We start from the raw sequence: 55,648 nt of genomic DNA, 5'->3' as shown, positions 1-55,648 counted from the left end.
GGCGCTGTGGTCGCCGTCTACCGGCATTGTCGACTCCCACGGGTTGATGCTGGCGCTCCAGGGCGATGCCCAGAGGTTCGGCGCCACGCTGGCCTTGCACACGCCGCTGCTGTCGGCCCGTTGCATCGAACAGGGTTTCGAGCTGCACATGGGCGGCAGTCAACCCATGACGCTGTGCTGTCGCGAACTGATCAACTGCGCAGGGCTGTCCGCTCCCGAGGTGGCGAGCAGCATCGTCGGACTGCCTGAGGCATTCATTCCCCGGGCGCATTTGTGCAAGGGCAGTTATTTCAGTTTCAGCGGCCGGGCGCCGTTTCGCCACCTGGTGTATCCGGCCCCGGAGAGCGCCGGACTGGGTGTGCACATGACCCTCGACCTGGGCGGGCAGGCGCGCTTCGGGCCGGATGTTGAATGGGTCGAGCACATTGATTACCGCGTCGAGCCCAATCGGGCCGAGGGTTTTTATCAGGCGATCCGCCGCTATTGGCCGGGGTTGCCGGACAACAGCCTGCAACCGGCCTACAGTGGCATTCGCCCGAAAATCAGCGGGCCGACAGAGCCGAGCGCCGACTTTCTCATCAGCGCTCGCGCCGAACATGGCGTGCCCGGGCTGGTGAATCTGTTCGGCATCGAGTCACCGGGGCTGACCAGTTGCCTGGCGCTCGCCGAGTTGGTGGTGAAACACCTGGACGACCGATGATCAGGGCTGGCGCTGCTTTGTGGCCATCGGGTCTATGCTAGGGGATGCGCTTACTGCCATCGGAGAACTCTGATGATCACCGTACGCACTGCCTGCCTGCTGGCCGATTACAAGCGCTGGGCCAATCAGCGCCTCTTTGACAGCCTCGCGGCGCTCCCTCCGGGCGAAGTCAAAAAAGAACGGGTGTCGGTGTTCAAAAACATGATTGGCACCCTCAATCACGTGTACGTGGTCGATTGCATCTGGCAGGCGCACCTCGAGGGCCGGGGGCATGGCTTCAAGACTTCACACGACCTGCTGCATGCCGATCTGTCCGAACTGCGCATGGCGCAAAAAAACATCGATCGCTGGTACTGCGACTGGAGTGCCCGGCAAACCGATGCCTCCCTGGACAAGCCCCTGGAATTCACCTTTGTCTCAGGCGAAAGCGGCACCATGAGCGCCGGCGCGATGCTGATGCACGTGGTCAACCACGCCAGCTATCACCGTGGCTGGGTGGTGCAGATGTACTTCGAGATTCCGGCCATGCCACCGGTGACCGACATGCCGGTGTACCTGCGCGAGTCCGAGCCGGTGCTCCTGCAGTCGATCAATGCCCCGATAGTGGCGCCGCCATGTGCTGTGCAATTTTCGAGCGCAACCAGCGTTCTGCCGGATCGTTATCGTTGACCCCGTTCCAGACCATCGACAGTTCGGACAGGTTGATATCAAACGGTGCATCGTCCGCCCGTAACTGACTGCTGCCTTCGATCAACGCATTGGCCGCGTAATCCGGCACGGTGGCGAGCATGTCGGTGCCCGCCAGCAAGGCCCGCAACCCCGCGAACTGTGGCACCGCCAGCACCACCCGGCGCGAACGGCCGATCCGCGCCAGGTCATTGTCGATGGCACCGCTCAGGTCCCCGGAAAACGACACCAGCGCGTGAGGGCGTTCGCAGAACTCGTCCAGGGTCAACGGGCCGGGGCGGTCATCGCCGCGCAGGATCTTCACGCTCAAGTCGCGCAATTTCTTGCGCTTGGCGTTGGCCGGCAATTCCGTGGTGTAGCTGATGCCGACGGAAATCTCGCCGCTGGCCAGCATCGATGGCATCAGCAGGAAATTCACTCGGCGCACCACCACGACCACGTTCTGCGCTTCTTCACGAATCTGCTTGAGCAGTGGCGGAAACAGTCCGAATTCGGCGTCGTCGGACAGTCCGATACGAAACACATCGCGGCTGGTGGACGGCTCGAAATCCTTGGCCCGGCTGACCGCCCCGGAAATGGTGTCCATCGCCGGCTGCAATTCCTTGAGAATCTGCAATGCCCGCAGGGTCGGCTCCAGGGTGCGTCCATTGCGCACCAGCAACGGATCGTCGAACAGATCGCGCAATTTTGCCAGCGATGCGCTGACGGCAGGCTGGCCGAGGAACAGCTTTTCCCCGGCCCGGGTCAGGTTCTTCTCGAACATCAGGGTTTCGAAAATCACCAGCAGGTTCATGTCCACGCGGCGCAGGTCGTTGCGGTTCATGGTGATGGCTCGGTGGGGTTGGGTTTTTTCAGTAAAGCACCAAACCCTGTAGGAGCGAGCTTGCTCGCGATAGCGGTGTGTCAGCTACATAAATGTTGAATGTGCTGCCGCCATCGCGAGCAAGCTCGCTCCCACACGTACGGAGCTTTACTCAGGCGGATCAAGTCGATCCAGCGCCCGGTTCACCGCCAATTCACCCAGCATGATGACCTGTGCAATACCCAGCAGCGTGTTGCGGTGCGAGCCCTCAAGAAAACCCGCCAGATCGTTGGTCATCACATTGGCTGAGGCCAGTGATTCGCAGGCGTGGGCCAGCAGGGTTTCGGTGTCGATGCCGGGGTTGATGGTGAACATCGTGGACGGTTTGTGGGGCGTGGCCATGATGTTGGCGGCGGGGTTGAGGTAGTGATTGAGGGCGCGTTCTGCGGCTTCGTGGAATTGCTTTGAATCGGGGCTTTCGTAGGGGGAGGCGGGATCTGTTACCGGGGGGTTGGGTGTTGGTTTGATCATCGATAGAACTCCAGTACTGTAAAAATTGGAGCCATCACTTTCGCTACCAAACGAAGGGCGGTGGCCATGCACAGGTTGGTAGACCGGAGTACTGGAACCGGCGCCCCCGAAGAGGCCCTGCGCATGACAACCATAAAAGCAGCAACTGCTTGAAGTGGCGCTACGCGCAGTACTCCGGGCTACCAAACCCGATCGCTGTTTTTCAGCGACCGGCTAACGATAATGCCCGGACTCAAGGCGCGTAAGCCGGCGGATTCTGGCGTAACCGTAGGCAATGGCGCAAGGCGTTGTAGCTTTCATCAAGTTACGCTGACAGCCGTTAAACATGTGCTTTAAACAGGCACCGCCATCGCGAGCAGGCTCGCCCCCACACTGGATTCCAGTGAGCAAAAATGCTGCGTACGACATCAATCAACTGTGGGAGCGAGCTTGCTCGCGATAGCGTAGTGTCAGGCGAATCATCATTGCCTGACGGATCGCCTTCGCGAGCAAGCTCGCTCCCACAGGTTTTGTGTCAGTTCAGGCAGATTTTTATCAGGCCGGGGGAATCAGACTCTCCCGACAATCAAGCACCAGCCGCGCGCCACCCAGTTCGCTGCTGCCCACTTCCAGGGTAAACCCGTGCAGACTGACAATCGCCGCGACAATGGATAGCCCCAGCCCGAAGCCGCTTTTATGATTGCCCGCCTCGGCGCGATAGAAGCGCTGGAACACCGCTTCACGTTCCGCTTCGGGAATGCCCGGGCCAGAGTCGAGTACTTCGATTCGCGTGTGCCCGCCATCATTGATCCCGCGCAGGATCACTGCGCCGCCGGGCGGGGTGAATTTGATCGAGTTGCTGAGCAGGTTCGCCACCGCTTCGAACATCAGCGCGCGGTCGCCATTAAGGGGCGGCAATGACGCGGGCAGGTGAAGTTGGAACACCAGGTCGTCGTCTTCCGCCAGGGGCAGGTAGAACTCATGCAGTTCTTGCAGCAACGCCACCGGGTCCACTTGGACGAAACCGGAGCGACGCTGACGATCTTCCAGCTCGGAGATCCGCAGCAAGCCTCGGAAACGTGCCATCAGCGTATCGGCCTCGGCCAGCACCAGGTCCAGTTGCATGGCCTGCGGCGAGCCCTCGCCGGCTTGTTGCTGCATGCGGTAAAGCTGCGCGCGCAGACGGGTCAGGGGCGTGCGCAGGTCATGGGCGATGTTGTCGCACACGCCCTTGACCTCGTTCATCAGGCGCTCGATGCGTTCGAGCATGGCGTTGACGATGGCGGCGAGCATGTCCAGTTCGTCACGCCGATTGGACAGTGGCAAGCGTCGGCTCAGGTCGCCGGCGACGATGGCCTCGGCACTGGCCTGAATCCCGCGAATGCGCCGCAACGGGCGGCGGCGCAGCAAATACCAGCCGACGATGCCCGGCACGATAGTCAGGGTCACACCCCAGAACAAGGCGTGAAGGATGATCCGGGTCACGGCAAACAACGAACCGTTGTCGCGCACCAGCACCAGCCAGCGGCCGTCGAGGGTGCGGGTCGCCACGGCGTCACAACTGTCGGCGGGCAGCGTCTGCTCGTCGCTGTCGCCGGAGGCATCGCAATCGCGCAGCATGTGGATCTTGCCATCGAGCGGCAAGCCGTCCGGAATGTAACGCAGGGCGCCGCTGAGGTAATGGTGCCGGGCATCGAACAGGCCGTAGGCGTCGATGCCGCGGATGTCGAAGGTCATGCTGACGGCGAGGGCGTCCACCAGTTGCTCGCCGGAGAAGCGTGAAAACAGGTGCTGGCGTTGCATCAGCGAATGCTTGGCCAGGTTGTCCAGGTAAGCGGAAACCTCGTAGTACATGACCCCCATGAGAATCCCGCTCCAGATCACGAACAGCGAACTGTAGAGCGCCAGCAGACGGCTGCTGGAAGAGCGCCAGCCTTTAGACGGGTTCGGCAATGACATAACCCGAGCCTCGCACGGTCCGAATCAGTGGGGCATTGCCAGGAGGGTCGATCTTCTTGCGCAGACGGCCGATGTGTACGTCGATCAGGTTGGTGCCGGGATCGAAGTGGTAACCCCAGACCTCTTCGAAAATCATCATCCGCGAGAGGATTTGCCCGGTGTTGCGCATCAGGAATTCCAGCAGTTTGTACTCGGTGGGCAACAGCGTCAGCAGCTGACCGTCGCGACTGGCTTCGTGGCTGATCAGGTTCAGTTCCAGATCCGCCACCCGCAAAGTGGTGGCCTGGGCGGTCACGGTGTTCTGCCGGCGCAGCAGGACTTCAACCCGGGCGGCCATTTCATCGGTGGCGAAGGGTTTGGTCAGGTAGTCGTCGCCGCCGGCGCGCAAGCCGCGTACGCGCTCATCGACGTCGGACAGCGCGCTGATCATCAGGATCGGCGTGGCCACGCCCATGGTCCGCAGCGTGGTGACGATCGCCAGGCCATCGAGCTCGGGCAACATGCGGTCGAGGGTGATCAGGTCGTAGTTGCCGCTGACCGCACGCTCCAGTCCTTCGCGGCCATTGTCGACCCAGTCGACGTCGAGGCCGTGGCTACTCAGTTCGGCGACAATCTCCCGGGCGGTCACGGCGTCGTCTTCGATGGTCAAGATGCGGGTCATAGGGCTGGCCTGATAAGCAGTTCAATACGAAGTTGCGAGCATTTTGCCAAGAATTGCCCGCGACTTAATAAATTAACTTTCATCTAGCTCGCGATAGCGGGCTGACAGGCAATTCATGTGTCGACTGACACGACGCCATCGCGAGCAAGCTCGCTCCCACAACGGATTGATGTCGAACACAAAGCCCGCGTACGACGAAAATTACTGTGGGAGCGAGCTTGCTCGCGATGACGGCAGATCAGGCAAAACGAATCTGTCAGTCAATCGGCGTACTGACAAACACCTCTAGTTCCTCGGCATACTTCGTGAACGCTGCGATCCGCGGAAACTGCGCCGCACTCACCTGGTCCGGCACCACCAGATTGGTGAAGCTCCAGGCCACCGCCAGCGTGATGCCGTCCTGCTCAATCGGACCGTCAGTCTTCAGCGGCTGTTTTTCCAGCTCCCGCTCCAGCGCCGAATAGGCTGCCGTCAGCTGTCCTTCGACCCGCTGCACCCAGGGTTCGAATTGAATCTCTGCCGGCCGCAGGTTGCGCTCGTAGTAAAGCTGCACGGACTTTTCGCTGGCGGCCAACGCCAGGCCGATCAGGCGCAGCGCGCGCAGGCGTTGACCCGGTTCGGCGGGCATCAGGCTTTTTTTGGCCAGGGTTTCCAGGTAGTCGATGATCAGCGTCGAATCCATCAACACTTCACCGTCATCCAGCACCAGGGTGGGCGCCTTGACCACCGGGTTGATCTGCTGGAATTGTTCGAAGTGGCGGAACACCGAGACCGATTGATGTTCCAGCGTGATTCCCAGGCATTTGGCAGAAATGGCGGCGCGCCTTACATAGGGCGAATCAAGCATACCGATCAGCTTCATGGTCCTTTCCTTTATATGGCCATTTCGGGAGGGACAACCTTAGCTGAGGTTCGCAGCCCTGCAAATGACAGTGAAAAATGCCCGGTCCAGGCCGTTTGTCATCTATATACAGCCGCTCGATTGAATTTCTTGCTATAAACGCACTCCGATTACCGCCTCAAAGCCTGCCGTAGAGCATTTTCAGGGCTTTGTCGGACAAATTCGCTGTCTTTTCAGTTGCTGAGGCCTCAAGTCGGCCTTAGACTGCCGCCCCTCGTAAATTGAGTGCCGGGTGGCGCTTGGAACAAACGGCGCCTTTCCGATGGCCTGCCCAGGCCTGCCGGAACGCTCCCTAATTCGCCTTAATGCACGTTTTTTTATAGAGATATCAATGACAAAGGACAAGTTGCTGGCCATGCCGGCGGATGACTACATGAATGCCGAGCAACATGCTTTTTTCTCCGAGCTGTTGCAGAACATGAAAGTCGAAACCCATGAGCGCATCGAACAGAACCGCATCGCCATCGAAAGCCTGGACACCCCGGCCGATCCGGCAGACGCGGCTTCGGTCGAAGAAGAGCGCACCTGGCTGGTGAATGCGATCGATCGCGATCAGCGCATGCTGCCTCAGTTGGAACAAGCGCTGGAACGCATCAAGGAAGACAGCTTCGGCTGGTGCGACGACAGCGGCGAGCCGATTGGCCTCAAGCGCCTGCTGATCAGCCCGACCACCAAGTACTGCATCGAAGCTCAGGAACGTCACGAGCAAATCGACAAGCACCAGCGTCAGGCCTGATTCTGTGGGGCAGCCCCGTTAATCCGGGCTGCCTTGAAAAGATCGCAGCCTGCGGCAGCTCCTATTCAATTGAAGTAGGGCGCTGTTGCAGGCTGCGATCTTTGTTTTCTGCCGTCTTCGATTTCCCGGTTCTTCTATTGATCTGCTGCAACGTTCGCGACTAAAGGCTCATGGATAATGGCTTTATGGTGGCGTTTAATGCGAAGACAACAATTAGAAGCTTTACGGGGTGACGATGATGACGCAAGACGGGTCTCTGGTTGCGGCAGTGCCCGCACCGGTGCTGTTGCCGAAAAACCGCTGGCTGACGCCAACGCTGCAAAGCATCGCCCTGATGCTGTTGTTAAGTGGTATGACACTGGGCGACGGGTCGCTCTACCTTGGCCTGCCCCTGGCCATATTGATTATCTGGCTGCCTCGTTTGCGTTCGCGCGCGACCCCGCAGGCGGCTTGCCCCGACAACCCCGATGCCATCGGCGCGTTGACTCGCGATCTTTCCTGCACCACCAGCCATAACGCACTGTCGGCCGCCGGTGTGGCGTTTTCGGTTCGGCAACTGGCGGACAAACTGCAATCGCAGCTCACGTCGGCGGCACAGATCGTCAGCAATGCCGAGGTCATGATCACCACCGAACAGGCCACCTCGACCCTCAGTCGCCAGGCGCTCAGTGCCGCCAGCGAGGCTCATCAAAGCGGAGTGGTCGGGCGTACGGAATTGATCGAGTCCATTTCGCGCATGCATCAGCTCAGCCAGCGCGCCAGCAACAGCCGTGAACTGATCGAAGCCTTGAGCCTGCGCAGCGACGATATCCAGCGAGTGACCCTGGTGATTCAATCCATCGCCAGCCAGACCAATCTGCTGGCATTGAACGCTGCGATAGAAGCGGCGCGGGCAGGGGAGCACGGTCGCGGGTTTGCAGTGGTGGCCGACGAGGTTCGCGGGCTCGCCGCACGCACGGCGACCGCCACGGGGGAGGTGGGCGAGATGGTGGCCGACATCCAGCATCGCACGGCGCAGGTGGTGGAGCAGATCCGCCAGCTGTCCAGCGACCTTGACTCCGGTGTGGAGCAGGTAGAGCGGACGGGGCAACATCTGGAGAACATTGCCCGTCTCGCGGCCAGTGTCGAGTCCCAGGTCGGGGAGATCGCCCAAGGGGCAGACACCAACCGCGAACAACTCGACAGCCTGTTTCACGCCATCGAACAGATGCGCAGCGATCTGGTGGTCAGCGACCAGCAGACTCAGCGCCTGGCCCATGCGGCGGTGCAAATGGAAGGGCAAGCCGAAACCATCAGTGAGCGTCTTGCCGAAGTGGGGTTGGATGACTATCACCAGCGGATCTATGACCTGGCCCGAGACGCCGCGAGCCAGATTGCAGCGCGTTTCGAAGCGGATATCGATGCCGGTCGAATCAGTCTCGACGATCTGTTCGACCGTAATTACCAGGTCATCCCCGACACCAGTCCGGCCAAGTACCAGACGCGTTTCGACCGTTACACCGATCAGGTTTTGCCAGCGATTCAAGAACCGTTGTTACCGCGTCACGAAGGATTGGTGTTCGCCATCGCCTGCACCCAACAGGGTTATGTGCCGACCCATAACAAGGTGTTCAGCCAGCCGCTGACGGGGGACGCGCAGGTCGATGCCTTGCAGAACCGGACCAAACGCAAATTCGCTGACCGCACCGGGATCCGCTGCGGCAGCCATCAGAAGGCCGTGCTGCTGCAAACCTATACCCGTGATACCGGAGAGTTGATGCACGATCTTTCGGTGCCGATCATGCTCAAGGGCCGGCATTGGGGTGGTTTGCGCCTGGGTTACAAACCGGAAAAACCGCGCTAGAAACGCCGTGCTGCCGGGTGATTGTTGCAAGTTCTGCAATTAACCTGTGCAGGATTTTGCTGTTTCCTCGCTGGGAAACTAATTAACATACCTACTAATTAGGTTGCTAATGAAGTTCGGGGGCAGCATGCAAGGCAAAGTTGATGTCGCGGTCATGATCGGCAGCGGAGTACCTGCCAGTCTTCGTTCCATGGGACGCAAGGTTTGCTGGGTAGTGTTGCTCAATGGCGAGCGCCGGGGCACGGCGTTCTCCAGTCGCGACGAAGCGGAGGAGTGCAAGGCTGCCTGGCTGGCGCAATTGAGCGCCGAAAGTCCTGGCAGCCTGCATTGAAGTTGTCAGTGGGTCTGGTGCATGCGCAGGTTCAGGTCGTCGACCACCCGCGCCCAGTCAGCGTCTTCGCGCAATTGTTCCTTGAGGAAGCCGGCCTGTTGCGGTGACCAGAACTCGGCGTCGATGAGTTTCTTGTCGTCAGGCAGGGAATGGCCGGCAATGAAGTCGTCGATCGCTTTCTGGCTGGAGTCCAGGCCGAGTTGGTCGAACAGGCCTTTCAAGTCATGTGTCGGTGATTCCATCTTCATCTCCTTGCAGGTCATCGGTCGGGTCGAGGGACGAGGCGCACCCTGGATTCGAGGGCGCCGCACCGGTGGAGTTCGATCGCAATATTCAAGTGCAACAATGAGCATAGACCGCCAACCCGACCATCAGGCTTTCAATGCGCCCGCATCGACCGCGGCCTTGAGTTCCCTGGCCGATTCCTGGGCCGCGATGGCGGCGACATCCGGGGTTTTGAACCAGCGATCCTTTTCGACCTGGTGATACGTCACGGTCTTGAGCGGTGGTTTGGCCCGCATGACAATCACGGCCTGGAACTCACCCTCGACTTCTCTGGCTTCACCCCGGATAAAAAACTCGCCGATATCAAATTCCGTCACGTTGCCGACTTCCCTTGGAAATACATTGTTGTTGTCAACGCACCCGATTTTCTGCGGATCCGTTTTATTGGGCGGGCAGTATGGCAGTAGTTGCCCGTCGACGGCTGAGATAAGTCGACGGGCAGACGAAACGTCGATGGAAGCGAGTGCGGTGGGCTAGTCAACCGTGTGATTCAAGAAACCGGGCGAGGGCACAGGCTTCGTTATGATTGGCTCGGAAACCTCTTACGCAGCCTGTAGAAATATCCTTGATGTGAAAGAAGGCAATGCCCGCCATTACCACTTGAAATCGCGGGCGGGTCGAGGCATCGGGAGCTGGTTCATGGATGCAGAACCGTGTCGGGTGCGGGGTTGGTGCTGTTTTCGAGTCAGGCACCAAGGGATAGGCAAAGTGGGTCAGCGTGCACATATGAAGTCCTTTTCATTGTTTACCGACGTATGTACGTCGTTTTGGCTAGTCTCCAAGAGCATCGCTGCTCTAGAATCACCCTCACTGGTGGGTGAATGACGTTTATCTAAAGCAATTTTTTGCGGACGATATGTAGGAAAAGTTTTTTTCTTGATGAGATTTTTCCCCGAAGTTGATAGTCCATAATTTTCTGGCAGCAGGAAGGGTGTTTTCCTTCAACCTGTGACGAACGCCAGTCAGGACGACGTGAGTGACGTTCCAGTAGTCTTCTCAAGCTTCGTGATGAATGAGTGCACTGCTCATTCAGGACCTCAACCCGGGTTCTTTGGCTACACCTTCGGCATTGCCGCTTTTTTGGCTGTGCGTTCATTTTTCGCGCACGGCACCATTATTCAGATGTGGGGATGTTTCCTTGGCAGTAAGTAATCTCGATATGCATGCTTTGTTCGTGCTGGGTGATTTGCGTGCAAAGCTGGTCAAGCAGTTTCAGTCACGTTTCGTTTACATCACCGAACAGAACGCAGAAGGCATTTACATTGCCGAAATCGATACCGAGTCAGCCCTGGTTGTGGACGACAAGCCCGGACTCAAGCTCAAGGTCGGCGATCATTTCAGCGCGTCCGTGCTGCCCAGCCGTGAAGGTGGCAAGCTGGACATCAAGTTCCGCGACATCAAGCTGACGGTCTACGGAATAGGCGATTACGCCTTCGTGACCACGGCCGACGGTCAGGGGATCGTGTTCAAGGAAGGTCACAGCGTGGTGATGGTGTTCGCTGCCCATCAACAGTTGCAGGAAGGCCTGACCAAGACCCTCAAGGCCGTGACCGCCAAAGCGGCCAAGTGGCGCAAGGGCGAGCTGGTGACCTTCAAGGCCAGCGAGTGATGACCCTGACCCGCGCCGATTTCCACGAACAGAACCTGGCCAGTGCTCAAGACGAAGCACGGCGGCTGTTCGGGCAGAAGACCATTCTGCAGGGAGCCTGGCTGAATTGGGTGGCGTCACAGCTTTACCAACTGCAACCGGCGGAATACGCCAGCATGGTCAGGCGAGAGCTGATGCGTTTGCAGGAAATTTCCGAAAACTGATCCACGCACCTCGAAAACGGGAACCTCTACTACAGTCAATGAACTGAGTATTCAGAGGCTTCGCGGTCTGCTGCCAGGCCACCCTGCTATTGCTGTGAACAGCACGAGGTGCAAAAGCATGAACGGATTTCGACGGTTGCTGGCTGCGGTCCTGGCCACTTTCGGTTTGCTGGCGACGCCCGCCCCGGTGTCTGCCGCCCAGGCGCCGATCCACTTTGCCGACCTGAACTGGGAAAGCGGCAGCCTGATTACCGATGTCCTGCGCATTATTGTCGAGAAGGGCTACGGGCTGCCGACCGATACGTTGCCGGGCACCACCATCACCCTGGAAACCGCGCTGGCCAACAATGACATCCAGGTCATTGGCGAAGAGTGGGCCGGTCGCAGCCCGGTGTGGGTCAAGGCGGAAGCCGAAGGCAAGGTCGTCAGCCTCGGCGATACGGTCAAGGGGGCTACCGAAGGCTGGTGGGTGCCGGAATATGTGATCAAGGGCGACCCGGCCAAGGGCATCAAGCCGCTGGCGCCGGACCTGCGCAGTGTCAGCGACCTGCCGCGTTACAAAGATGTGTTCAAGGATCCGGAAGCCCCGACCAAGGGGCGTTTCCTCAACAGCCCTATCGGCTGGACCTCGGAAGTGGTCAACAAGCAGAAGCTCAAGGCGTATGGGCTGGACGACAGCTACGTGAACTTCCGCAGCGGTTCGGGGGCGGCACTGGATGCGGAGATCAGTTCGTCCATTCATCGTGGCAAGCCGGTACTGTTTTACTACTGGTCGCCCACGCCGTTGCTCGGCCGCTTCAAGCTGATTCAACTCGAAGAGCCACCATTCGACGCCGAAGCCTGGAAGACCCTGACCGACGCCGACAACCCCAATCCCAAGCCGACCCGTTCACTGGCCTCCAAGTTGTCGATCGGTGTGTCCACCCCCTTCCAGAAGCAATATCCGCAGATTGCCGAGTTCTTTGCCAAGGTCGACTTTCCGATCGACCCGCTGAACAAGGCCCTAGCCGAGATGAGCGAGAAACATACACCGCCGCGCCAGGCGGCAGAGGCGTTCATGAAGGCCCATCCGGACGTCTGGCGGGCCTGGTTGCCCAAGGACGTGGCGGATAAAGTCTCCGCCGCCCTGTAGGCGCTGCCGCAGGTCGGGATCTTTTGATCTTTGTCATGGAAATGCAAAATCAAAACATCGCAGCCTGCGGTAGCTCCTACAATGTTCAGTTCATTTCCCTTTCAAGGATCTCTGAACCATGACCCTGGTGTTGGCTCAATCGCTGGTGACGATCTTCGCCGCGATCAGTCTGGTGCATGTGTATTGGGCGTTGGGTGGCGAGTGGGCGGCGGTGGCGGCGGTCCCGCAAGTACCGCAGGCGGGCAGCGCGCAACTGCGACCGGCGTTTAAACCGCGAGGCTGGATCACGCTGGTGGTGGCCGGGCTGTTGCTGTTGATTGCCGTGTTGGTGTGCTTGCGGGTGGGTTGGTGCCTGCCACCCTTGCATCACTGGTCGTTGCAGTGGGTGCTCAGTGCGATTGCGATTTTGCTGTTTGCCCGGGCCATTGGCGATTCGGATCTGGTTGGTTTTTTCAAAGAGGTCAAAGGCTCGAAATTTGCCCGGCTCGACACCTGGGTTTACTCGCCGTTGTGTGTGGTGCTGGGGGCGGGGTTGTTGGCGGTGGCCTGGGTCTGATCAAGCCACGTTTCTGTAGTGAAAATACTGGCCTCATCGCGAGCAAGCTCGCTCCCACAGGGATTGCGCTGAACCCTGTGGGAGCGAGCTTGCTCGCGATGAGGCAACACAAATCCTTGGTCTAACTACCGCTCTCCGTCCGCCGGCTGCTCACCTCAGCCGGCACATCATCCCCGGCCATGCGTTTACGAAACAGCGCCGCCCGGGCCAACAGCAAGGTGGTCACCGGCACGGTAATCGCCAGCAGGATCGGAATCAGCCAGGCGTGCAATACCGGCGCGGACTTGAGCGCCGAAAAATAGATGATCGAAGCCAGCGCCACGCACCAGGTCCCGAGCGTCGAGGCCAGGGCCGGTGGGTGCATGCGCTGGAAGTAGTCCTTCATGCGCAGCAGGCCCGTGGCGCCGATCAAGGCAAACAGACTGCCGAGCACCAGCAGGATCGCCACCGGGATCTCCACCCACAACGACAATGGCGTATTCATTCGATCACCTCGCCACGCAGCAGGAATTTCGCCAGGGCGAACGAGCCGACGAAACCGAACAGTGCGATCAGCAACGCCGCCTCGAAGTAGGTGTCACTGGCATAACGTATACCCAGCGCCAGCATCATCAGCATCGCGACGATGTACAGGTAGTCCAGCGCCAGAACCCGATCCTGGGCCGACGGCCCCTTGAACAGGCGGATCAGGGTCAGGATCATCGCCAGGGAAAAGAAGAACAGGCTCAGCAGGATCGCGTTCGACAGCAAGGGGCTCATTCGAAAATCTCCATCAGCGGACGTTCGTAGGTCGCCTTGAAGTGCTGGATGAACAGCGCCTCATCGTCCAGGTCGAAGACGTGCAACAGCAGAATGCTGCGGTCCAGCGCCAGCTCCGACCAGACTGTACCGGGCACCACCGTGGTGATCATCGACAGCGCGGCCAGGCCGTTGGCGTCACGCAAGTCCAGCGGTACCTTGATGAATTGCGAGCGAGGCGGGCGGCGACCGGCACTGAGCACGCTCCAGGCCACGGCGAGGTTGGACACCAGCACATCGCGCCCGACCACCAGGATCAGGCGCAGGATTACCCAGGGACGACGGATGCGCACCGGCAGCGGACGCAGCCTGCGCATCATCAATGGCGCACAGAATCCCAGCGCGGCACCCAGCAGCAGGTTGCCGGGGCTGATCGACAGGTTCAGCAACAGCCACAGCAGCCACAGGGCCAGCGATAGCAGCGGTGCCGGAAAAAGGCGCTTCATGGCTGCACCTCCTGCGGGGCCACTACGGCCGACGGGTTCGGTACGACGCGTGTGTCGAGCACCGCCATCACGTATTGCTGCGGGTTGTACAGGGCTTCGGCGGCGGCCTGGGTGTAGCGCAGCAGCGGATCGGCCTTGAAGGTCAGCGCAATGCTCAGGCCCAGCAGGGCGAAGATCGGTACGCATTCAAGGCGTCGCAACAGGGGCGATGGTCGTTCCGCAGGCGTCCAGAAACGCTGGATGCCCAGGCGCGAGAACGCGATCAGCGATGCCAGCCCAGACACGATCAACAACACCAACAGGCCCCACGCGGCGTTGGAAACCGGTGTGTCGCCGCTGTTGCCCAGGCCTAGCGGATTGAGCAGGGCGCCGATCAACCCGAGTTTGCCGATAAAGCCGGAGAGCGGCGGCATGCCGATGATCAGCAAGGCGCAGGCGATGAAGCTCAGGCCGAGAAACGCCATGGTCCAGGGAATCACCTGGCCGACCACGGCTTTCTGGTCGTCGTCGAGGTTGGTGCCTTTGGGCGGATACAGGGATTCCAGTGGCCGCGGCAGCAGTTCGGCTTCATCTTCGAGCAGGACTTCGTTGGCCGAGCGTGAGCGCTCGATCAGCTCGGCCAGCAGGAACAGGGCGCTCAACGCCAGGGTCGAGCTGAACAGATAGAACAGCGCCGCGCCAACCAGGTTCGGCTGGGCGAAGCCGATGGTCGACAACAGAATACCCGCCGACACCAGGATGCTCAGGCTGGCCATGCGCTCCAGGCGTTGCGCGGCGAGGATCGCAATGGCAGCGCAGACGATGGTCGCCATCCCGCCGTAGATCAGCCAGTCGCCGCCAAAGAACGCCGATGCCCCGGCCTGGGCGGAGAACAGCAGCGTCCACAGGCGCAGCAAGGTGTACACGCCGACCTTGGTCATGATCGCGAACATCGCCGCCACCGGCGCGCTGGCCGAGGAGTAGGCCGGCACCAGCCAGAAGTTCAGCGGCCACATGCCGGCCTTGGCCAGGAACGCAATGGCCAGGATCCCCGCGCCAGCGTGTAGCAAACCGCGATCAGCTTCGGACACCAGCGGGATTTTTACCGCCAGGTCGGCCATGTTCAGCGTGCCGGTGACCCCATAGATCAGTGCCGCGCCAATCAGGAACAGCGACGAGGCCAGCAGGTTGATCGAGACGTAATGCAGCCCCGACGACACCCGCGCCCGGCCCGAACCGTGGAGCATCAAACCGTAGGACGCGGCCAGCAGCACCTCGAAGAACACGAACAGGTTGAACAGGTCCGCGGTGAGGAATGCGCCGTAAAGGCCCATCAACTGGATCTGGAACAGCGCGTGAAAACTCGAACCGGCACTGTCCCAGCGGGCCATGGCGAACAGCAGGGCACTGACGCCGATGATGCCGGTCAGCACCAGCATCAGCGCCGACAGGCGGTCGACCACCAACACCAGGCCGAACGGCACTTGCCAGTTGCTCGGCAGGTACACACCGATGGAGCCGGGCACGCCGGTGGTCTGTGTCCATTGCAACAACGCCACGGCAATGCCCAGCCCGAGCAGGCTGGAGAACAGATTGATCCTGGCCTTGAGCGGCCGGTGCTTCTCGCCGAGCATCAGCATGATCGCGGCGGTCAGCAGCGGCAGTAGAATGGGCGCGACGATCAGGTGAGTCATCGCCATCATTCTTTGGGCTCCCGGCCATCCACATGGTCGGTGCCGGTCAGGCCCCGGGAAGCCAGCAGCACCACCAGGAACAGCGCGGTCATGGCAAAGCTGATGACGATCGCCGTCAACACCAGTGCTTGCGGCAGCGGGTCGGTGTAGTGCAACAGGTCCTGCGGCACGCCGTCCTTGATGATCGGTTCCTTGCCGATGAACAGGCTGCCCATGCTGAAGATGAACAGATTGACCCCGTAGGACAGCAGGCACAGGCCCATGACCACCTGGAACGTCCGTGGGCGCAGGATCAGCCAGACGCCGGACGCGGCCAGTACGCCGATGGCGATTGCGATGACTTCTTCCATCAGACGGCTCCTTTGGCGGCAACGGATCTGGGCTGGGCGGCGGTTTTGTGGCCGCGCACCGATTGGTGGGCGAGGGCGGTGAGGATCAACAGGGTCGAGCCGACCACCACGCCGTACACACCGATGTCGAAGAACAGTGCGCTGGCCAGGTGAATGTCACCCAGCAGCGGCAACGAGAAATGCCAGGTGTGGGTGGTCAGGAACGGATAGCCGACAACCATCGCGCCCAGGCCCGTGGCCGTGGCAATCATCAATCCCGTACCCATCCAGCGCAGTGGCCGCAGGCTCATTTGCGCCTCAACCCACTGCGTGCCGGCGACCATGTATTGCAGGATGAACGCCACCGACATCACCAGCCCGGCGACAAAACCGCCGCCCGGTTGATTGTGCCCGCGCATGAACAGGTAGAACGAGACCACCAGCGCCACCGGCAACAGCAGGCGCACCAGCACAGCCGGCACCATCATGAAACCGAGCGCGGTGTCGCTGGCGTGACGCGGGTTGACCAGGTCGGTAACCACATCCGGCGCGAGCAAGCGTTGCTGGGCCGGCAGTTGCAGGCTTTCTTTGGGCGGGCGGAAGCGGCGCAGCAGGGCGAACACGGTCAGGGCCACGGCCACCAGCACGGTGATTTCACCGAGGGTGTCGAAACCACGGAAGTCCACCAGCATCACGTTGACCACGTTGCTGCCGCCGCCTTCGGGCAAGGCGCGACTGAGATAGAACGAGGAAATATCGTTGGGGGTCTGGCGCGTCAGCATGGCGTAGGCCAGCAACGCCATGCCGACACCGACCGAGGTCGACAGCAGCAAGTCGCGGATACGCCGCACCCGCGCCCGGCGCAGGCTGCCCGGCAACGGCGAGACCTCCTCGATCCGTCGTGGCAGCCAGCGCAGGCCCAGCAGGATCAGCACCGTGGTCACCACTTCGACCGCCAGTTGGGTCAGGGCCAGGTCCGGCGCGGAAAACCAGACGAAGGTAACGCAGGTCATCAGGCCGCAGACGCTGACCATGGTCAGGGCCGCGAGACGGTGGTACTTGGCCTGATAGGCCGCGCCAAGGGCGCAGGCGATGGCCAGCAACCACAAGGTGACGAAGACGATCGACCCCGGGATTTTCGGCCGGTCACCCCAGTGAAGACTGCTGTGGAGCATGGGAATCAACCCGGCCAGTACGGCGGCGAGCACCACCAGGAACAACTGCATTTGCAGGCGCCTGGTGCCAATCCGGGGCTCCAGGCGACGGGCCAGGCGCATGATGGCGACCAGCGTGTATTCGAACAGGTGCTTGCCGTCCAGGCGACCGATGACGGGCGGACGATCGAAACGTCCGCGCTTGAATTGATTGCGCAACAGCAGATAGAGCAGGGTGCCGCAGGACAATGCGATCAGGCTCATAATCATCGGTGCGTTCAGGCCGTGCCAGATGGCCAGGCTGTACTCGGGCAGCGTGCCGCCGACCACCGGTTCCGCCGCCGCCGCGAGCAGCGGGCCGACTATCTGGGCCGGGAAAATTCCCACCAGCAGGCAGGCGAACACCAGCAACTCGACCGGCGCGCGCATCCAGCGTGGTGGCTCGTGGGGTGTGTGTGGCAGGTCGGTCGCGGGCGGGCCGAAAAACACATCCACGGTGAAACGCAGGGAGTAAGCCACACTGAAGGTACCGGCAATGGTTGCCACGATCGGCAAGCTCAGTTCGATCCAGCGCGTGGCATTGATGAAGACGGTTTCGGCGAAGAACATTTCCTTGGACAGGAAGCCATTGAGCAACGGCACGCCGGCCATCGAGGCGCTGGCGACCATGGCCAGGGTGGCGGTAAACGGCATCAGCTTGTACAGGCCGCTGAGTTTGCGGATATCGCGGGTACCGCTTTCGTGGTCGATGATGCCGGCGGCCATGAACAACGAGGCCTTGAACGTCGCATGGTTGAGGATGTGGAACACCGCGGCGACGGCGGCCAGCGGGCTGTTCAAGCCAAGCAACAGGGTGATCAGGCCCAGGTGGCTGATGGTCGAGTAGGCCAGCAATCCCTTGAGGTCGTTCTGGAACATCGCGCAATACGCCCCGAGCAACAGGGTGCAGGCGCCGGCGCCACTGACGATGTAGAACCATTCTTCACTGCCCGATAGCGAGGGCCATAGCCGCGCGAGCAGGAAAACCCCGGCCTTGACCATGGTCGCCGAGTGCAGGTACGCCGACACGGGCGTCGGCGCGGCCATGGCGTGGGGCAGCCAGAAATGGAAGGGGAACTGTGCGCTTTTGCTCAAGGCGCCGATCAGGATCAGGGGTAATAGAATCGGGTAGAGGGCATGGGCGCGAATCAGGTCGCCGGCGGCCAGGACCTTGTCCAGGTCATAGCTGCCGACCACATGGCCGAGCAGCATGACCCCCGCCAGCAGGCACAAACCGCCCGCACCCGTCACCATCAACGCCATGTAGGCGCCGCGCCGGGCATCGGCGCGATGGTGCCAGTAGCCAATCAACAGGAACGAGAAGAGGCTGGTCAGCTCCCAGAAAAACACGATCTGGATCAGGTTGCCGGAGATCACCAGCCCGAGCATGGCGCCCATGAAGGCCAGGAAAAACGCGAAGAATCGCGGCACCGGATCGTTCGGCGACATGTAGTAGCGCGCGTACAGCGAAACCAGGGTGCCGATGCCCAGCACCAGCATGGAGAACAGCCAGGCGAAACCGTCCATGCGCAGGACGAAGTTCAGGCCCAGGCTGGGCAGCCATGAAAACTCTTCGCGAATGACGCCGCCATCGGCGATCTGCGGGTACAGGAAGGCGACCTGAACGGTGCCGATCAGGGCGATCAGGCCAGCCAGCAGGGATTCGGCGTTACGGGCATTGTGCGGCAACACGGCCGCCAAACAGCTGCCTATGAAAGGCAGAAGCAGTAGAACTATCAGGGACATAGGCTTCTAATCTGCGGAAGTTTGTGAAGCATCATACGTGCCAGCTCCCGGATCACCAAACGCCAAGCTGTCGCAGAATCCTACACGGTAGACGGAAACGCCCTGATTCACATTGTTTCAGAGAGAGGTCGGGGAGCCAGTTCCGGCCTCTCGCGAGCTAGCTCGCTCCCACAGGGTATGAAGGTGTACACACAATCTTGTGTTCAACCCAAGACACTGTGGGAGCGAGCTTGCTCGCGATGGCGGCCTATCCGGCAATGCAAAGTTTGCGACTTATCACTGTGTTTCCCGCTCCAGCTCTTCCTCAGCCGGCGCAGCCTTACCCTTGGTCTTCAACTCACTGACAATCACCGCCGCCACAATCAACCCGGCCCCGACCAGGGCAATCGCCGGCAAGCGCTCCCCGGCAATGCGCCCGACAATCCCGGCCCATACCGGCTCGCCGGCATAGATCAGCGTGGCGCGGGTCGGTGACACGCTTTTCTGTGCCCAGTTCATCGCCACCTGAATCGCCGCGCTCGCCGCCCCGAGCCCCAGCGCGCTGCACAACAGCAACCAGGAGAAGTCCGGAATCGCCTCGTTGGTCGGCACCACCATCAGGAACGACAGCACCGAAGTGACCGCCAGTTGCACCACCGTCACCCGGCGCACATCGACCTGGCCGGCATAGGTGCTGATCAGAATGATCTCGGCCGCAATGGCCACGGCGCTGATCAAGGTGGCGATTTCACCGGGGCTGAAATTGAACGACGCACCTGACGGCCCGGACAGCAGCATCAACCCGGTAAAGGCCAGCATGATGCCGATGCTCGGCATCAACCCCGGACGCCGCCCCAGCACCAGCCATTGCAGCAACGGCACAAACGGGACGTACAGCGCGGTAATGAATGCCGATTGGCTGCTGGGAATGCTCTGCAACCCGACCGTCTGCAAGCCGTAGCCGAGCATGATCGCCACGCCGATAAACGACCCGGCCTTGAGTTCGAACAGGGTCAGGTCGCGCAGGTGACGCCAGGAAAACAGGGCGACGATGCTCGCGGCGGCGGCAAAGCGCAGGCCGACGAAAAACATCGGGCCGCTGACGGTCATCGCATGCTGTACCAGCAGGAAGGTACCGCCCCAGACCATCGTGATCAGTACCAGCACGCATTCGGCCTTGCTGAACCTTGTAAAACGGGAGGAAGCCTTTGGGGAATTCACCGACGTCATGACCTTGCACGCTACTGGAGGGGGACGCACAATGCGTCGAATGTTGCGCAGTATACTGCCCAACCCCACTCAGTGAGCAATATAGTGCACAAAGATTCTACCCAGCGGGCTTCGGTCCTCCAGCACGTCAGTCAAAACGTCCGTCGTTTACGTCATGCCGCCGACCTGAGCCAGACCGCACTGGCCGAAAAGTCCGGTGTCAGCCGTCGAATGCTGGTGGCGATCGAGGCAGGGGAAAAGAACGTCAGCCTGACCACCCTCGACCGGGTGGCCGAAGCCCTGGACGTTGCCTTCAGTGATTTGATCCAGGCCCCCGACGCCCGCGATCCCAGCCGTATCAATGAGCTGGCCTGGACCGGCACGATCCCCGGCAGCAGGGCGGTGTTGCTTTCCAAGGCCCAGGCCAGCCGCGAAGTCGAGCAGTGGGAATGGTGCCTGCAACCGGGCGAGGTGTATCCGTCGGAGCCGGACGCCGATGGCTGGAGCGAGCAGATTTATGTCTTCGAAGGGTGCCTGACCGTTATGCTCGGCGACCAGCCACAAAATATCGCGGCGGGTGAATTTTTTATGTTCGCCAGCAACCAGCCACACTGTTATCGCAACGACGGGGTGGTGGCGGCGAAGTTTGTGCGTAATGTGGTGATCTGAACAGGGAGTGCATGGATGGGCCAGACCTTGAACAATGACGCCGACATCCTGATTGTCGGTGGCGGCCTCAGTGGCGCGATGTTGGCGGCGCAGTTGATGCGTTTGCCGGGCCGGCGCCGGGTGCTGGTGATCGAGCCCCGGGCCGGGTTGGGGCGGGGTGAAGCCTATAGCGCGGTGGAACTGGGTCATACGCTCAACGGCAATGCGGCGCGGATGAGTGTTGACCCGGACAACGCCGACGACCTGACCCAATGGCTGACCGAGTACATCGAGGCGGGCGGCTGGCCGGAATCGGATCAGCAGCATGTGCCGATCAGCGAGTTGTTTCCGCCTCGGGGCGTTTTCGGCCTGTACGCCCGGCAGCGCCTGGCAGAAGCGCAGGCGGTGGGCGCCTTGGTCGGTTCGACGGTCGAGCATGTGCAGGCCGAAGTGGTCGATTTGCAAATCGATGCAGACGCCGTGCGGTTGACCCTGAGCGACGGCCGATGCTTGCAGGGCGCTTTTGCGGTGCTGGCCACCGGGATGTTTCCCGCCGCGCGCACCCCGCAAACCCGGTCCAGCGGCTTGAATGCGGCCGCTCTCGATCCGTGGGACGTGGCGGCCATGCGGCAACTCGATCCGCAAGCGACGGTCATGATCATCGGCTCGGGCCTGACCATGGTCGATGCCGTGGTGTCCCTGGAACAGGCCGGGCATCGTGGGCCGATCGAAGTGTTTTCCCGCCATGGGCTGCTGCCCCATGTGCGTCGCCAGCCACCGGCCTGGGTGGATTTTCTCGCGCAGGATCAGAGCATCCGCACACCTCGCCAGTTGATGCGCGAACTGCGTCGGCACTGCCGGGACGCCATCGCCCAAGGCATCGACTGGCAGGCGCCGCTGGACACGGTGCGGGCACACATCGGCCGCTTGTGGCATCAGGCGACCGACGTGCAGCGTCGGCAGTTCGTGCGGCATGTGCGGCCGTGGTGGGAAAGCCATCATCACCGCTCGCCACCCTTGAGTGCCGAGCTGGTTGAGCGCTTGTATAAAGAAGGGCGGTTACGTATTCACGCAGCCTCTTACCAGGGCCTCGAGCCATCGCTGAATGGCGAGGTGAGTATTCGCCTTCGACGGCGGGGCGAGGCGCAGACCTGTGTGGTCAGCGGTGTCGCCCTGATCAACTCCAGCGGTATCGAATACGACTGGCGCCGGGTCGCGCGACCGCTGCCCCGGCAACTGCTCGCCCGAGGCCTGGTCCGGCCCGGGCCGCTGGCCTTGGGCATCGCGGCAGAGGTCGATGGTGCGGTTCTGAACGCCGAGGGTCAGCCCGCCAGCCGGTTGTTTGCCATGGGTCCGCCGTTGCGCGGTATGTGGTGGGAAAGTACCGCCGTCACCGATGTGGCGAGCCAGGCCAAGGCGTTGGCCGAGCGGCTGTCGATCAGGTTGGGGGTCTGAGTACATATCCGTTGCTGCGGTAACGGCGGCTTATGGTTTCGCCCTTACGGCGAGTCCCTTTTGTCAAACGACACAAAAGGAACCAAAAAGTCTCGCCCCTTACGTACGGCCCCTCGCTGAGGCTCGGGGTTCCTTCGCTCCGGCATTCATCCGGGGGCATCGCCCTCCGGTTGGCTTCGCTGGCACCTACATGCGATGTGTTCGACTGCGTCGAACGGCGCTGCGCGCCAATCCCCGGATGAACACCTCCACTCAGCCTGCCGAGGGGGCGGGTGGATCAAGATCAAAAGCTGCAGGCGAGCTAACGCTCGGCCTGATGAGTGGTGAGAAGCGACGCGGTGGTGCGGGATGCTCTGCTTTTTGCTCTTCTGTGGGAGCGAGCTTGCTCGCGATGGCGGCCTGCCAGCCGACCGAAATCTTTCAGATGTACTGAGTACCTGTGGGAGCGAGCTTGCTCGCGAAGACGGCCTGCCAGCCGATCGAGATCTTTCAGATGTACTGAATACCTGTGGGATTGAGCCTGGTCCGGGCACCGCTCCAGTGATGGCAGCCAGACTACCGCTGGATTGCTCCCATCAATGCACCCGGCAAAAAACCGCGGCCCCCCACCCGAGGTCGCGGTTTTCCATAGGGTTGAAGCCGGCCCCATCAACCAGCGTGGCTAATGGAGCGCGGGCTCAGTTGGCGATCACCGGCACCGTGCGCACGGAGCCTTGGGTCGAGGTGATCGTGGCGGTCGGGTTCGCCGACGGAACGACCGTGGTGGTGTTGTTCACGGTCAACCGCCAGCGTCCATTCGCCGGTACGGTGGTGGTGCCCAGGGTGACCAGCCCGGTCGGAGTGGTGACCTTGATGGTGATGGTGTTGCCGGTGGTCACCGATGAGGTGCCGGCAAAGTCCCAGGTGAAGCGGTTGTTGGAGCGGGCTCTCACCGTTGCGGTGGTCACTGCGAAGGTTTCCGCAGCAGGCCGTGGCGAGACCTGCACCGTGACCGTGGCTGGCGACGTCGATTGGGCGCCGAAACTGTCCCGGGCAAAGTAGGTGAAGGTCGTGGTGAAGGCCGTGGTGACGGTGGCCGGTGGGGTGTAGGTGAGCACCGTGCCGTTACTGCTGACGGTGCCGCCACCTGCCAGCGGTTGAGTGAAGCCGGCGACGGCTAGCGGCACATTGCCTTCCGGATCGGTGTCGTTGGCCAGCACGTTGATTGGAATCGCCACACCCAGTGTCGTGACGGCATCGGCGACGGCCACCGGAGGCCGGTTAGGCGCCACGGTCATGCTCACGGTTGCCGCTGTCGTCGAGGCCAGGCCTTTGACGTCCTGGGCCTTGTAGGTGAAGGTCGTGGTCAACGGCGCGTTGACGACAGCAGGAGGGGTGTAGACCACCGCCGTAGTGCCGCTCAATGCCACCGTGCCCTGGCTGGCGGCCGGTTGGGTCAGCGCGGTAATGCTCAGCGGCGTATTGCCGTCCGGGTCCCTGTCGTTGGCCAGCAGGTTGAGGGTGATCGGCACGCCGAAGCTGGTGCTGCCGGTATCGGCGACGGAGATCGGTGCCTGGTTCGCGCCGGTGTCCGGAGCGGTGCCGACGACTACGACCGGCTCGATGTCACTGCCGCCGGCAGCGGATTTGACCGTTACGCTTGCAGGGGGTTGGGTCAAGTCAGCCACCGTCAGGCGTTGCAGGATTCCGGTTTTCGACAGCCGCCCGTAACCCTGGGCGACCATGTCCGGTACCACCACTTCGTCTGTGGAAGTGGCCTCGATCAGCAGGCTGTGATTGCTCCAGCTGTAACGGGCGGTCTGGATTTTCACCACGTCCGAGAGCTTGCTCGACACCGCAGTCGGGCGGGTGGTCCCGGCGGGGTTGGTAGCGGTGACCACCACGACCGGCGGCACCGTTGCGTTGGCCAGCAGATTCTGGGCGAAGAACACGCCGTTGTTATCGCTCACCATGTTGGTCTGGCAAGGTGACACAGGCGGGCCGGGGACCAGAGCGATGCTTTCGCGAAAGCACAGGGTCGAACCGTTGGCGGCTTTGGCAAACACTTCGACCCGGGTGGTGTTGCCGCCCGTGCCGGCTATGCGGCGGTAAGTGGCACGGGTCATGTCCACCGCGGTCTGCGCGCGGTTGTCGAGCACCTTGCCGGACAGGGTGAAGAGGTTGGTCTGGATGGTCCCGGCCGGACCCTGGATGCGCACGAAGTTGGTGTTGTTGGGGCTGCCGGTCACGGCTTCGGTGAGGTTGGGGTCGCCGACGAAGGTTTCGATGGCGCCGGTGTCCGGGTTCACCTCGGTGTAGGGACCGTTGACGCTGCGCAGGAACGGCCCGATCGCACCGTTGACCGCACCGCTGAAAACCCCCGGCGCACCGATGCCGACGTCCCTGGTGATGTTGATCGCCCGGCGCCCGGTGGTGGTGACGTTGACCGTTTCCACGCCATAGGGGTGGGTAATGGTGTAGGTCCCGGCAACGGGAATGTTCACCCGCAGACGAATCCGCGCGAAGCTGATCTGGTCGCCATCGAGTGGGTTGCCACCGGCAAATGCAGCCTCGATCCCGGCGACATAGACGTCCATGCCATAGCCGGCGGTGTTGTTGGGGATGCTGGTCTCGGCAAGGAACCAGAAGGCTTCGTCTGGCCAGTTATCCGGGAACACTATTGGCAGGGTGTCGTCGAAAATGCCCGGTGTCGGCAGCAGGGTGCACATGTAGGCCGGTGGCACGCTGGCTGCCACCCGCGAGCTGGCGGCGCGGGACTGGCACAGCTCCATCGACAGTTGATTGTTGTCCTGATACCAGATCGGGAATTTCCCGGTGGCAAAGGTGTAAGGACCGGGATCGACGGCGGCGAGTTGCGCGAAAGCACTGCCGGTCAGCGATAGAGTCAGTCCCAGGGCGTTGAGCGCCAGGCGTGGCCATTTGTTCATGATGCCTCCTGATGAGGATCCGGGCATGTGGGCGTTCATTGCACGATGACCACTTCTTCGGTATCGCTGCCGCCATTGGCGGACGACACACGAACCTGGGCTGGCGGAATCGGCGAGATGCCGGTGGCCAGGCTTTTCACGGCGCCGTCACCACTCAGGGCGCCGATGGCGATACCGGTGCCGGAGGTGGCGGTGAGCACCGGTGGCGACGTTTCATCGCTGGTCGAAGCCACGATGGTGATTTGCCCGGTGCTCAGGCTGTACTCGGCGCGTGAGATCGTCACCAGGTCGGTCAACGGCATGGGCAATATGGTCGGCGCGCTGCTGGCGATGGCCAGGTGGTTGTCGGCGGTCACCTGCAAGGTGCTCGGCAACGTCGGATTGTTCGGCGACTGTGCATACCAGTGGCCGGTGGTATTGGCTTCGGTGAAGTTCAGCAGCGGATTGTTGCTGTCCAGGGTCACGGTGGCGGGTGGCGGCGGGGCCATCACGAACACGTCCTGCTGGGCCACCGGGGCGCTGGTGCCGGCCTGTCGCGAGTAGGTGCTGCGCTCGGCGATCACCGGGGTCGGACGGACCACCGACGACAACTTGCCGGAAACAGCGAAGAGGTTGGTGCGCAAGTCCAGGCCATTGGGGCCCTCGATGCGCACGTAGTTGGTGTTGAACGGGCTGCCGGTGACGGCTTCGGTGAGGTTCGGATCGCCGACGAATTGTTCGGCCTGGCCCGTGCTCGGGTTGGTCTCGGTGTAGGGGCCATTGATGCTGCGCAGGAACGGCCCGACGTCGCCATTGAGTGCGCCGTTGTAGATTTTTGGCGCGCCGATGCCAATGTCCCGGGTCATGTTGATCGCCCGACGGCCGGGGGTCTCGACGTTGAACACTTCGACGCCGTAAGGGTGGGTGATGACATAAGTGCCGGCGGTGGCCACGTCGATGCGAACACGGATACGGGCGAAGCTGATCTGGTCGCCCTCCAGTGGATCCCCACCACTGAAGGCTGCTTCGAGCGCCGAGACATAGGTCAGGTCGATGCCTCGGGCGGCATCGACGATGGTTGTTTCGCCTGTTGCCCAGAACGCTTCGTCGGGGAAATTGGTCGGGAAGACCAACGGTTGCGTGTCATCGAAAATGCCGGGATTAGGGATCAGCGAGCACATGTAAGTCGGGGCGCCCGGCGCGCTGGCAACCCTGGAACTGACAGCCTTTGATAAACACAGGTCAAGGGTTCGGCCGTGGCTGTCTTGATACCAGGCGGCGAAATTGCCATTGGCTGGCAGGTAGGGGCCGGGGTCCACGGCAAACAGCGCGGCCTGGGCAATACCTTGGGCTAGAGCAGTCACAACCAGGGCGGACGCGGTTTTGCACAGTAACGGGTGCATGAGTGTTCCCTCTGTCGAAGTACCTGCCCCTTGGGGATGGGGCAGTTGGCAGGGCATTCGGCAACTTCCATACCAATCGGCGAAAACGCCCGTGAGACGCCCGCAGTAAAGGTGTTGGTGCGGTCGCAGGCGGCAGGCCGGGAAGTTATGGCACGGGCAGCTATCCCCGACTTTGGGGGTGACGGGGTCGCGGGGCGGGTGGGGTATCGCAGTCCCCAGGCTCGGCCAAACGGCCATGGCTGGGCTATAAACCTATAGGGGGTTTCCGGGAACCGTGTCCATGACCACAATCGCCAAAGTACTTGCGACCGACAGCGAAGTTCGCTTGAACACGCGCAAGGAGCCCTTCAATCTGCTGCGCTGGTTTTCACTGGTCAGCATGCTGGTGATCGGCACGGTGGCGGTGGCGCTGGGGGCGGTATCCACGCGCTTCGTGATTACCGAAAGCGTGCAACGCGATGCGCTATTGACCTCACAATTCATTCAGGCGATTGCCTCGGCCGAGGTGCACCATGTGTCGATTCCCAACGTCAGGACCATGGGCGAGTTGCTCGACCCACGAAAAGACATGGACTTTCCTGACGTCGACCCTCTGTCCCGTGTCAGTGCCCGTGGTGAATTCCTCGACCATATCGCAAACTTGCCGGACGTGATTCTGGTCAACATCTACGCCCCCGACCGCATGGTGATCTGGTCGACCAACCCGGCCTTGATGGGCATTACGATCCATGGCAATGAAGACCTCGACCGGGCATTCAACTCGAAAATTTCCGTGTCGACCGCTTACCACGGTGTGGATAGATCCCGCATGGAGCAGAAGTTCCTGGAACCACCCAAATACGCCTTCATCGAAAACTACATTCCCTTGTTCGACGCCGATGGCAGCACCGTCACGGCGATGGTCGAGATCTACAAGGAACCCCAGGACCTGATCAACCGCATGGAGCGCGGCCTGGTGCTGATCTGGCTGGCAACCGCCCTGGGCGGCGGTCTCATTTACCTGGGGCTGTACTGGATCGTGCGGCGGGCGGCGATCCTGCTGGCGACGCAGCAGAAGCAATTGATCACCAACGAAACCTTTGTGGCTCTGGGGGAGGTGTCCTCGGCGGTCGCCCACAGTCTGCGCAATCCGTTGGCGAACATCCGTTCAAGCGCCGAGCTGGCGATAGAGTTCGACAGCGGTCCGGCACACGGGAACATCAACGACATCATTGGTCAGGTCGATCGCATGTCGAAATGGGTACGGGAGTTGCTCCAGTCCCTGCGACCGCTCAATGACGAGGCCGAACCTGTGAACCTGGTGGCGGCCCTGCATGACAGCCTGATGGCTTACGAGCATCAGATCAACAAGGCCAAGGTCAACGTGGTGTTCGAGCCGGACCAGACGCCCATGGTGCTGAGCCAGCACGTACAACTGACCCAGCTCCTCAGCAGCCTGCTGTCCAATGCGGTGGAAGCCATGGACGGCGGCGGCACCCTGACCATCCAGATCGAACCGCGCGATGCCCAGCACGTCAGTGTGAGGGTGAGCGATACCGGCAAAGGCATGAGCGAAGAAGAGCGCACTATGGCCTTCCGGCCGTTCTTCACCACCAAACAGGGCGGGCTGGGAGTCGGGCTGGTGCTGGTCGAGCGGATCATGGAGCGATTTGGCGGTGCGGTGACCCTCGACAGCAGTGAAGGCGAGGGCACCACTGTGCGCCTGTCCTTTGTTCTGGCCCCCTGAAAACGGGGATGATCTACCCCCAATAACGGGTATTAATCCCCGGTCATTTGCCCGGTCGTTGCACATTGATTTTGATAAATCACTGTTTTGTCGAGTGTTAGTACGTTTTTATAAAAAAACACATGATTGGCGAGGTCCTTGCAAAACCACCATAACCCCCCTTCACCACATCGAGGCGGCTGGTGATGGAAAAAAAAGAGATGCATTCACCACGCTCGCGAGCCCTGGGCATGCACCTGGTGCTGATGCTGGTGACCGGTTTGCTGGCCAGCCAGTTGCTGGTCGCCAGCCAGCCGACGTCGACGCCTGCACCTGCTCCGGCATCCACTGCCGAACCCGCTGTCGTTGAAGCCGTCACCCCGTGGGGTGCCGACTATTTCCCCAACACCCTGCTGACCGACCAGGACGGACAGCAGCTGCGTTTTTTCGATGACTTGATCAAAGACAAGGTGGTGGTGATCAACTTCATCTTCACCTCGTGCAGTGACTCCTGCCCCCTGGAAACCGCGCGCATGCGCCAGGTGCAGAAACTGCTGGGGGATCGGGTCGGCAAAGACATCTTCTTCTACTCCATCAGCATTGACCCCTTGAGTGATACCCCCGAGGTGCTCAAGGCCTATGCGCAACGCTTCCAGGTCGGGCCCGGGTGGAAATTCCTCACCGGGGAATTCGCCGACGTCACCGACCTGCGCAAAAAACTGGGGCTGTTCATCGAAGGCGTCGATAACGGGCGCAACAAGGACCACAACCTGAGCCTGATCGTCGGCAACCAGGCAACGGGCCGCTGGATGAAAGCATCGCCGTTCGAAAACCCGTGGATTCTGGCCGACCAACTGGCCAATACCCTGCATAACTGGAAACAGCCCAGTGTGGAGGAAAGCTACGTCGAGGCCCCCGAAATCCGTCCGCCGAGCAATGGCGAAGAGCTGTTTCGCACCCGCTGCGCGTCTTGCCACAGCCTCGGTCCGCTGGACGGGCAGGGCATCGGCCTGCGCAGCATCGGCCCGGACCTGATCGGCGTGACCTATCAGCGCGATCCGGCCTGGCTCAACCGCTGGATCCGCGAACCTGACCGCATGCTCGCGGAAAAGGACCCGATTGCGATGGAGCTGTTCGAGCGCTACAACAGGATCTCGATGCCCAACTTGCGGCTGGATGCGCGTTCCGCCCAGTCCCTCATCGATTTCCTGAAAGAAGAAACCGACCGTCAACATCCGCCAGCGGCGCCATTGGCCAGTGGTAACGAAGAGCCTGAACAACATCATTCGGTCGCGCACCCCGAGACACCCCGGGTGCAATAGTGTCAAAAAAAATACGCGGGCCAGTCGGTGGCTATCAATGCCACCTACACTGATCCTGAAAGCGGCTGAACAGGCTCGATTTCAAGCACCAGGACACAGCCATGCAGATACTCGAACAACAAAAAGTAGCTGCGCCGCAGAATCCGGCAGCACAACGCAAGGGGTGGCGACCGCAGTTCAATTTGCTGCGCTGGTTCTCCCTGGCGAGCTTTCTGATCATCGCTGTGGTGGCGCTGGGGCTGGGTTACATCTCCACCCGCTTTGTTGTCGATGAAAGTATCGAGCGTGATTCGATGCTGACCGCGCAGTTCATCCAGTCCATTGGCGAGGCCGAAATCCGGCATGCCGGCATTGCCCCGGGGCGAACCATGGGTGAAATGCTCGACCCGCGCATGGACGATGCCTACCCCGACGTCAACCCCGTATCCCGGGCCGCCGCGCGCGTTGAGTTTCTTGACCATGTGAAGCATCTGCCGGACATCCTGCTGGCGACGGTGTACTCCCTGGACCGCACCGTGGTCTGGTCGACCAACCCCGAGTTGATCGGCGTGCGTATCGAAGGCGACTTTGAGCTGGACGAATCCTTCGAAATGAAATCGCCGGTGTCCACCAGTTACCACGAAATCGATGAGGAGCGTCCCGAGCAGCGCTTGCTGCGCGAACCGGAGTACCTGTTCGTCGAGAACTACATTCCGATGTTCAACGCCGACAGAAGCAAAGTGATTGCCATGGTGGAAATCTACAAGGAGCCGGTGGATCTGGTGGCGCGCATCCAGCGTGGCTTCAAGGCAATCTGGCTGGCCACGCTGATCGGCGGGGCAGCCATTTATCTGGGGCTGTTCTGGATCGTGCGACGCGCGGCGACGCTGTTGCAGAGCCAGCAGAAACAACTGATCGCCAACGAGACCTTTGTCGCCCTTGGCGAGATGTCCTCGGCGGTCGCCCACAGCTTGCGCAACCCGCTGGCCAATATCCGTTCCAGCGCCGAACTGGCCCAGGACATCGCCAGCCAGACCGCACAGAAAAACATCGGCGACATCATCAGTCAGGTTGACCGCATGTCGCGCTGGGTCCGTGAATTGCTGGTGTCGTTGCGGCCGATGAATGACGACTGTGAAACGGTCGACCTGGTGCTGGCCCTCGAAGACACCCTGAGTGCCTTTGAGTCCCTGATCAAGCGTTCGGACGTTGAAGTGCGTTTCTCCCCTGTCAGCGTGCCACCGGTCGTCAGCCAGCAGGTGCTGCTCACGCAAATACTCAATAGCCTGTTTGCTAATGCACTGGAAGCCATGCCCAAGGGTGGCGTGCTGACGATCGAGATCGATTCCTCGGTGTCCGGCGACGTGAGAATGACATTGACCGACACCGGCAAGGGCATGTCCAAACAACAGCAGCAAATGGTCTTCAAGCCGTTTTTTACCACCAAACAAGGTGGGTTGGGTGTGGGCCTGGCCCTGGTCAAACGAATAATGGAGCGTTTTGACGGCTCGGTCGAACTGACCAGCCGGGAGCAGGAAGGAACCCGTGTTTGTCTCAATTTCAAAGTGGCAACGGGAGGGGTATATGGAGCACAGCATTCTGCTGGTCGAGGATGACGAAATCCTCGCCGAGAATATTCAGACTTACCTGGAGCGCAAGGACTTCGAGGTGACCGTCTGCCACTCGGCTGAAGATGCGCTGGAGCAATTGGGTTCTTTCGCGCCTGACGTGGTACTGACCGACAACTCGTTGCCGGGCATGAGTGGTCACGACCTGATCCAGAAGCTGCGCATCAGCGCGCCGGATCTGAAAGTGATCATGATGACCGGCTACGGCAATGTCGAAGACGCCGTGGTGGCGATGAAAGAGGGCGCCTTTCACTACGTCACCAAACCGGTGGCCCTGCCAGAGCTCAAGTTGCTGCTGGACAAGGCCCTGGCCACCGACCGCATGGAGCGTACGCTGTCGTTTTACCAGGAGCGCGAGGCCCAGAAGTCGGGAGTGCAGGCACTGATTGGCGAGTCGGCACCGATGGCGTACCTCAAGGGCACCATCACCCAGTTGCTCGACGCCGAACGGCGCATGGCCAACAGCGATCTGCCGCCGGTGCTGGTGGAAGGCGAGACGGGCACCGGCAAGGAACTGGTGGCCCGGGCCTTGCACTTCGATGGCCCGCGCGCCAAAGGCCCATTCATTGAATTCAACTGTGCTTCGATCCCGTCCAATCTGGTGGAGTCGGAACTGTTCGGCCACGAGAAGGGCGCCTTCACCGACGCCAAGGATCGTCGCATGGGGCTGGTGGAAGCGGCCGATGGCGGCACGCTGTTCCTCGATGAAATCGGTGAGATGGACTTGCTGCTGCAAGCCAAGCTGCTGAAACTACTGGAAGACCGGACCATTCGCCGGGTCGGTTCAGTGAAGGAGCGCAAGGTCGACCTGAGGGTGATCAGCGCCACCAACTGCAATCTCGAACAGATGGTCCAGCAAGGCAAATTCCGTCGTGACCTGTTCTTCCGCCTGCGCATCATTTCCATCAAGGTGCCGCGACTGTATACCCGTGGCGCCGATATCCTGCTGCTGGCCCGGCACTTCCTGGGGCTACATGGCAAACGCTACGGCAAGCCGAACCTGCATTTCAGCAACCAGGCCGAAGAATTGCTGCTCAGCTATAGCTGGCCGGGCAACGTGCGCGAATTGCGCAACATGCTGGAGCAAACCGTGTTGCTGGCGCAAAGCGACACTATCGCCGCCCATCAGTTGAACGTCTGCCTGAGCCTGATGGATGAGCCACCGATGTTTCATCACGAGCCGTCACACTTCAGCGAACCGCGTCCGTCCTTCAGCGGCAGCGACTCCATGAACCTGCCGGAAGTGGAGCGCGACATGGTGCGCAAGATGCTCGACAAGACCGACTGGAACGTCACCAAATCGGCCCGCCTGCTGGGTCTGAGCCGTGACATGTTGCGCTACCGGATCGAAAAACTCGGCCTCGCCCGTCCGGACAAGCGCCAGTGGTAAGGCTCACTGCAACACCGGGCCCTGCCTCAGACAGGACAGCATGCAGCTGGGGTTCTCGACTTCCTGGTTCACGTACACACCACGCTCCGGATCGTAGGAGCGGATAAACACCCGAACCGTGGCGTCGGCCACTGTCGGCAGGCGCGAATCGGAAAACACGTGCTCACTTGAAACCGGAATGAATTCCCCGGGCGCGGTCGGGATGTACGAACCCGGCGGCACAATGTTCATCGACGGTGGTACGGGGTGCGCGAAGGGTTGGTCGGCGCCGTAATAGTTGAATTCGCTGCTGTAGTTGGTGGTGGGCATGTCGTCCGCGTGGACGACAGCGGTTGCGCCCAGGCAGACGGCGAGCAAAAGCGTCAGGTCGGTCTTTTTCATGGCAACACCTGCTAAATCGGTTTAACCACATTCCTCCCAAGGTCTTTAACTATAGCTGGCGCCGTGCACAGCCGTCGCTGCCGCGCGGATTACAAGTTCGCAACACCTGCCAGGATGGGGTTGATCTAGACTTCGCCGGTCAAATCGACGACCCGGACCCTGGAGCGTGCAATGGAACTGCCGACAAAAGAACAAGCCATCGCCAGTAACCGCGAGGCCTGGAATGACTCCGCCCGTCACCACAAGGACTCCAGCGAATGGCAAGCCTTGTTGAAGGGCGTGGAACACGCGGATTTTTCTTGCCTGGACGACACCCTGACCGCTTTGCTGACCCAGACAGGTATCGACGGCAAGGACGTGGTGCAACTAGGCTGCAACAACGGTCGTGAAAGCCTGTCGCTGTTCGCCATGGGCGCGCGCAGCGTGGTGGGCGTCGACCAGTCCGAAGCCTTTCTCGGGCAGGCACGGGAACTGGCGTCCCGATCGCCCCACGCGCCGCAATTCATCGAAGCGGACATTCACCACTTGCCGGCCGGACTGCAGGAGCGCTTTGACCTGGCGCTGATCACCATCGGGGTCTTGAACTGGATGCCGGACATCGGCGAATTCTTCCGCCATGTGGCGCGCACACTGAAGCCGGGTGGGGCGCTGGTGGTGTACGAAACCCATCCTTTCCTGGAAATGTTCGACCCCGAGGCAGCCGATCCTTTTCTCCCGGCCAGCTCATACTTCCGCCGCGAACCGTTCGTGCAGCACGAACCGATCGTCTACGAGGGCAGGATCGAACAGCCGGCCGCGCCGTCCTACTGGTTCGCCCACACCCTGGGCGACCTCTTCAGCGCCGCCATTGCGGCAGGGCTGCAGATCCGTCACTTCAGGGAATACCCACACTCCAACCGCGAAGAGCTTTATGACCGCTATCAGCAGCAGGCAGCGCAGTTGCCGTTGTGTTTTACGTGGGTGGTGGTGAAACCAGCCACATGACGCGGAAAATCAGTTATAGATTTGAGTGATTGACGGTGTGTCCTGGTTGCGCGCAGAGATCTATGCCCAGGGCATGAATGACCTTCAGGACCGTATCGAAACGTGGTTTTGCTCCCGGCGCGAAGGCCTTGTAGAGGCTTTCGCGACCCATTCCAGAGTCTTTGGCTATCTGTGTCATGCCACGGGCTTTCACCACATAGCCGATAGCGCGCAGAAACTCCTCATTGTCACCGTCTGCCAGTACCTGAGAGAGATACTCGCTAATGGCTTCATCACTGTCGAGCAGCGCCGCCATGTCGAAAGTCGTCAAAGTCTGGCTCATGGTTAAACCTCCTTTGCCATTTTTTTTGCGCGTTTGATATCGGCGGTTTGAGATGACTTGTCACCTCCGGCCAGCAGGACAATGACGGCACCGCCTCGCATCGTAAAGTAAACCCGGTATCCGGCACCTACGTCCACGCGCATTTCAGAAACGCCATCACCGACAGGCTTGTTGTCGCCAAGATTACCCGCAGATGCGCGGTCAATGCGACGAGCGATAGCTAGCCTGGCTCGCAAGTCGCGAACCGAGGCGTGCCATGCTGCGAAAGTAGCGGTTTGCTGGACAAGATAATTCATTGCTCGAATGTATCCAAATGGATACGGATGAGCAGTCAGACATTTCCGCGATCAGAGGGTTTTTTCCGAGGAAGATGTAGGCAACCCCATCGCGAGCAGGCTCTCTCCAACAAGTGCGGGGTGAGCTATTCCAGAACGGCCTGCGCACGGCGAGTTGCGGCGTCTCCCGCAGCGGTATAGGCCACCCGCGGCACACCCGGCAAACGCTGTTCCAGCAACGCGCTCAAGGACTCTCCCGGTTCCAGGTAGGCATCGCCGAAGTCGGCGCCGAGCTGGTTCGGGTGGGCGACGATTTCCAGCAATCCATCGGGTGGCGGCTCGGCGTTGCGCAGATCCACCGGGGTGCACACGTAGTCGGCGGTGGCACCGGCCAGATTGCTCAGGCGACGGTTGAGCAGGTCCTTGAACACGCGCTTGGGCAGGCTGAGGTTTTGCCCCAGATTGCGCGCCAGACGCACCGGCACCCCCTGGCGGGCGGCGAAGCGCGCGACGATCTCGCCGATCGGCCAGATATTGTGCACGTGTTGATGGGAGTCCAGGTGGGTGGGGCGCAGGCCGTTGTCCAGGCAGCGCTGCCACTGGGCTTCGAGTTCTTCCAGTACGGCGTTGCGATCCCGGCGCCCGAGCCAGAGGTGGGTGCGGGGCAGGTTGAGGTCGAACACGCCGGCCCCGTCGCAAAACGTCGGGCGCTGCGCAATGCTCTGGCTCAACGGACGGCCGTAGGTCAGGTTGAAGTGCAGGCCGATTCGGCCTTCGAGCAATGGATGCCGGGCCAGGACGCAGGCCGCTTCGAACGCCGGCATGTTGGCCATGGCGGTGGCGGAGCTGATGAGCCCGGCCTGGAACGCGCCAAGGATCACCGCGTTTTCGCAGGCACTGAGGCCGAAATCGTCAGCGTTGACTATCACTTGCCGAGGCATGTGCACCCTCCTTGAGTTTTTCCGTAGGCGCAGGCGTGTGGACCGCGGGTGTTGCGACTGCGGCCGCCGCGCGTCGGGTGCGCCATTGCTGCAATCGGGGTTTGAAGCGTTGCCAGACCCGCAAGGCCAACCCCAGCACCAGACCGCCTGGACGCCAGGAGTAAAAACTCCAGCGCCAGTGTTCCAGTTGCCCGGTCATGCGTTCGTGCAGTTGATGGCTGGAGTTTTCCAGGCTGACCCGCGACGCATCGATCCAGCACCAGTTGTCTTCCAGGCCCCAGCGAATCCACTCTTCGAGCAGCACCCGGCCGCTGCCCAGGTCGGCATATTGCGGCAGGAACGCCAGATTGTAGTCGTACAGTCGACCCTGTTCCAGCAAGCCAAGGCGATAGCTGATGCAGCGCCCCTCCAGCTCCAGCACCACCACGCGCACCAGGCCTCGGGCCGCCAGGGCGGTGAAGGCGCGGTCCATCCACTGGCGATGGCGCGCATCGGAAAAGATCCCGACGCCTTCATCGCCTTTCCAGCTCACCGCTTCGACCTCACTGATTTCCTGCAACAGCGGCCCCATGGTCAGGGCGTCGGGAGTAATCCGCCGCACCTGGGCACCGCACGCGGCGATGCGTTTGCGTGCACGGCGCAGTTTGTAGCGCGGGTCGCCGGAGACCTCCTGATGGTCGGCCTCGCTGATCAGGTGCACCGGTACTCGACAGCTCAGGCGATGTTCGGCGGTCGAACTCAGCGCCTGCCACGGTGCCAGGGCCTGTACCTGGGCCGTGGAACCGGCCAGTTCGTTGAGTTGCAGCACGGCATGGGGCAGGCGTTGACGGATCAGCGTCAGCGCCTGGCGTAAATTGTCGTCGTCCAGCCTCGTCAGCAGTGCGAGGCGGTCGGCGAGGGGATAGCCCAAATGATGCAGGACCCGAAACGGCAAACGCGCAAAGCGCTCCATGGACGCCACCAGCGGCAGGCACAGCGCCAGTTCGTCACCCTGCCAGCCGAGCAGCACGTGCAACTGCTCACCGGGTTTGAGTGCCAGTTCCGAGGCGTATAGCCAGGCCAGGGTGTTGAACGGCGTGTGGTCCGTTACGCGCTGGCGCAACGCTTCGTAAGCCTCTACCGGAAAGTCGTGGGTGCACAGCGAAGTGCGCCATTCGAATCGTGCAGACATAAGATCAGCTCGCCTCGGCTGGAACAGGAGAGGGTGCCGGTTTGCGCAAGGCATCCAGGCGTGAACCGCTGTAGCGGGTTTCGCGAAAGAAGCGCCAGCCGAACAGGTGGTAGATGTTCATGATCCGTCCCTGCTCGCGATAGCCCATGCGGATGTGCAGCTTGAGCGCGGGAATGTTGTGGGACTCGCAGATATCCACCACTTTGTTGCAGCCCTGATCAGCCATGGCTTTCCACAGGTTCAGCTGGAAATCGACCGACAGCGTGGTGCCCCGGTAGGCAGGAATCTGCTCGAGAGCGAACTCGAAGAACTCGCCTGGCTTCACCGGAAACATGCAGCCGTAGTAATGACGGTCGAGATAATCGCGTGTGCTGCCCCAGATAAAAGCCACGGTATCGCCGTTTTCATCCAGGTACATGTGCCCGGTGTACCCTTCGGACGCCAACTCGGCCATGGTGCCCACGCGATCACCGAAGTGCCTGGCGAACGCTACGGCGTTTTGTGGGGTGATGGTTTCCAGTCGCAGCGGTGAATAGGGCCGAAGCTTGTGTGGCGGTACCGGGCTCACCAGGTCGCGTTCCATCCACAACAGTTCTTCGTGGAAAAACACGTAGTGTTTCCACAACTTGCCGACGGTGGCGCGCAGGCCTTTTTGCTTGATGTGATCGCTGAGCTTTTTCAGAGCATTCATGTTTTTGACTCCCGACGGTGTTGGCCGTGAGTGGCGTGACTCAATGCGCGACGAATCGTCCACGCGGTAAAAAATCAATGGCGTTCATGAGGTGCTCCAGCTGAGGGAAAACAGGGTTTCTCCTGGTAAATCGAAGCTGATGCGACCCTCCAGGCATTTGAAGGATGCGTCGCGACTGCGGTTGTCGGCGCCGAAATAGCGCAATGATCCATGGGGCAATGGACATTGCGCGCCAGCCAGGCTCACACGCTGCAAGCGTGAGCCTTTATTGACGCCCAGCAGGTTGCGTTGGTGCCCGGCAGACATGGCCAGCACGTCAACCTCGAAGGCGTCGTTCTCCAGGCGCATGACATCGCGTAGCCAATGCTGGCGGATAAATTGCTGCGCCAGGCCCACGGGCTTGAGCTCGAATTCATCCTTGCCGAGCACGCGCAACATACCCTTGGGATACTCAGGTTCGTCGGCGGCCTGGAACCAGCCGAGCATGTCGAGCAAGCCGTCCTGGGAAGCATTGATGATGACCGAGGCCCACCATAACGAGGCGTAGTGGGTTTCCTGATCGTAAGGGCTGAGGCTGGCCCCGCTGGACATGTTGGTCTGGTCCAGCAACAAGGCTTTGCGCGGTCGTCCCTGGTCGTCGAACCCCACCAGCTCTGCCGCTTTGCGTACGCTATCGCGGTAGACACGGGTCGCCAGCAGGTCGCGGACCATCCATTCGTGCCAGGCCAGTGCATCGATCTTGTCGCCGGACTCGGCCAGCAGGCGTCGGGCCCAGTCGATGCCGCGCTTGTCGGCGGCATGGTCGACGAACGGGCCATTGACGAACCGGGAGCTGGCCGGCATGGCGATGCGTACGCCGGCTTTGGCGTTGTCCGGGTTGCTGCGCACTTGCCAGGCCATGCTGTTGAAGATGCGCTTGTAGCTGGCGTAGTCCGGGTAGTTGAGGTTCGGTTCGTCGGCAAAACCGATGTAGTGTGTGCCCTTGCCGCCGAGTGCGCGTGTGGCGGCGAGCCAGGCGTCGAGGCCGGCGTTGCTGGTGGTGTCGGCGCGCAGGTAGGCAAGGCGCTGTCTGCCGGCCAGCAGGGTGATGTCCTGAGTGATGCCCAAGCGATCCTGATACAGCCGGCGGAACACGTCTTCGTAATGCGGCCGCGTCGCCATGATGTCGACCAGGCTGTAATAGGTTCCGGCCTGTGGTTGCAGGGCATCGAGCACGGCGAAACCGGAATCCGGCAGTTGCGCATAGGGCAGGGCGATACCCAGGTTCGGGGTCTTGCCGAGCACGTCGTTGTGCAGCGTCAGCCGGGTCTGGCCTTCGTCTTCGCGCAAGGGCTTGAGCTGTTGCGGGTTCTGGGCGAACAGGTTGGCCGTGCCATCGAGCCAGAATGCGACCTTGCCACTACCGCGCAGGTGCAGGCGCCAGACTTGATCGGTAGTTGCAACGGGCAACTCGACTTTGTCGAACTGCCAATAGACGGGGTACGGCTTTAGAGAAAGTGAAAGTTGTTGGCCGTCACTCACGCGTTGCGCTTGCAACGCGCCGACGCCGCCGTGGAATTTACCGGCCAGCACCGCGTGCTCACCGGCCGCGACCTTGAAATACAACTCGTCACCGTCCCGGGGCTCGGCGCTGAAATGCACCTTGGCCGGGGCGAACAGTGCGACGGTGTGGTCGTCGTGCTCAACCGTATAACGGCGGAAGCTGTAGCCAGGAATTTCCAGTCGATAACTGGCGGCGTCCGGCGCCAGGTTCCAGCGTTGACTACCGCGGGGCTCATTGGCGGCAATCAGTCGTTCGCTCTGGAGTTTGCCCTGGCCGTCGAGCAAGTAGAGGTGTTCTTCGTTGGCTTCAGCCTGCCACACCGGGGTCCAGAGCACGGTCAGGGTGTCGGGGCGGTCCGTTTGCAGGTACAGGCTGCCGTCGCGGATATCGGCCCAACGCATGGGCGCAGCTTCGGCGCTCAGCCCGAGTCCAAGACTCACCAGCAATAACAGATGTTTCATGCCGATTTCCGTTGCAGCATCAGCAGCATCGGCGCGATGTCGCCGGGCAGGACGATGAGCGTTTGCCAGACCGGCACGTGGCTCAACCGGCAATACACCACCAACAGCGCCAGGGTCACGGCCAGGTACGCGATAGAGGACGCCGCTGCTGCGCCGACGATGCCGTAGGTCGGGATCAGCAGCACATTGAGCGCCAGGTTGAGCAGGGCGCTGAGGCCCATCAACAACGAAATCGTGCCGGGCCGGTTTTTGCCCAGCAGGTCCAGGCGCAGAATGCTCGCATAGCACAGGCCCAACAGGCCTGGCAGCAGCGCCAGCAACGCCGGGTATGCAGGCTGGTAGGCCTCGCCAAACAGCGTCACGATCAACCATTCACCCACCACAGCCATGGTCAGGCAAGCGCCGATCATCACCGTAGCGGTCAAGCGCAAGGCCAGTGGCGTGACTTTTTCGATGCCTTCTTCCTGTTGCAGCAGGCGCTTCATCAGCGGCGTGGTCACTGCTTCCGGAACGATCAGCAGCAACTCGGCGGCGGCGCTGGCCATGGCGTAGTGACCCAGTGCCGTGGTGCCGAGCAGGGCGCCGATGATCAGGAAGTCGGAGCGCAGGATCATTTGCTGGAACAGCAGGTCCGGATGGCTGCGGGCGCTGTAGCGCAGCAATTCGTTTTGACTGGCGCGGTCCCATTGCAGGCTCAACGGATGCTCACGCTTGAGCCAGACCCAACCGGCCAGCACCACCAGGCTGATCCCCGTCAGCCAACTGATCAACGCCGCTTCCAGGGCCGCGCTTTTCCACATCCAGAACAGGGCAAGGAACATCAGCAGCGGCGCCAGCGACTCGATCAGGCGCAAGGCATTGAAGGCGACCACGCCGCCCGAGGCGTTGTGCAGGGTCAGCAAACCGCTTTTGAGCACGGTCAGCGGCACCGCCAGCAGCAACAGCCAGGCGAGCAGGCCCAATTGCGTAGTGATCTCCAGTTCACTGCCGAACTCGCGGGTCAGCGCCACCACCGCCAAGGTCAGCAACGCCGCCAGCAGACAACCGAACAGCAGCACCTGGCTGAGCAGCAAGCCCATCGGTCGTTGCTTGGCCGCCTGATAGCCTACCGCTGAATTCAAGCCGCCGCTGGTGGCCGCGCTGATCAGGTCGGGCAGGGCGCTGAGCAAGGCAAACAAACCCCGTTCGCTGGGGCCGAGAATTCGCGCCAGCAACACGTTGCGCAGCAAGCGCAGGGCGATCATCGCCAGTTTGGTGCCCATGCTCAGGGCCAGGTGCTTGAGGTAGTTGTTGCCGCTCATGGGCGTGCCCCACGGTAGATGCGCCAGGACAGCAACCCGGGATTGCGCGCGGTACGCTGGCTGACGCCGAAGCGTGGCAGGGCCAGTGGATCTTCGGCCCCTCGATAAATGCCGGTGCCGGTACCCAGGGCAAACGGGAAGTCATGCCTGGCCACCTGTTGACGCACCCGCGCATCGTTGTCGCCATTGGGGTAGCAGTAAACCGGCAATGGCTGGTTGCAGCCGTGGAGCAGCGCCTGGCGACTGCGGCTCAGCTCTTCATCCAGGCGTTGATCGTCGAGACCGGTGAGGATGGCATGGCTGGCACCGTGGGGGCCGAAGCGTACCAGGCCGGATGCTTCCAGGTGGCGCACTTGCTGCCAGTCCAGCGCCTGGGGCAACGACTCGTGCGGGCAGTCGTCGGTCAGGCGATTGAGGTCCAGCGGCGACAGGGTTTTCAGGCTCTGCAAAAAGTTCAGCAACGCCAGGCTGCGGCGTTGCCGATCCGGGTCATCGCACCGTGTCGGCAACGGGCGCCCCAGGTGCTGCAAGCGTTCGATCAGTTTCTGCCGTGCCTGTTCGCCATGGCTGTTCCACAGGGTTTCGCCGATGCTTTCCCACCAGAACCGCTGGCGGCTACCGATGAAGTCGGTGGACAGAAAGATGCTCGCCGGCACCTGGTGTTTTTGCAGCAGCGGGAAGGCATTCAGCGCGTTGTCGCGCCAGCCGTCGTCGAAGGTCAGCGCCACTTTCGGTCGCTCGGAGTGCGCACCCGGTTGCAGAATGTCCATCAGCGGCACGCAGTCGAAGTGTTTTTTCAACCACACCAGCAAATGTTCAAACGCTTTTGGCCCGACGCACAGTTCATTGCGGTGGGGCAGTTCGGCGGCCTGGTCGCTGGCCAGCACCCGGTGCAACATCAGGATCACACCGGCGCCGTGCAGTTGCTTGCGCCCCACCGGGGAGTTGAGGTACAGCCAGCCACTGGTGCGTTTCAACAGTTGTTTGATCGCCACGGCACGCACCTCTCATCGATTTTGCTCGGGGTTCCATTGGGCGTAACGCTGACCGCGCAGGAACTGCCACAGGCCGATGCTCATCCCGGCAAGGGTCACCAGGAGGAACGCGGCCAGGCGAAAGGGTTTGGGCAAGCGGTGTTGCGAATCCAGCAGGCCGGCAATGGCCATCGTGTAACCGAGCAGTTGTGCGATCAGGCTCAGACGATAAAAGCCGTGATCCTCCCACAGCCAGAAATTGCTCAGCAGCAACGGCAACAACAGGATCGGCGCCAGCCGCCGGATCAGCTTGTGGCTGATCAAGGCAATCGCATACAGGCCGTGGGTCAGCGGGTTCAGCAACTCCCAGCGCTGGGCCAGGCTTTGCAGGCCACCCACCGTGACCCGCTGACGGCGACGGAATTGCTTGTCGGCTTCGTCCACACCCTGGTCGATTACCCGGGCCTGGGGCACGTAGACAATCCGCTTGAACGCGACCGGCGCGCAGGTGCTGATAAAAAAATCGTCGTTGACCTCCGCCGGCACGTTCTGGAACAACTCGCGGCGCAAGGCGAGCAATGCGCCGTCGGCGGAGACCATGCAGCCGGTGCGATTTTCCACGTAGCGCAGCCAACCTTCATAGTGCCGATACAGGCTGTCGCCAACGCTCAACCCCTTTCCTGTCACCGGGATCACCATGTGCCCGGCGCAGCCACCGACCTGCGGGTCGTTGAGCGGCGCAAGCAAATGGCCGAGGGTGTCGGTGGACCACTGGTTGTCGGCGTCGGTGAACACCAGGATTGCGCCGCTGCTGATCGCGACCCCGGCATTGAGCGTCGCCGCCTTGCCCTGGCGGGGCAGATCGAGCACGGTGATGCGCGGGTCCTCGACCCGGTGAGCGCAGGCCACGGTGTCATCGGTCGAGCCGTCACTGGCGAGGATGATTTGCAGTGAGCGGGCCTGATAATCCTGGGCCAGCACGGTGCGCAGTTTTTCTTCGATATGCCGCGCTTCGTTGTGCGCGGCAATCACGATGCTCACGTCCATCGGTTGTGCCGGTCCTTGGCGCGGTGCCGGGTAAAACGGTGCCAGCAACGTCAATAACAGGGGATAACCGAGGTAGGCGTAAACCGGTAGCAACAGGCACAACCAGAAAATGAATTCAGCCACGGGCGGGCCTCCTGGCATTCCAATGACAAAGGCTGAGGATGAGCCCGGCGCCCGCCAGGTGCAGGCGTACCCAGTGCAGGCCCCAGAGTTGCAGGGTCAGGAGCGTGTCGCGGTGCCTGGCGCTCTGACGCAGGCTCAGTGCCAGGGCGGGCAGGACGGTCAGCAGCAGCATCAGCAGCGAATGATGGGGGAACCCGTCGAACAGGGCGGAAATGGCCATGAAATCGATCAACCAGGCGGCAATCGACAGCAACGGAAAGCGCAGCAAGCGCAGGCTCGGGCCATGGGTGCGCAGAAGTTGCAGATGACTGCCCTGACGCCACAATTCCTTGCCCATCCATTCCCGCCAACTGCTTTCGTAGCCCCAATGCAGCGCCACGCTTTGGTTGACCGCGACTAGTTTCGCGCCCGCGTCGACCAGGCGCATGGTCAGTTCCTTGTCCTCGCCGGTGCGCAGTTGTTCATTGAAACCACCGACCTTGTCGAACCAGCGACGGCGCATCAGCAGGTTGCAAGTGGGCAGCCATTGCGCGACATGCAGTGGCTGCGTATCGGGACGCAAGGTGCGCCGCTGCCAGGCGTCGGCGTACCACGGCGCTTCGGCCGGGGTGTGCAGGTCAAGGCCGATGACATCGGCCTGGCCGCCGGACTCGAGGTCGAACAACAGCTTGAGCCAGTTCTCGGGCATCTCGACGTCGGCATCGATAAAGGCCAGCCATTCGCCGCTGGTGATCGCCGCTCCGCGATTGCGCAATGCACCGATGAGCAGGCCGGGCAGGACCAGCACCTGGGCGCCGAACTGTCGGGCAATGTCCGGGCCCTGGTCATCGGAGCCGTTGTCGACCACGATCAACTCGCATTCGACGTTGGCCGCCTCGGCGGCATGTCGTGCCGCTTGCAGGGTCCGGGCGATGTGCCGGGCCTCGTTGTACATCGGGATGATGATGCTGATGCGGTTCATGCCCTGACCTCCGTCGGCGGGGGTTCTTCGGCTTTAGTGCGCAGCACGCTGGTCAACGCGAGCATGATCCACAGGTACTTGTGATTCGGTGCGCTGAGGAACATCAGGAACAACGTCAACGACAGAAGGCTCATACTCAGGTGGGTCATCAGATCAGCCTGATGCCCAGTTCCTCGCAATAGCCAGGCGCGGCGGGCGCGGATCAGGTTGTACAAACCCAGGGCGAGCATGCCGACGAACATCAGGCCGGCGGGAATCCCCAGTTCACTGAAGATCTCCAGGTAGGTGTTGTGGGCGCGACGGTACAGGTCATCGGTCTTGCCGGTCATGGCAAAGGTCTTGGCATAACCGGTGGTAGCGTAGTGCAGCGGGAACGTGCCGGGGCCGGTGCCAAGCAAGGGGTTCTCGGCGATCATGGCGCTGCCGACCACAATGTAGGAGGCACGACGGCCCAGTGACGGGTCCTGACTCTTGGCCCCGGAGCTGAGGATGCTCAGCGACTGGATGCGTTCCACGTAACTGGCCGGCATCGCATAGAGCCCCAGCGAAATCACAATCGCCAGGCCGAGCATGGCAAAGCCCAGGTGGCGTGGACGAATATGTGGCAGCTGCGCGCGGTAGTGCCACGCGCCGATCAACAGGCTGAGGAGCAACACCACCAGCCCCGAACGGGATTCGGTCTTGGTCATGCCGCCCAGCAGCAAGAGGGTACAGCCCCCCCAGAATAACCGGTGCAACCGGTTCGGGCTGCGGACCACCAGCAACAGCGCCATGGGTACGGCGAAGGCGATCATCAGGGCAAAGTCGTTCGGGTCATTGAGCATCCCGGACGCACGGCCGTCGTCCTGGTATTTGGCAGAGAACATCGCCATGGCGCAGGTCGCCGAGACACTGATGGCAACCAGTTTGGCGAACATGTCGAGGTTCAACTCACGCCCGACCAGCAGGGTGATGACAAACAGAATCAGGCCGACGCTCAATTCGCGCAGGTGGCCCAGGGAGAAGCCCATGTCGTCGGTGTTCAACAGGCTCAGCAGGTACAGCACCATGAACCCGACCAGGAAACGCCAGACATTGCTGCGCAGGCGCTCGCTCGGCAGTTGGTGAGTCGCCAGTTGCAGCATCAGGATCAGCGCCAGCGAAGCCCCGAGGAATTTGGAGCCCGACAGTGAGCTGTCCTTGAACAGACCTTCGAAAGGCAGGATGGCGACAATGCCCAACAAGCCCCAGGCCGGCTTGCGGTACAGCACCGCGACACCCACCAGGCCCAGTACCGCTCCCGGCGCCAGATACGGATAAGGGCTGGCCAGCAAACCGAGGCAGACCAGGCCGAGCAAACTGACGATCGAGAGCGGAACAATCACGGGTGTGCCTCTCGTGCAGTCCGGATGTAAAGCTGCGACCAGCGTTCGGCCAGGACCTTGAGGTCGTAGCGATCCCGTTGCGTACGTTTTGCGTTGTCGATCAACTCCCCGGCCAGGGCCGGGTCACCCAGCAGCGTGCCGATCTGGCGGGCGAGGGCGGTACTGTCGGTGGGCGTGGCCAGCAGGCCGTTGTGGCGGTCCTGCAAGACATCGGGAATCCCGCCGACGCCGAAGGCCACCACCGGCACTCCGGCCTGCATCGCTTCGAGCAGAATCATGGGCGTGCCTTCGGTGCGCGAGCTGATCACCAACGCATCGAGTTGCCGCCACCAGGCGCCCATGTCGGTCTGGTAGCCCGCCAGTGTGATGCGCGCCTGCAAGCCTGCCTCGTCGATCCGCGTCTGCAGGCTTTCGCGCTCCGGCCCGTCACCGAGCATCACAGCGTCCAGTTGCGGGTACTGCTGACACAACGGGATCAGCGCATCGAGAAACAGGTCAGGGCCTTTTTCGCTACTCAGGCGCCCGACGTAACCAGCCAGCCAGCGTTGACGCTCGCCACTGTGCGGCAGCAAGTCGTGGGCCGCCGGCAGGCCATTGGGGATCACCTGCAGTTTGTCCGTGCGCACATTGGCCTGACGGTGCAGCGCGGCAATGCTTTCGGCGACACACACCACCCGGTTCACCGAGGCCGTGCGGCACAGTTGCAGGCTCAGCCAGGTGTAGAACTTCTGCTTGCGACTGCGTGGGGTGAAGCCGTGCTGGGTGATCACCAGTGGCAGGCGCAACAGCGTAGCGCCGATCCAGCCGAACAACAGACCCTTGAAGTTGTGCGTATTGATCAGTGGCCGCTGGTTCCGTCGCTGGCGCAAATGCCCCAGCAACGCGACCAGGCCTGCACAGCCGAGGCAATCGACACCGGCCTCGCGAAATCGCGCGATCAGTTCTGGCGGCGCATCGAGAAACAGCACCTGGTGCTGCCCCGGCGTCGCCAGGCAATGATCCAGCAGCATCCGCTCGGCCCCATAGAAGCCGCCGCTGCTGAGCAAATGAATGATCGGCAGGTCGTGGGTGGTGCCGAGCGGCGCGTTCAATTGCGCACCCAATGTACGAGGGCCGGTACGCTCCAGCTCTTGTGCGGATTGTTTGGCAGGGTGCTTTGATCATTGATCACCAGCAGCACCGGCAAGCCCAGTTCATGGGTGATTTGCGCAGGGTGCTTGAAGCGGTGGTCGAAGAACTCACGCACATAGACCAGGGCAATCGCCAGCAGCAAACCGGTGAACACTCCGAACGGAATGATCAGCATCGGCTTGGGGAACGCCGCTTCGGTCGGCTCGAACGGCGGGCTGAGTACCCGTGCGTTGGACAGGTCGTTGTCCAGTGCGCGCGCGGTGCTGCTTTCGGCGAAGCGCTGGGCATAGGTGGCGAACGCCTTGTGCAGCGCGTTGATTTCGGTGTCCATCTGCCGCAGCTTGCTCCGGGTTTCCTGCAACTGGTGGATACGATTCTTGAACTCGGCAATGCGCGCGGTTTTCTGCTCGATGACCGAGCTGATCGTCGCCAGGTCGCTGGTGCGCTCCTGAATCCGGTTGCTGACAATCTTCAGGAATTGCCCACGGGCCCGGATGATTTGCTCGCGGGTCATTTGCATCGGCTCACTGCCGGGCTGAAAGACCGCCAGGTCGTCCATATAGCGGCTGACCAGGGTCGTCAGTTGCTCACCCAGTTGCTTGATCTCGCGGTCTTCGAAAGCGACGCTGTCGACCGTGGTGGTGAAGGTGTAGGGGAAGGTGTAGTCGGTGAATCTGGCGTTGTTGGCGGTCGCCAGGCTGGTTTTCAGGTAATCGAGCCAGCGCTGGCTTTGCAGCAGTCGGTCCTGATACAGGTTGAGCGCCTGCTCCTCGGTGTTGATCGCGTTGAGGCGGAACGTGATTTCTTCCTTGGGGTCGGACGAACCGATGCTTTCGAGCAAGGCCAGGCGATTGGCTTCCAGGCCATCGAGACGCACCTGGTACTGCAACTTCTTGGTTTCGTAGAAGCTCTGCGGCAGGTCGATCGATTGCATTTCCTGGCGGCTGACCAGGTAGTTCTGCAGCAGGGCGGTGACGAACCGGGTGCCCTGGGCCGGGTCAGGGAAGCGGTAGACGATCGAGATCACGTTGGAGCCCGGCAAGGTTTCCACCTTCAGGGCAGAGGACGCTTGCTGCGTGAGGGCATCGAGCACGGTGTCGCGTACCGGATCGGTCTGCAGTCCGAGCAGGTTGCGAACCGGGTTGGTCACGTGTTCGCGAACGGGATTGGTGACAAACCGTTTGAACGGCTGCACCAGCAGTTTGTTGAAGGCGCTCACGGGTAGCGTGTACTCACCCTTTTCGCGCAACTCGCTGATGGTCTGGCGGATCAAGGCCGGCGAACGCAGGATGTTGCTCTCGGTCTCCATGTCCGCCAGCGACGGTGGAATGAAGGAAGCGTTTTCCTGATTGAGGGTGCTGGTGGCATCCCCCTGGGAGATTTTCTTGGACTGCACGATCACCTGGGCGGTGATATCGAAACTCTGCTTGAGCAACAGCGGCAAGACCACGGCGATCACGGCAAAGACCAGGAAAACTCGCTTCACCAGCTGCTTGTTGGCGAAGAAGATCCTGAAGAACTCATGCAGGTAGTTTTCCTTTGGATTCATTGGCCACCTGAGAGTTAGTTGCTGTTGTCGTCTTTGTTGTCGACGCGGTAGCTGAAGCTGAGGCCCATGCCCTGGAACAACACGACGTCCGCCAGTTGCCGCGCGAGCTCACCGGCGCTGGCCAGTTTGGTCTTGGGCACGTACAGCATGTCGTCCGCTTGCAGGTAGGCGATCTGGGTGGCGTCGCCGGACAAGGCTTTTTCCACGTCGTAACGATGCGCGACCACCTGGTTGCCGTTGCGCCGCATGATCATCACCGAGTCCAGGCGTGCCTTGACGTTGGAACCGCGGGCCAAGGTCAGGGCTTCGAGCACCGACACCGGGCGGCGGATCGGGTAGGAGCCCGGCTGGCCGACTTCACCCAGTACATAGATTTCGTTGCCGGCGGTGGACTTGAGCAGCACGTCCACGGTCATGCGCCCCGGCAGGGTGGCGTAGCGTTTATTGAGGTAGGCCTCCAGCTGGTTGATGGTCATGCCTTGCAGCGGTACGGCACCGATTTCCGGGAAGCTGGCGTAGCCGTCGGTGCCCACGGTGATTTCCCGACTCATGCCGGTGCCGGGGTGGTTGAGCACGGACTTGAGGTTCCACTCATTGGCCAGCGGGCTCACTACCATCACTGACAGCTGATTGCGGTTGGGCTGGAACAGCTGTTTGCGATCGTAGGCGCGCTGAATCGCGTCCCGTGCTTCATCGCGGGTCAGGCCCTCGATTTTCACCGTGGTGTGGGCCCCCGGCAGTTCGATGGTGCCATCGGGCAGCACCAACTGGTTGCCGTTGAACTGGCTGGCGGCGGTGAAGTTCAGCGCGATCGTGTCCCCGGACTGCACGCGATAGGCGGCCGAGCCACTGGTGCTGATGTGGAAGATCACGTCCAGCACATCCTGTGGGCGCAGGGTCTGCTCAACCTTGGGCACGTCAGTGGCCTGGGCGTTCGCCGGTGGGGCCGTGAGGATTTGCACCGGCATGCCTTGGGATTCGTCGGAGGAAGTGCTGGAGCAACCTGCAAGGGGCAGCAAAAGCAGGACAAGCATCTTGGCGTTCATGGCGTCATCCTTGTCTGACTGCTCACAGGTTTCTGTACAGCCATTCGGGCATGTAGTACTTGCGTCGGTTGAACACGCTGCCGACCAGCTTCGCTCCCGCCTGGCTCAAGCGCTGGGCCGCGGCCTGGGCCACCTCCCAGCGGGTGTCTTCCGAGCGCACGACCAGGACCACGCCGTCCACCTGGGTGCTGATGACCAGGGTGTCGGAGGCCGAATACACCGCGTCGCCGTCGATCACCACGAAGCGGTACCGGATGCCGAGTTGATCGAGCAGCGGGCTCAGGCGCTCGGGTGTCAGGTGTTCGTTGCCACGGGAGTAGCGGCCGAATGGCAGAACGTGAAAGGGCAGGCTGGAGACGTCCACCACGCAGTCCTGCAACAAGGGCGGGCTCTGGGTGTTGAACAACAAGTCGCGAAACCCCCGTTCCTTGCTCAGCCCCAACTGTTGCGTGAGGTTGGTCGCCGACTGGCTGGCATCCACCAGCAGCACCAGGCCGCTGCTCATCTTCGCCAGTTGACTGGCCAGCGCCAGGGCACTGGTGGTGGTGCCTGCGCCGGGGTTGGCGGCGGTCAGGAAAAGGATCCGCAGGTTCTGGTCGAGCACGGTCGATGTCAGATTGGACTCGCTCGGGCTGGCAATGCTGAGGCTTTTAGCCGTTGAGCCGTCCATTCAACTCGCTCCCTGTCCGCTGAAAACTTTTAAAGGGGTTTTCAACAGAATCCTCAAATCAAGCAGCGGGCTCTGCTGGGAGATGTAGGTGAGATCCAACTCAACGCGCTGGTCGAAATCGATATTGCTGCGCCCGGAAATTTGCCACAGGCCGGTCATGCCGGGGTAGATGCTCAGGCGCACAAGGTGTTTGTTCTTGTAGCGGTAGGCATTGAACGAAGTCGGCCTGGGGCCTACCAGGCGCATGTCGCCGGTCACCACGTTGAACAGGTTCGGCAGCTCATCGAGACTGGTGCGCCGCAGGAAGCCGCCGATACCGGTGATGCGCGGGTCCTTGTCGATCTTGAAATCGATGGCGTCGGTGCCGTGCTTGTTCAGGTGCCGCAGGGACTCCTTGAGTTCCTCGGCGTTGGTGACCATGGTGCGGAATTTGTACATGCCGAACATGCGGCCGCGGTAACCGGTGCGCTTTTGCACGAACATCACCGGCCCCGGGCTGGTGAGTTTGATGGCCAGCGCCAGCCCCAGCAGCACCGGGGAAATCAGCACCAGGATCAGCAGCGCGCCGAAGCAGGCCAGGACGCGGTTGGTGCGCGACAGGGTCCATGGCCGGCCACCTTCGCGACCGGTTATCCAGCCACAACCCTGCATGTGGATCGCGGCATCCATGCGCATGCGCTGTTCGGGGTCCAGGCGCTTTTCTCTACGCAAATTGCCAAGTGGCACACTTTTTTCGTGTTCAGACATAAATTCTCCGCAGAGTTCAGCCGTGTGCGGTATGGGGGACGCAGTCAGTAGTAAGAGCGGAACCAGGCAACGAAGCGCCTCAGTCCCTCGTCCAGTTCGATACGCGGTTGGAAATCGGTAGCGCGGGCCAGCTCACTGGCATCGGCGCAGGTGTTGAGGACATCGCCGGGTTGCAGGGGCAGCAGTTCGATCCGGACTTTTTGCCCCATGTGTTTTTCCAGCAATGCCAGATAGTCCTTGAGCTCTACCGGGTGCTGGCCGCCGATGTTGAAAATCCGCCAGGGTGCCATGCTCGTGGCCGGGTCTGGCTGTTCGCGGTCCCATTGAGCGTTGGCTTGCGGTGGGCGGTCGATCAGGCGTGTGATGCTCTCGATAATGTCGTCGATGTAGGTGAAGTCCCGCTGGTGCTTGCCGTAGTTGAACAGCTTCAGTGGCCGTTCTTCGGCGATGGCCCGGGCGAACTGGATCGGCGACATGTCAGGCCGTCCCCAGGGGCCGTACACCGTGAAAAAGCGCAGCCCGGTGCAGGGAATACCGAACAGGTGGCTGTAACTGTGGGCCATCAATTCGTTGGACTTCTTGGTCGCGGCGTACAGCGACAGCGGATGATCCACACCATTGTGCACCGAGTACGGTGTGTGCTGGTTGGCGCCATACACCGAACTGGACGAAGCGTAGATCAAGTGTTTGACCGGGTGGTTGCGGCAGCTTTCGAGGATGTTCAGGAACCCGCTCAAGTTGCTGTCCAGGTAGGCCCGGGGATTTTCCAGGGAATAACGCACCCCGGCCTGGGCCGCGAGGTGTATCACGATCTCCGGTTTTTCCCTGGCAAACAGTGCCTCGATGGCCGGTGTATCGGCCAGGTCAACCATTGAGAGCGGGAAAGGGCGTGCCTGCTCCTGCACCCAACGCACGCGATCGTGCTTGAGTTGCGGATCGTAGTAGCTGTTGAAGTTGTCGAGGCCGAATACCTGGTGTCCATCGCGCAACAGTCGCAGCACGCAATGGGCACCAATGAAGCCGGCTGCTCCGGTGACGAGAATCTTCATGGACGGACGGCCTCGGGCGTGATGCGGCGCAAGCCGATGCCACTGTAATGCAGGCCGGCGGCCGCCACCTGTTCCGGGCTGTACAGGTTGCGTCCGTCCACGATCACCCGTTTTCGCAGTTTGCTCGCCAGCCTGTCGAAGTCGACCACGCGGAAGTTCTTCCACTCGGTGCAGATCACCAGGGCATCGGCGTCTTCGAGTGTGTCATCGCGGGTGGCGCACAGATGCAGGTCGTCGCGGTAGCCGTAAATACGCCGGCATTCGGACATGGCTTCCGGGTCGTAGGCTTGCACGCTCGCACCTTCGGCCCAGAGCGCCTCCATCAGATTGCGGCTCGGTGCTTCGCGCATGTCATCGGTGTTGGGTTTGAACGCCAGGCCCCACACGGCGATGGACTTGCCGGCCAGTCCACCGGGAAATTGCGCCTTGAGTTTGCTGAACAGGATATGCCGCTGGTGGTCGTTGACGTCGGTCACGCTACGCAGCAACTTCAGTGACATGCCGACGTGTTCGGCGGTGTGCAGCAGAGCGCGCAGGTCCTTGGGGAAGCAGGAACCGCCGAAGCCGCAACCGGGGTAGATGAAGTGGTAACCGATGCGCGGGTCCGAACCGATGCCTTTGCGCACGGCTTCGATATCTGCTCCCAGTAACTCGGTGAGGTTGGCCAGTTCGTTCATGAAACTGATGCGCGTGGCCAGCATCGCGTTCGCTGCGTACTTGGTCAACTCGGCGCTGCGGTTGTCCATGAACATCAATTTGTCGTGGTTGCGGCAGAACGGTGCGTAGAGCTCGCTCATCTGGCTGCGGGCTTCATCGTCAGCGGTACCGACGATGATCCGGTCCGGGCGCATGCAATCGGCCAGGGCACTGCCTTCCTTGAGAAACTCCGGGTTGGACACCACCCGTATCTTCAGCGAGCCTTTGCCGCTGCGCTGCAACTCTTCAATGGCAGTGGCACTGACCTGGTCCGCCGTGCCTACCGGCACCGTGGATTTGATGATCAGTGTGCGGTCGGCCTTCATGAAACTGGCAATCTGCCGGGCCACGCTCAGCACATGGCTGAGGTCGGCCGAACCGTCTTCGTCGGCGGGCGTACCAACGGCGATGAAGATCAGCTCGGCGTGCTCTACCGCATCGCTGGCCTGGGTGGTGAAGAGCAGGCGACCGGCCTTGATGTTTTCTTCAAGGGTGCCGCAAAGCCCCGGCTCACTGATCGGTGGCACGGCCTGTTGCAGTTGTCGGATCTTGTTCGGATCGATGTCGACACACAGGACGCGATGTCCGACATCGGCCAATGCAGCTGCTTGTATCAGGCCAACATAGCCCGTACCAAATACGCTCACGTCCATATCAGCGTGCCTCGTAAAACGGTGGAGAGTTGCAAAACAAGACTGTCAAAAGGGGGTATAGACCAGCCTCGGCAAACCGTGTCAGCGAACCAGTATGTTAAAGGGGCAAGACGCCCCCAAATGTGGGGCTATTGCCATCACTATTGGGTTTCACCCCTCCCGATTTTGACTGTTTGGCGAAAATCTCAAGAAAGCAACAACCTGCCGCAAGCCTTGAAATACAAGGGTTGTAGCTGCTTGGGGGGTGTCAGGTTTGAGCCACCGGTTTAATGACGAGTGTTCACCGCGTCTGACAGTTCTTACGCACAGATGGCGCAATGCGAATGTTAAAAAATGTCCAACAATCTATTGATCAAGTGCCTGTCGAGTCATAGCAAATTCAATGATGCTGACTTTGTCAGCCAGCCGCCTGTGAGCGGCTACGGGCGTTCATTCAATGGGCCGCCTAGGGTTCGCACGCGTGTGGTTTTTTATCGACCTTGCCGGGTTCGCCAGGCACCCGGTGCGCACCCCAGCCACCGCAGGCAGGCACGATTGAAGCTTTGCACATCGCTGTAGCCCAGGCGGTCGGAAATCTCCACCAGCTCCAGGTCCGTTCCCTGCAAAAAGTCTTCGGCCCGGTAGCGACGGTATTCGTCGAGCAACTCTGAAAAACTCCAGCCCAACGCCTTCAAGCGTCGGGCGGCGGTGCGCTCGAGCACGTGCTGGGTGGTACAGAATTGCTGCCAGTTGGCTTCGGCGAGGTTGCCGATCAAATGGTCGCAGACTTGCTCCAGCAAGGTCGGTTCGCTGTTGCGTCGGGTCTGCTCCAACAGCTCGATCAGCGTGTGTTCCAGTTCATGATTGCCCGGCGTCAACGGGATGACGAACAGCTGTGGATCGAGGCGGATCGAGTGCTGCGCCTGCCCCCATTGCACCGGTGCGCGAAAGGTTTGTTGATGTTCCTGCGCATTGGTCGTGCAAGCGCCGACCAGCCCGACGCCCAGAACCGGATCACGCTCCAGGCCGCTGGCGAGGAATTTGCGCCGCAACATGCTGCACAGGCTGATGAGTATGTAATCGGCGGTTGCCGCGCTGGTTTTCACACTGCCGCAATCGAGCAGGTGCAATTGGACGCTGTCGTCGCCGCGCACGATCCGCGCCTGGAAGTGCCCGTTGAAAAACGGAAAGAAACGCACGAAATACTGGCAGGCGCTGTCCAGTGAGTCGGCCACGTCGAACAGGTATGTCAGGCCATTGGTAGCGGTGGAAACGAAACGCCGGCCAGCCGCCAGGCCGATCAGCGGGTCGCCGGTCTGCTCCAGGGCAAACGCCCAGAAGCGCCGCGACATGAATAGCGGAATGCGCATGAATGGCGTGCGCAACTCGAACAGGCTGCGACGAAACAGGCCTTCGATACTGTCCCGGTCCACGCCACGGGCCAGCAACTCTTCGATGGCCGGCAGCAGGGTCGGCGCGTAGAACGCATTGGGTATCGATTGATCGCGCAGTGGCTGATCGCTTTTTGTCATGTAGGGCTCACAGCTTGTTCCGCAACACTGGTTAGGCTGCCCGACGTTAAGCGATTTGCCGGAGCAAGACCATGCTTGATTTACGCCAGCTCGATTTGAACCTGTTGCTTGCCTTCGATGCGATTTATCAGCAGCGCAGCGTCACCCGTGCGGCCGAGGTGATGTGCCTGTCGCAACCGGCCATGAGCAATGCGTTGCGTCGCCTGCGCGAGTTGTGCGGCGACCCGCTGTTCATCAAGAGTCGCCTGGGGGTGACGCCGACACTGGTCGCCCATCGTCTGGCCGACTACGTGCGTGCAGCGCTGGAGTCACTGCGCGATGGCTTGCGCATGATTCCCGCCGCGCGGCAGAACAATCCACTGCTGCGCATCAGTTGTCTGGATTGCCTGCAACCGGTGCTGCTCGATGCCTTGCTCGAGTCACCCCACGCCGATTGGCAGGTGCGTTATTTCCAGCCCCGGCGCCGCGACGCCTTGCAGGATCTGGCCAGCGGCAAGCTGGATATCCTGATCGACCTCGACCAACCGCTGGCCGGGCTTGCCGGCCTGCACAAACAGGCATTGCCCGCCGACCATTATGTGTTCGCCTATGGCGCCGCGCTCAAGGAGCCGCCGCGCACCCTGCAGGAGTATCTGGAGCAGCCGCAGATCCAGGTGTCGAGCCGCCGCGACGGGCTCAGCCCGGTGGACTTGCAGCTTGGCTTGAAAGGCCTGCGCCGGAATGTGGCGATGAGCACCCAAAGCACCCTGGCCGCGAAGCTGATCGCCGATCGCCAGCCGTTCGGCATCAGCCTGCCAAGCCGGGTCGCCAACGTGCTGGGCCTGCAACACGTGCCGCTGCCCCTGGACGAACCCGTGGAATTGAAACTGGCGCTGTACATCGAGTCGCGCTATCGCTTCGAGCGCAGCCGCGAGGAGGCGATGCACTGCCTGCTGCGCGCCCTCGGTGAGCCCCGGGCCTTGCAGTCGCTGGCGCGGCGTGCGTGATCTACCCCTGTAGGAGCGAGCTTGCTCGCGATGGAGTGTCATTCACCGCTGTGTCGACTGATACACCATCGCGAGCAAGCTCGCTCCTACAGGGATTTGTGTGTGTTTCAGATGCGCCTAGTTCGACGCCAGCAAACGTTGGTCGACCGTCAGCACAGCATCGACCATCGCCAGCGCGGCCGGTGTCAGGGAATGCCCGGCACGGCTGACGATGCCGTAATGCAATTGCAGGCCGGGATCCTCCTTGGGCACGTCGGTAAACTCCAGCAGCCGGATCAGGCCCTGGTCCACCAGTTCGGCCAAGGCCTCCATGGTGGCTATACCCACCGCATCGGAGCGCATCACCA

55 protein-coding genes (2 of these 55 running past the window's edge) are annotated in these 55,648 nt (G+C 61.4%); 17 read left to right on the top strand and 38 right to left on the bottom strand.

From position 1 onward, the window contains the following. Both ABIE16_RS16385 and ABIE16_RS16380 read left to right on the top strand, forming a co-directional pair. Window positions 1–700 carry the 3' portion of an NAD(P)/FAD-dependent oxidoreductase gene (locus ABIE16_RS16385; RefSeq protein ID WP_429521557.1) on the top strand. Its footprint begins 410 nt before the window's first position, so 700 of the gene's 1,110 nt are visible here — the last part of the coding sequence; its start codon lies beyond the left edge, outside the window; the stop codon is at window positions 698–700. Between the two features lie 72 nt (window positions 701–772). Then, the gene (locus ABIE16_RS16380; protein ID WP_090456455.1) at window positions 773–1,369 is read left to right on the top strand and encodes a DinB family protein; all 597 of its coding nucleotides are present in this window, start codon (window positions 773–775) and stop codon (window positions 1,367–1,369) included. On the opposite strand, the gene ABIE16_RS16375 is transcribed toward ABIE16_RS16380, so the two are convergent. From ABIE16_RS16375 to ABIE16_RS16355, 5 genes are all read right to left on the bottom strand, one after another. Then, a complete protein-coding gene (locus ABIE16_RS16375; RefSeq protein WP_154862318.1) occupies window positions 1,290–2,210 on the bottom strand; it encodes a LysR substrate-binding domain-containing protein in 921 nt (306 codons plus the stop codon). The genes ABIE16_RS16380 and ABIE16_RS16375 overlap by 80 nt on opposite strands. A 147-nt stretch (window positions 2,211–2,357) precedes the next feature. Beyond that, window positions 2,358–2,720: a DUF6124 family protein gene (locus ABIE16_RS16370; protein ID WP_429521556.1), complete on the bottom strand. Its 363-nt coding sequence runs from the start codon at window positions 2,718–2,720 to the stop codon at window positions 2,358–2,360. A gap of 534 nt (window positions 2,721–3,254) precedes the next feature. Continuing rightward, window positions 3,255–4,658: a sensor histidine kinase gene (locus ABIE16_RS16365; RefSeq protein ID WP_429521555.1), complete on the bottom strand. Its 1,404-nt coding sequence runs from the start codon at window positions 4,656–4,658 to the stop codon at window positions 3,255–3,257. Then, a complete protein-coding gene (locus tag ABIE16_RS16360) occupies window positions 4,636–5,319 on the bottom strand; it encodes a response regulator transcription factor (protein ID WP_090456447.1) in 684 nt (227 codons plus the stop codon). The genes ABIE16_RS16365 and ABIE16_RS16360 overlap by 23 nt, the downstream gene beginning before the upstream one ends. Window positions 5,320–5,575: 256 nt before the next feature. Beyond that, complete coding sequence (locus ABIE16_RS16355; protein WP_429521554.1) at window positions 5,576–6,181, bottom strand: glutathione S-transferase N-terminal domain-containing protein; 606 nt, start codon at window positions 6,179–6,181, stop codon at window positions 5,576–5,578. A gap of 370 nt (window positions 6,182–6,551) precedes the next feature. On the opposite strand from ABIE16_RS16355, the gene ABIE16_RS16350 reads away from it, so the two are divergent. From ABIE16_RS16350 to ABIE16_RS16340, 3 genes are all read left to right on the top strand, one after another. Beyond that, window positions 6,552–6,956 carry a TraR/DksA family transcriptional regulator gene (locus ABIE16_RS16350; protein WP_007935965.1) on the top strand — a complete coding sequence of 135 codons (405 nt, stop codon included), beginning with the start codon at window positions 6,552–6,554 and terminating at the stop codon, window positions 6,954–6,956. A 235-nt stretch (window positions 6,957–7,191) separates the two neighbouring features. Next, complete coding sequence (locus ABIE16_RS16345; RefSeq protein WP_429521553.1) at window positions 7,192–8,799, top strand: methyl-accepting chemotaxis protein; 1,608 nt, start codon at window positions 7,192–7,194, stop codon at window positions 8,797–8,799. A gap of 127 nt (window positions 8,800–8,926) precedes the next feature. After that, the gene (locus ABIE16_RS16340; protein ID WP_150815150.1) at window positions 8,927–9,130 is read left to right on the top strand and encodes a hypothetical protein; all 204 of its coding nucleotides are present in this window, start codon (window positions 8,927–8,929) and stop codon (window positions 9,128–9,130) included. A gap of 5 nt (window positions 9,131–9,135) precedes the next feature. Here the strand turns inward: ABIE16_RS16340 and ABIE16_RS16335 are convergent, their stop codons facing one another. The 3 genes from ABIE16_RS16335 to ABIE16_RS16325 all read right to left on the bottom strand — a co-directional run bounded on the left by ABIE16_RS16335 (window position 9,136) and on the right by ABIE16_RS16325 (window position 10,141). Further along, window positions 9,136–9,372, bottom strand: a complete 237-nt coding sequence (locus tag ABIE16_RS16335) for a DUF2789 domain-containing protein (protein WP_007973758.1) — start codon at window positions 9,370–9,372, stop codon at window positions 9,136–9,138. A gap of 129 nt (window positions 9,373–9,501) precedes the next feature. Then, complete coding sequence (locus ABIE16_RS16330) at window positions 9,502–9,732, bottom strand: hypothetical protein (protein ID WP_007973761.1); 231 nt, start codon at window positions 9,730–9,732, stop codon at window positions 9,502–9,504. A gap of 160 nt (window positions 9,733–9,892) precedes the next feature. Next, a complete protein-coding gene (locus ABIE16_RS16325; RefSeq protein WP_429521552.1) occupies window positions 9,893–10,141 on the bottom strand; it encodes a hypothetical protein in 249 nt (82 codons plus the stop codon). A gap of 412 nt (window positions 10,142–10,553) precedes the next feature. Here ABIE16_RS16325 and ABIE16_RS16320 point away from each other — a divergent pair, with 412 nt between their 5' ends. The 4 genes from ABIE16_RS16320 (at window position 10,554) to ABIE16_RS16305 (ending at window position 12,915) form a co-directional block, all read left to right on the top strand. Continuing rightward, entirely contained in the window at window positions 10,554–11,024 is a 471-nt protein-coding gene (locus ABIE16_RS16320; RefSeq protein WP_007986246.1) for a hypothetical protein, read from the top strand. After that, entirely contained in the window at window positions 11,024–11,227 is a 204-nt protein-coding gene (locus tag ABIE16_RS16315; RefSeq protein WP_429521551.1) for a hypothetical protein, read from the top strand. The genes ABIE16_RS16320 and ABIE16_RS16315 overlap by 1 nt, the downstream gene beginning before the upstream one ends. Window positions 11,228–11,345: 118 nt before the next feature. Next, entirely contained in the window at window positions 11,346–12,359 is a 1,014-nt protein-coding gene (locus tag ABIE16_RS16310; RefSeq protein ID WP_090456440.1) for an ABC transporter substrate-binding protein, read from the top strand. A 118-nt stretch (window positions 12,360–12,477) separates the two neighbouring features. After that, on the top strand, window positions 12,478–12,915 hold the full coding sequence (locus ABIE16_RS16305) for a DUF3995 domain-containing protein (RefSeq protein ID WP_090456439.1): 438 nt from the start codon (window positions 12,478–12,480) through the stop codon (window positions 12,913–12,915). A gap of 121 nt (window positions 12,916–13,036) precedes the next feature. Here ABIE16_RS16305 and ABIE16_RS16300 read toward each other — a convergent pair whose 3' ends face one another. The 7 genes from ABIE16_RS16300 to ABIE16_RS16270 form a co-directional block, all read right to left on the bottom strand. Next, window positions 13,037–13,399 (bottom strand): Na+/H+ antiporter subunit G, encoded by a 363-nt coding sequence (locus tag ABIE16_RS16300; RefSeq protein ID WP_090456437.1) that lies wholly within the window; start codon window positions 13,397–13,399, stop codon window positions 13,037–13,039. After that, on the bottom strand, window positions 13,396–13,674 hold the full coding sequence (locus ABIE16_RS16295) for a K+/H+ antiporter subunit F (RefSeq protein ID WP_007986253.1): 279 nt from the start codon (window positions 13,672–13,674) through the stop codon (window positions 13,396–13,398). The genes ABIE16_RS16300 and ABIE16_RS16295 overlap by 4 nt, the downstream gene beginning before the upstream one ends. After that, window positions 13,671–14,159: a Na+/H+ antiporter subunit E gene (locus ABIE16_RS16290; protein ID WP_429521550.1), complete on the bottom strand. Its 489-nt coding sequence runs from the start codon at window positions 14,157–14,159 to the stop codon at window positions 13,671–13,673. The genes ABIE16_RS16295 and ABIE16_RS16290 overlap by 4 nt, the downstream gene beginning before the upstream one ends. Next, window positions 14,156–15,841, bottom strand: a complete 1,686-nt coding sequence (locus ABIE16_RS16285) for a monovalent cation/H+ antiporter subunit D (RefSeq protein WP_429521549.1) — start codon at window positions 15,839–15,841, stop codon at window positions 14,156–14,158. Before ABIE16_RS16285 ends, ABIE16_RS16290 begins: the two co-directional genes overlap by 4 nt. Continuing rightward, the gene (locus ABIE16_RS16280; protein WP_007986256.1) at window positions 15,838–16,182 is read right to left on the bottom strand and encodes a Na+/H+ antiporter subunit C; all 345 of its coding nucleotides are present in this window, start codon (window positions 16,180–16,182) and stop codon (window positions 15,838–15,840) included. The genes ABIE16_RS16285 and ABIE16_RS16280 overlap by 4 nt, the downstream gene beginning before the upstream one ends. After that, window positions 16,182–19,100: a monovalent cation/H+ antiporter subunit A gene (locus ABIE16_RS16275; protein WP_429521548.1), complete on the bottom strand. Its 2,919-nt coding sequence runs from the start codon at window positions 19,098–19,100 to the stop codon at window positions 16,182–16,184. Before ABIE16_RS16275 ends, ABIE16_RS16280 begins: the two co-directional genes overlap by 1 nt. A gap of 276 nt (window positions 19,101–19,376) precedes the next feature. After that, entirely contained in the window at window positions 19,377–20,309 is a 933-nt protein-coding gene (locus tag ABIE16_RS16270; RefSeq protein WP_340313845.1) for a DMT family transporter, read from the bottom strand. Window positions 20,310–20,393: 84 nt separating this feature from the next. Here ABIE16_RS16270 and ABIE16_RS16265 point away from each other — a divergent pair, with 84 nt between their 5' ends. Continuing rightward, the gene (locus ABIE16_RS16265; RefSeq protein ID WP_429521547.1) at window positions 20,394–20,957 is read left to right on the top strand and encodes a helix-turn-helix domain-containing protein; all 564 of its coding nucleotides are present in this window, start codon (window positions 20,394–20,396) and stop codon (window positions 20,955–20,957) included. A gap of 15 nt (window positions 20,958–20,972) precedes the next feature. Further along, complete coding sequence (locus ABIE16_RS16260) at window positions 20,973–22,391, top strand: FAD/NAD(P)-binding protein (RefSeq protein WP_429521546.1); 1,419 nt, start codon at window positions 20,973–20,975, stop codon at window positions 22,389–22,391. A gap of 677 nt (window positions 22,392–23,068) precedes the next feature. On the opposite strand, the gene ABIE16_RS16255 is transcribed toward ABIE16_RS16260, so the two are convergent. After that, a complete protein-coding gene (locus tag ABIE16_RS16255) occupies window positions 23,069–25,318 on the bottom strand; it encodes an Ig-like domain-containing protein (RefSeq protein WP_429521545.1) in 2,250 nt (749 codons plus the stop codon). Window positions 25,319–25,353: 35 nt separating this feature from the next. Next, window positions 25,354–26,700, bottom strand: coding sequence for a hypothetical protein (locus ABIE16_RS16250; RefSeq protein ID WP_429521544.1), 1,347 nt, complete (start codon window positions 26,698–26,700; stop codon window positions 25,354–25,356). A gap of 280 nt (window positions 26,701–26,980) precedes the next feature. On the opposite strand from ABIE16_RS16250, the gene ABIE16_RS16245 reads away from it, so the two are divergent. The 4 genes from ABIE16_RS16245 (at window position 26,981) to ABIE16_RS16230 (ending at window position 32,724) form a co-directional block, all read left to right on the top strand. Beyond that, window positions 26,981–28,426 carry a sensor histidine kinase gene (locus ABIE16_RS16245; RefSeq protein WP_090456418.1) on the top strand — a complete coding sequence of 482 codons (1,446 nt, stop codon included), beginning with the start codon at window positions 26,981–26,983 and terminating at the stop codon, window positions 28,424–28,426. Window positions 28,427–28,626: 200 nt separating this feature from the next. Beyond that, complete coding sequence (locus ABIE16_RS16240; protein ID WP_371318472.1) at window positions 28,627–29,727, top strand: SCO family protein; 1,101 nt, start codon at window positions 28,627–28,629, stop codon at window positions 29,725–29,727. A 101-nt stretch (window positions 29,728–29,828) separates the two neighbouring features. Further along, window positions 29,829–31,322 (top strand): sensor histidine kinase, encoded by a 1,494-nt coding sequence (locus tag ABIE16_RS16235; RefSeq protein WP_090456415.1) that lies wholly within the window; start codon window positions 29,829–29,831, stop codon window positions 31,320–31,322. Then, window positions 31,291–32,724, top strand: a complete 1,434-nt coding sequence (locus ABIE16_RS16230; protein ID WP_090456413.1) for a sigma-54-dependent transcriptional regulator — start codon at window positions 31,291–31,293, stop codon at window positions 32,722–32,724. The genes ABIE16_RS16235 and ABIE16_RS16230 overlap by 32 nt, the downstream gene beginning before the upstream one ends. Window positions 32,725–32,727: 3 nt before the next feature. Here ABIE16_RS16230 and ABIE16_RS16225 read toward each other — a convergent pair whose 3' ends face one another. Continuing rightward, entirely contained in the window at window positions 32,728–33,105 is a 378-nt protein-coding gene (locus ABIE16_RS16225) for a hypothetical protein (RefSeq protein WP_154947890.1), read from the bottom strand. Between the two features lie 171 nt (window positions 33,106–33,276). Here ABIE16_RS16225 and ABIE16_RS16220 point away from each other — a divergent pair, with 171 nt between their 5' ends. Continuing rightward, window positions 33,277–34,089 (top strand): class I SAM-dependent methyltransferase, encoded by an 813-nt coding sequence (locus ABIE16_RS16220; protein WP_429521543.1) that lies wholly within the window; start codon window positions 33,277–33,279, stop codon window positions 34,087–34,089. Window positions 34,090–34,102: 13 nt separating this feature from the next. On the opposite strand, the gene ABIE16_RS16215 is transcribed toward ABIE16_RS16220, so the two are convergent. The 19 genes from ABIE16_RS16215 to ABIE16_RS16125 all read right to left on the bottom strand — a co-directional run bounded on the left by ABIE16_RS16215 (window position 34,103) and on the right by ABIE16_RS16125 (window position 54,315). Beyond that, complete coding sequence (locus tag ABIE16_RS16215; RefSeq protein ID WP_057397260.1) at window positions 34,103–34,411, bottom strand: addiction module antidote protein; 309 nt, start codon at window positions 34,409–34,411, stop codon at window positions 34,103–34,105. 2 nt (window positions 34,412–34,413) lie between these two features. Beyond that, window positions 34,414–34,707 carry a type II toxin-antitoxin system RelE/ParE family toxin gene (locus ABIE16_RS16210; RefSeq protein WP_057397259.1) on the bottom strand — a complete coding sequence of 98 codons (294 nt, stop codon included), beginning with the start codon at window positions 34,705–34,707 and terminating at the stop codon, window positions 34,414–34,416. Window positions 34,708–34,832: 125 nt separating this feature from the next. Continuing rightward, a complete protein-coding gene (locus ABIE16_RS16205; protein WP_429521542.1) occupies window positions 34,833–35,627 on the bottom strand; it encodes a ChbG/HpnK family deacetylase in 795 nt (264 codons plus the stop codon). Then, window positions 35,599–36,798 carry a GNAT family N-acetyltransferase gene (locus ABIE16_RS16200; RefSeq protein ID WP_429521541.1) on the bottom strand — a complete coding sequence of 400 codons (1,200 nt, stop codon included), beginning with the start codon at window positions 36,796–36,798 and terminating at the stop codon, window positions 35,599–35,601. The genes ABIE16_RS16205 and ABIE16_RS16200 overlap by 29 nt, the downstream gene beginning before the upstream one ends. 4 nt (window positions 36,799–36,802) lie before the next feature. Continuing rightward, complete coding sequence (locus tag ABIE16_RS16195) at window positions 36,803–37,489, bottom strand: N-acetyltransferase (protein WP_340313825.1); 687 nt, start codon at window positions 37,487–37,489, stop codon at window positions 36,803–36,805. Between the two features lie 84 nt (window positions 37,490–37,573). Further along, on the bottom strand, window positions 37,574–39,493 hold the full coding sequence (locus ABIE16_RS16190; RefSeq protein ID WP_429521540.1) for a hypothetical protein: 1,920 nt from the start codon (window positions 39,491–39,493) through the stop codon (window positions 37,574–37,576). After that, window positions 39,490–40,794: a lipopolysaccharide biosynthesis protein gene (locus ABIE16_RS16185; RefSeq protein ID WP_340313821.1), complete on the bottom strand. Its 1,305-nt coding sequence runs from the start codon at window positions 40,792–40,794 to the stop codon at window positions 39,490–39,492. The genes ABIE16_RS16190 and ABIE16_RS16185 overlap by 4 nt, the downstream gene beginning before the upstream one ends. Beyond that, a complete protein-coding gene (locus tag ABIE16_RS16180; protein ID WP_340313819.1) occupies window positions 40,791–41,789 on the bottom strand; it encodes a polysaccharide deacetylase family protein in 999 nt (332 codons plus the stop codon). Before ABIE16_RS16180 ends, ABIE16_RS16185 begins: the two co-directional genes overlap by 4 nt. A gap of 12 nt (window positions 41,790–41,801) precedes the next feature. Further along, window positions 41,802–42,938 carry a glycosyltransferase gene (locus ABIE16_RS16175; RefSeq protein WP_429521539.1) on the bottom strand — a complete coding sequence of 379 codons (1,137 nt, stop codon included), beginning with the start codon at window positions 42,936–42,938 and terminating at the stop codon, window positions 41,802–41,804. Beyond that, window positions 42,931–43,899, bottom strand: a complete 969-nt coding sequence (locus ABIE16_RS16170) for a glycosyltransferase (RefSeq protein WP_218496397.1) — start codon at window positions 43,897–43,899, stop codon at window positions 42,931–42,933. Before ABIE16_RS16170 ends, ABIE16_RS16175 begins: the two co-directional genes overlap by 8 nt. Beyond that, complete coding sequence (locus tag ABIE16_RS16165) at window positions 43,896–45,263, bottom strand: O-antigen ligase family protein (protein ID WP_429521538.1); 1,368 nt, start codon at window positions 45,261–45,263, stop codon at window positions 43,896–43,898. Before ABIE16_RS16165 ends, ABIE16_RS16170 begins: the two co-directional genes overlap by 4 nt. Beyond that, window positions 45,260–46,354: a glycosyltransferase family 4 protein gene (locus ABIE16_RS16160; RefSeq protein ID WP_090457944.1), complete on the bottom strand. Its 1,095-nt coding sequence runs from the start codon at window positions 46,352–46,354 to the stop codon at window positions 45,260–45,262. The genes ABIE16_RS16165 and ABIE16_RS16160 overlap by 4 nt, the downstream gene beginning before the upstream one ends. Then, window positions 46,351–47,943: a GumC family protein gene (locus tag ABIE16_RS16155; protein WP_349736949.1), complete on the bottom strand. Its 1,593-nt coding sequence runs from the start codon at window positions 47,941–47,943 to the stop codon at window positions 46,351–46,353. The genes ABIE16_RS16160 and ABIE16_RS16155 overlap by 4 nt, the downstream gene beginning before the upstream one ends. 14 nt (window positions 47,944–47,957) lie before the next feature. Next, window positions 47,958–48,989: a polysaccharide biosynthesis/export family protein gene (locus ABIE16_RS16150; protein ID WP_090456394.1), complete on the bottom strand. Its 1,032-nt coding sequence runs from the start codon at window positions 48,987–48,989 to the stop codon at window positions 47,958–47,960. A 22-nt stretch (window positions 48,990–49,011) separates the two neighbouring features. Next, window positions 49,012–49,659, bottom strand: coding sequence for a CpsD/CapB family tyrosine-protein kinase (locus ABIE16_RS16145; protein ID WP_090456392.1), 648 nt, complete (start codon window positions 49,657–49,659; stop codon window positions 49,012–49,014). After that, window positions 49,660–50,406, bottom strand: coding sequence for a sugar transferase (locus tag ABIE16_RS16140; protein ID WP_340313806.1), 747 nt, complete (start codon window positions 50,404–50,406; stop codon window positions 49,660–49,662). 44 nt (window positions 50,407–50,450) lie between these two features. Further along, a complete protein-coding gene (locus ABIE16_RS16135) occupies window positions 50,451–51,455 on the bottom strand; it encodes an NAD-dependent epimerase (protein WP_429521537.1) in 1,005 nt (334 codons plus the stop codon). After that, a complete protein-coding gene (locus ABIE16_RS16130) occupies window positions 51,452–52,804 on the bottom strand; it encodes a UDP-glucose dehydrogenase family protein (protein ID WP_429521536.1) in 1,353 nt (450 codons plus the stop codon). The genes ABIE16_RS16135 and ABIE16_RS16130 overlap by 4 nt, the downstream gene beginning before the upstream one ends. Window positions 52,805–53,274: 470 nt before the next feature. Further along, entirely contained in the window at window positions 53,275–54,315 is a 1,041-nt protein-coding gene (locus ABIE16_RS16125; protein WP_429521535.1) for an AraC family transcriptional regulator ligand-binding domain-containing protein, read from the bottom strand. A 71-nt stretch (window positions 54,316–54,386) separates the two neighbouring features. On the opposite strand from ABIE16_RS16125, the gene ABIE16_RS16120 reads away from it, so the two are divergent. Next, the gene (locus ABIE16_RS16120) at window positions 54,387–55,301 is read left to right on the top strand and encodes a LysR family transcriptional regulator (protein WP_090456383.1); all 915 of its coding nucleotides are present in this window, start codon (window positions 54,387–54,389) and stop codon (window positions 55,299–55,301) included. Window positions 55,302–55,418: 117 nt separating this feature from the next. On the opposite strand, the gene ABIE16_RS16115 is transcribed toward ABIE16_RS16120, so the two are convergent. Further along, window positions 55,419–55,648 carry the final stretch of a LysR family transcriptional regulator gene (locus tag ABIE16_RS16115; RefSeq protein WP_429521534.1) on the bottom strand. Its footprint extends 688 nt past the window's final position, so 230 of the gene's 918 nt are visible here — the last part of the coding sequence; the start codon falls outside the window, past its right edge; it ends in the stop codon at window positions 55,419–55,421.

The sequence above is a fragment of the Pseudomonas sp. 2725 genome (genome assembly GCF_050434585.1).
Lineage (GTDB): Bacteria > Pseudomonadota > Gammaproteobacteria > Pseudomonadales > Pseudomonadaceae > Aquipseudomonas > Aquipseudomonas jessenii.
This window is presented reverse-complemented; position numbering and strand designations above follow the sequence as displayed.

Coding starts and splice junctions, on each gene's coding strand:
- ABIE16_RS16380 (WP_090456455.1), top strand. CDS start 773: ATGATCACCGTACGCACTGCCTGCCTGCTGGCCGATTACAAGCGCTGG.
- ABIE16_RS16375 (WP_154862318.1), bottom strand. CDS start 2,210: ATGAACCGCAACGACCTGCGCCGCGTGGACATGAACCTGCTGGTGATT.
- ABIE16_RS16370 (WP_429521556.1), bottom strand. CDS start 2,720: ATGATCAAACCAACACCCAACCCCCCGGTAACAGATCCCGCCTCCCCC.
- ABIE16_RS16365 (WP_429521555.1), bottom strand. CDS start 4,658: ATGTCATTGCCGAACCCGTCTAAAGGCTGGCGCTCTTCCAGCAGCCGT.
- ABIE16_RS16360 (WP_090456447.1), bottom strand. CDS start 5,319: ATGACCCGCATCTTGACCATCGAAGACGACGCCGTGACCGCCCGGGAG.
- ABIE16_RS16355 (WP_429521554.1), bottom strand. CDS start 6,181: ATGAAGCTGATCGGTATGCTTGATTCGCCCTATGTAAGGCGCGCCGCC.
- ABIE16_RS16350 (WP_007935965.1), top strand. CDS start 6,552: ATGACAAAGGACAAGTTGCTGGCCATGCCGGCGGATGACTACATGAAT.
- ABIE16_RS16345 (WP_429521553.1), top strand. CDS start 7,192: ATGATGACGCAAGACGGGTCTCTGGTTGCGGCAGTGCCCGCACCGGTG.
- ABIE16_RS16340 (WP_150815150.1), top strand. CDS start 8,927: ATGCAAGGCAAAGTTGATGTCGCGGTCATGATCGGCAGCGGAGTACCT.
- ABIE16_RS16335 (WP_007973758.1), bottom strand. CDS start 9,372: ATGGAATCACCGACACATGACTTGAAAGGCCTGTTCGACCAACTCGGC.
- ABIE16_RS16325 (WP_429521552.1), bottom strand. CDS start 10,141: ATGTGCACGCTGACCCACTTTGCCTATCCCTTGGTGCCTGACTCGAAA.
- ABIE16_RS16315 (WP_429521551.1), top strand. CDS start 11,024: ATGACCCTGACCCGCGCCGATTTCCACGAACAGAACCTGGCCAGTGCT.
- ABIE16_RS16310 (WP_090456440.1), top strand. CDS start 11,346: ATGAACGGATTTCGACGGTTGCTGGCTGCGGTCCTGGCCACTTTCGGT.
- ABIE16_RS16305 (WP_090456439.1), top strand. CDS start 12,478: ATGACCCTGGTGTTGGCTCAATCGCTGGTGACGATCTTCGCCGCGATC.
- ABIE16_RS16300 (WP_090456437.1), bottom strand. CDS start 13,399: ATGAATACGCCATTGTCGTTGTGGGTGGAGATCCCGGTGGCGATCCTG.
- ABIE16_RS16295 (WP_007986253.1), bottom strand. CDS start 13,674: ATGAGCCCCTTGCTGTCGAACGCGATCCTGCTGAGCCTGTTCTTCTTT.
- ABIE16_RS16290 (WP_429521550.1), bottom strand. CDS start 14,159: ATGAAGCGCCTTTTTCCGGCACCGCTGCTATCGCTGGCCCTGTGGCTG.
- ABIE16_RS16285 (WP_429521549.1), bottom strand. CDS start 15,841: ATGATGGCGATGACTCACCTGATCGTCGCGCCCATTCTACTGCCGCTG.
- ABIE16_RS16280 (WP_007986256.1), bottom strand. CDS start 16,182: ATGGAAGAAGTCATCGCAATCGCCATCGGCGTACTGGCCGCGTCCGGC.
- ABIE16_RS16275 (WP_429521548.1), bottom strand. CDS start 19,100: ATGTCCCTGATAGTTCTACTGCTTCTGCCTTTCATAGGCAGCTGTTTG.
- ABIE16_RS16270 (WP_340313845.1), bottom strand. CDS start 20,309: ATGACGTCGGTGAATTCCCCAAAGGCTTCCTCCCGTTTTACAAGGTTC.
- ABIE16_RS16260 (WP_429521546.1), top strand. CDS start 20,973: ATGGGCCAGACCTTGAACAATGACGCCGACATCCTGATTGTCGGTGGC.
- ABIE16_RS16255 (WP_429521545.1), bottom strand. CDS start 25,318: ATGAACAAATGGCCACGCCTGGCGCTCAACGCCCTGGGACTGACTCTA.
- ABIE16_RS16250 (WP_429521544.1), bottom strand. CDS start 26,700: ATGCACCCGTTACTGTGCAAAACCGCGTCCGCCCTGGTTGTGACTGCT.
- ABIE16_RS16245 (WP_090456418.1), top strand. CDS start 26,981: ATGACCACAATCGCCAAAGTACTTGCGACCGACAGCGAAGTTCGCTTG.
- ABIE16_RS16240 (WP_371318472.1), top strand. CDS start 28,627: ATGCATTCACCACGCTCGCGAGCCCTGGGCATGCACCTGGTGCTGATG.
- ABIE16_RS16235 (WP_090456415.1), top strand. CDS start 29,829: ATGCAGATACTCGAACAACAAAAAGTAGCTGCGCCGCAGAATCCGGCA.
- ABIE16_RS16230 (WP_090456413.1), top strand. CDS start 31,291: ATGGAGCACAGCATTCTGCTGGTCGAGGATGACGAAATCCTCGCCGAG.
- ABIE16_RS16225 (WP_154947890.1), bottom strand. CDS start 33,105: ATGAAAAAGACCGACCTGACGCTTTTGCTCGCCGTCTGCCTGGGCGCA.
- ABIE16_RS16220 (WP_429521543.1), top strand. CDS start 33,277: ATGGAACTGCCGACAAAAGAACAAGCCATCGCCAGTAACCGCGAGGCC.
- ABIE16_RS16215 (WP_057397260.1), bottom strand. CDS start 34,411: ATGAGCCAGACTTTGACGACTTTCGACATGGCGGCGCTGCTCGACAGT.
- ABIE16_RS16210 (WP_057397259.1), bottom strand. CDS start 34,707: ATGAATTATCTTGTCCAGCAAACCGCTACTTTCGCAGCATGGCACGCC.
- ABIE16_RS16205 (WP_429521542.1), bottom strand. CDS start 35,627: ATGCCTCGGCAAGTGATAGTCAACGCTGACGATTTCGGCCTCAGTGCC.
- ABIE16_RS16200 (WP_429521541.1), bottom strand. CDS start 36,798: ATGTCTGCACGATTCGAATGGCGCACTTCGCTGTGCACCCACGACTTT.
- ABIE16_RS16195 (WP_340313825.1), bottom strand. CDS start 37,489: ATGAATGCTCTGAAAAAGCTCAGCGATCACATCAAGCAAAAAGGCCTG.
- ABIE16_RS16190 (WP_429521540.1), bottom strand. CDS start 39,493: ATGAAACATCTGTTATTGCTGGTGAGTCTTGGACTCGGGCTGAGCGCC.
- ABIE16_RS16185 (WP_340313821.1), bottom strand. CDS start 40,794: ATGAGCGGCAACAACTACCTCAAGCACCTGGCCCTGAGCATGGGCACC.
- ABIE16_RS16170 (WP_218496397.1), bottom strand. CDS start 43,899: ATGAACCGCATCAGCATCATCATCCCGATGTACAACGAGGCCCGGCAC.
- ABIE16_RS16155 (WP_349736949.1), bottom strand. CDS start 47,943: ATGAATCCAAAGGAAAACTACCTGCATGAGTTCTTCAGGATCTTCTTC.
- ABIE16_RS16150 (WP_090456394.1), bottom strand. CDS start 48,989: ATGAACGCCAAGATGCTTGTCCTGCTTTTGCTGCCCCTTGCAGGTTGC.
- ABIE16_RS16145 (WP_090456392.1), bottom strand. CDS start 49,659: ATGGACGGCTCAACGGCTAAAAGCCTCAGCATTGCCAGCCCGAGCGAG.
- ABIE16_RS16140 (WP_340313806.1), bottom strand. CDS start 50,406: ATGTCTGAACACGAAAAAAGTGTGCCACTTGGCAATTTGCGTAGAGAA.
- ABIE16_RS16135 (WP_429521537.1), bottom strand. CDS start 51,455: ATGAAGATTCTCGTCACCGGAGCAGCCGGCTTCATTGGTGCCCATTGC.
- ABIE16_RS16130 (WP_429521536.1), bottom strand. CDS start 52,804: ATGGACGTGAGCGTATTTGGTACGGGCTATGTTGGCCTGATACAAGCA.
- ABIE16_RS16125 (WP_429521535.1), bottom strand. CDS start 54,315: ATGACAAAAAGCGATCAGCCACTGCGCGATCAATCGATACCCAATGCG.
- ABIE16_RS16120 (WP_090456383.1), top strand. CDS start 54,387: ATGCTTGATTTACGCCAGCTCGATTTGAACCTGTTGCTTGCCTTCGAT.